The sequence below is a fragment of the Providencia sp. wls1922 genome, from assembly GCF_009706505.1.
Lineage (GTDB): Bacteria > Pseudomonadota > Gammaproteobacteria > Enterobacterales > Enterobacteriaceae > Providencia > Providencia lanzhouensis.
This window is the reverse complement of record NZ_WLUG01000108.1, coordinates 1-57,671: the sequence shown is the minus strand read 5'-3', so window position 1 is coordinate 57,671 and position 57,671 is coordinate 1. Positions and strand designations below refer to the sequence as shown.

The following is a 57,671-nucleotide window of genomic DNA, read 5'->3' as shown; positions in this document are numbered from 1 at the left end:
ATGTGCGACAAGATACTGTCGCCATCGCCAACATTAAGAATATCGGAAATATTGTTTTTAATGACTCACCGCCTACAGATAGACATGGAAATACCGTAATTGGTGTCTCCCCTTATATTGAAAATAATTTAAAAATCAATACTGAGGAAGTTCCAAACAACGTTGAGTTACTCGATTCTGTACAACGCGTTGTTCCAACAGATAAAGCCATTGTTTATCGCGAGTTCAAATACTCAACCATACATCGATACATTTTGAGACTGAAAAAGAAAAACGGTGAGTTTGTGTCTGCCGGTAGCTCAGCACGAACAGAAAATAACGACTATGTGGGATTTGTCTCCAATGGCGGTGTTTTGCTGTTGAATTTATTAAGTCAGCCTAATGCCATTTTCATTACCTCCTCAAATGATGAGGTATGCACCTTAAATATGAATGGGGTAGAACCCAATGAAAACCAAATCATGGAGATCGAATGCAATGATTAAGCTCATATCCAAACTCGCTATCTTGCCATTTTTGTTAACCTGTTTTAATGCCTATTCCGCATTCACGCTGAATGGCACTCGATTTATCTATGATGAAGGTCGTAAAAATATTGCGGTTGAAGTTAAGAATAATAGCGAAAAAGCCTACGGTGGGCAGGTCTGGATCGATAACCTCAAAGGGGATGATGTTTTCTTTGTTCCTGCACCCAACTTATTTAAAGTCGCAGCCAATGAAAAACAGCTTGTTCGCTTAATTTATATTAATGACATACTGCCAAAAGACAGGGAATCACTGTTTTGGCTGAATGTTCAAGAAATCCCACCAGTTGCCTCTGCGGAAGAGGGCAATGTCCTTGCTGTGGCATTAAATACACAAGTTAAGCTCATTTATCGCCCTAAAATCCTTGCAGAAAGCCGAGAGGATGCAGAAAAAAATATCACATATAGCGGTTCAACACTGAAGAACCCAACACCTTACTACTTTGCACTCACACAAGTTTCCGTCAACAACAAACCGCTGTCTTTATCCGCGGATGTTGAACGCTCAATTAGCTTATTCCCGCCTTTCAGCGAGATGGATTTACAGCGCCCGTTATCCGGTAAAGTCACTGTTGAAGCCATTGATGACTACGGCGCTCGACGTGTGATCGAACTGCAATAAGGACATCATCATGGCAAAAAAAGGGTTTTACCTTGGAATATTGATGCTTTTTTTCGCGTTAGATGCCTCTGCGGCAAGATGCCGAAATATATCCATCAAATATTCATTTCCAGCACAAATCGACGTGACGAACAAAAAAGTTGGCGATCAACTCTATACTTTTGGCGCCCCTGGTGTCCCATTAACTTTAGCAGGGCAATGCTTACGTGCTTCAAGTGGTGCGGGGAATACGACAGGTAACTTTATTTATATTGTTGATAAATATGGCGCATCACCAAATGATTGCCCAAATGGTGGAACCGTCGATAAAACCTCATCCGATGGCATTTTAAGATTTCGATCAACAGGAAGCTGTAGTAACAGTGCTTGGATACTGGTTTTAGACTACAAAACCAGTGGAACGGGCTATACCAATTTAGCCAATGCTGGCGGAGGAACAGACTCTGGTACCGTTTACTTACAGAAAAAACCCCCTGTTGGAAAAACGGTTGTAAACCCTACTTACATGTTAACCAGAAAATTCTATTCACGAATTGGTAATAACAGCCGTACGTTAATGACAGAGAGTGTCGCGTTCAGTGCCCCAACATCGATGACCCTCGTCAATAACGCATCATGTGCGGTCTCAGTCAACGATGTGGATTTTGGCAACCAAACTGCAAGTTCAGTTAACGCAAAATCTGTTGCCGGTAAAACCATCAACGTCGCGTTTACCTGTAATGCGGTACTACCCGCCTATACCTTAAGTTTTTCAGGAAAGGATGGTGTCAACAATGCTGCGAATGGAATTATCAATGTGAAAAGTAATCCATCCGTTGGTTATCAATTCACATGGGGCAATAGTGCATTTAAACCTGTAAATAGTGCCGTCGTTATCAATGGCGCCGCTATTGCACCAAACACTAAGCCAACAACAGCAAACTTCACGATCCCAATTACCGTCAAACCCGTTCCGTTAACAACTCAAACGGCAGTGGGGGCAGCTAATACCGCCTTGACCATTAATGTAAAACTAAACTAACAGGATTTTTTATGATCAAGAGATCTCTCTTCCTTTGTACTGCATCGTTATTTTCTATTTATGCTAATGCAACAAGCTTTGCGACCAACGTAACAGGCGGGACAGTCACCTCCAATATTAAGATGACGGTCAAGGCTTCTTGTGCCGCTTCAGTTGCAGATATCGACTTTGGCGAGCAATCTGTCAGTGACATTAAAAATGGCAAAGTGGTTGAAAAACCGATGACGATTGCAATCACTTGTGATGCGACTTTAGCATCTTATACGATGGCATTAACCTCGGCTGATGGCGTTGATTCCACAAAAAGTATTTTGAAGACCAAACAAAATGCCACTATAGGTTATCAGTTGACATGGAAGACCGCTGAAATGGCTGCCATCAATACTCCTGTTTTGGTTGATGGCGTTGCGAAAGCCCCTGTCACGAAACCCACAACACCTAACGTATCCATTCCTATTAACGTAAAACCCGTTTTACTTGGTACGACGGGTTCACCTGGAGCCGCCAGTACAGCATTAAATATTAAGTTAACATTCAACTAGTTGAGGTGACTATGCGCAAATCTATTTTGCTCATCAGCGTATTGATTTTTACGCATATCAATAGCTATGGAGCACTCACCAAACAATCATCCATGGTTGGTCAAGAGCTGGCATCGCAAATTAGGATGAGTGTGAAAATTGCCACTTGCCTGCCAGCAACGATCGATAATATTGCTTTTGGTGCATTAGATAGCGCAACTGTTTTATCTGGCGAAATAGAGGGACATACCACGCTATCATTAGATTGCTCAGGAACCATAGTTCCACAACGTGTTTCACTCTTATTTGAACCCGCTACCCCTCATTTAACCATGGGGGCATCTGGCTATATTGGATCTGTTAACAACACTCTTGGTTATTTAGTCGCATGGGAAGATAGCCAAGTTGGAAATATTGGTGCAGGTGTGCCAATGGGAAAAGAGCTTTTACTTAAAAAACCCACCGCTTCATTAATGAAAGTGAAACTGAAAGTAAAACCTATTGCACTACCCATTGGCAGCAATAGTGTGACTCTAGGCAGTGGGAGCACCCACATTACAATCAAAATAAAATATCTTTAATGTGAGCGAATTGATGAATAAAACACTTCCCTTCTGCTTTCTTTTCATGCTGATGAGTGGCTACCCTTTGCATACCGTTGCCGATGAAATTTTACCCGACACGGTTCTGAGCATCTCGCTAGATATCGTCAATATCACTTGCGATATTAATGATGGGAAAGGCTTCAATAAAATTGTCGATTTCGATGTGATCAATGAAACCGATTTGCTCGCAGGAAAACAACCCGCGGTAAAAACGCAATTTATTGTGGATTGCAATAAAAGTGGCTTTAAGCCTAATAACATAGATATTAAAGTTTATCCTGGTGCTCAAGGGGCTCTTAATAATGGTGTTGGTGGTGAGTTGAAAACCAACTTATCTGGTGTTGGAATTTATTTATCTTGGATGGATAAGAGTCCTATTGATTTATCTGGAAAAAACCAACGATTCAGTGCTAATGGTAATAACCAATTTGATATTAGCTTTTTTGCCAAGCCATATGCTCAATCACCAAGTGTCGAAAAAGGTATCATGAAAAGCAGCGTTATTATTAGTGCGCTCTACAAATAATAACGATTACTCACAGTTACCTACGGCGTAATATTTATCAAAAATCACAATGTACTTGCGACTTTTCTTGGTTAAACGTGCATCTTGATACGTTTGATTAGGTAGCAAGTAAAGGACGTAAGGCTCAGTATCATCCTCTGCATCACAATTGTTATGCAAAAGCACTCTAAAGTAGGTATTCCCCGTGTTTTTCAAAATGCCTGCATTTTGGTCGAGCGTATATTTAAAATCAGGCTGTTTGGGTCTCACGACGAAGTACGCTTCTAAACTGACCGTTGGGTAAAACAGCGGCTGTTTACGTTCCTCATGATCATTTTGCATTTCAAGCGGCGTTTCACTAATGATGATTTTGTAATAGCGCTCTTGGTTATCAGCGGTTCCGCGATAAAAAATTTTAAAGAATTCCTGCTCTCCTGGTAATAAAATTTTCTTCAGTGGGGTAAAGATAATTTCCCCATTATGAATGGCTCGCCCTTGTTCATGGCTGCCCGGTTTATCAATTTGATACGCGCTAAAATTATATAAATTGGTCTTTTTCGTATCGTTAATATAGGGCTTAGAAAAAAATTCTTTATCGGACTCCATCGAAGAGATATCCGAATTAATGTAAAGCGCATGAACGCTAGCATTAAACGAAAACAGTGTGCATAGTAATAAGAATTTCAGCAAAGAATTGAGTTTCATAATTAACCTGTTAGCGCTGAAGAATAAGGCGACTGAATACTGAATGAGTCGCCTAAAAAGTGGATTAATTTATTGAATATCGGGCCCTGTCCAGATGGCTTTTACTGTCACCGTTCCGCTTGCTGAGACTGTCCCTAGCCAATCAATGCCATCTAACGTGAAGAAAGAATTCGCCTCATTCATTGGGAATAGCAGGTCTAAATTGGTTCGATAAAAGGAACCTAAATCTTCATTTGGTCTTGCCCACGGCGTCTCTTCCCATAGCGCATTTTTGAGGGAAATTTCATTGCTATCGCAACTGGCTCGGTAAGACTCTAAGCTTCCCGTGTGATTTTTAAATGACAAATACGCTGAAAATGGCACTTTGAATTTGTCATCATTTGAGCTAAATAAGCAGTACGATTGCCCTTTTAGCGTGGTGCTTGGACCTTCCACTTTGGCGGTGATTGAATCTGCCTGCCTTGGTCCGCTGGTCGTCACAATATAATTAAATTCAATTGGCGGCTCTTCATTACCCACTTTCCCAGTTTTCGATTGATTCGGGTTAAAGTCGGCAGGGATAATACTGATCCCATAATCTCGAGGTTTAATAATCAGATAGTTCGATGGAGTAAACTCATAGAATCCTGATTGAGGCAGTGGAGATTGAAAAGCAAACGTATAAACACTATCCGCCAAGGTCACGCTCGAGTTAGGAGAAGCATCAACAATGGATTTCAAATATGTATTCGATAGGAACACTTCAATAAAATTCGAGCCGTTATTAAATATTTCCGACATATTGGTGGTTGATGACCAGTTAGTCCAACGGGTACTGTTACTCCCTTTATATTGGATTAATGCAGCTCTAGGCGCCGCCGTCAGACCCAATTTTTGGTGATCGATATACATACGGACGGTAAATGACCCACTGATCGATGAACCTTTCGTTTCCAATTCAACGAGCTGACAAATAACGCCAGAAACGTTTCCAACAATTCCCGTAGTACAGAAGTTTGAGCCCAACCCAACCGTTGGGTTGCCGTTACTATCCACGAAGACTTCCTGCAAAGCCCCCGTTCCCTTCAGGATAATATTTCCCTTTTTATTCGTTGGAATATAATGCTGCTGAGTCGAGGTTCGCCCGCCGCTGGTCATACAGGTCGAATTACTCAGGTCATAATCATCTCGACTCGTACAAGTTCTTAAATCAAACGTGTATTCGGTTCCCGGCGGTAATTCTGCAATCCAACGGTAAAATGATTCAGAAAAAATGGGTCTAGAGTATCCGGACTCTCCTGGTGTTCCTGTTTGCTGAATTTTATATGCACCATTATCCCGAAGTTGTTGAGCTGACCAATAGGATGTCGCAGGACAATTTCGGTTGTTTGTCATACAACGGTTCCCCACAAATGGTTGGTTTACAGGGGAGTTTTCTAGCCAAATATCCCCTATATTATAGGTCGAGCTAAAAGGGGTACCGGTATACCCCATATAGCCTAAGCTTAATTGGCTATTTCGTTGATATTTAGTAAAAACGTTGGATCCAGAAAAGCGAGGGTCAACCCTGTTGGCAACGATAAAAAATTCGTTATCAATCTGGTTCTCAACAATGACGTATTCCTGCAATGGTGCTGTCGCTGCCAATGCATTTGACGTGAGTACCGCCAGTGAAAAACAGAGTGCTGATGTCGATAATACTCGCATGTTTTATTAACCTTAAAATTGAGAGTTAGCGTTTTGCTAATGCTTCTTGAGGCTCACAAGTCACCTCACCGACCCATAAAGCACCGCGTGCGCCTTGTAGGTTTAAATCGGCTTCGCAGATCGTTTTCTCATCTTCTTGCAATAACGAAATTACGGGATAGCGCACATCAACGTCCATGGAGAACTCCCCATTTTTATCGGTTTTTGTTCGCCCTATATGGTTACGAATCGAGGCATATTTTATGTATTCACCATCTGGTGATTTAAGCCGTCCAAACACCGTGACCAACTGACGAACCTCAGGTTGATAAAACGCGATATTGCCGGGATACAGCGTGACGGATTTATTGCGTCCAGAGACAATGTCAAAACTGTCTTTTGACTTCCCGTCGTTCATTAACTGGATGTCGTAATCTGAATACGGTGACAATGGAATAAAGGTATTTTTTCCGCTAATTGGGTAATTTTGCCCATTCACTTTTGCCACCATGCTACCGGCGCCTTGAATCTCAGAATTAATAATTACCCCTGATTTTCCTTGATTGCCGCTTGGTGTGATCATGCCGTTGCTATAAGCCACCGACCCGCGAGAGGTTAAGTTACCGTTCAGTCGGTCACCATCCGGTCGGTTAATCGTAACGGTGCCCGAGTTATATTTCATGTCATAAGAGGCGTAAGCCAGCGTCGAAAAATCTGATTCGCCATTATCTTTGTCACGCACTAACTTAGAGACTGAAATTCCCGCATTGGTGATCGGCGAGTTTTCAAAACTCTTGTTGGCATAAATATTGGCTTTCATGTTGCCGTTCGTGGAAGAAACGCCCGTGCTTAACCACGTAGACAGCGGTAATGAGAAGTCCAGATTCACATATTTTTCGTTGGTACTGTTTTGATTGTCATAGTGATAACGCTGCACACCGGCTCTGAGTCCAACTGTTCCATAGCGTCCAGAAAACAGCGTATTCGCATATTCGTAGTTAATTGAATCACTGCCTACGCGACGGTCTTTGGTATTACTGATCGTGAATGAACCCGCCCTATCAATAATCTTGTCGAAGTTAACTGTTGCGCCATAGGAATAGTTATCCGCATCGTAAAGCGGTAAATCCCCTTCGACCACCGTTCGCTCTCGTGATGCCCAAAAGGAACCATAGCCTTCAGGAATACTGACAGAAATTGTCCCAATGTTGCGATGGCTGCCGTGGTTTTCCAGCATGCCCTGCCAAGAAACCGAAATGTAGTTATTAATCGACGCGTTGATGCTCGTTTCTTGAACTAGGAATTTATCAAAACCATAGTTTGACATCTGGAAGCGTATCCCCGACAGCACGGGGAAGTTATAGGCGAATGACGCGCCCGCTAAATAACTTTTCTCTGGAGCTTGGCTATGACGATCTTCACCACGGACATAATTCCTTTTATCGAAATCAACATAGCCCCCGTACATTTCCCAATTCAGTTTGTCGAAGTTTCCTCCGATTGCCCCTAAGGATTTATTGATGGTTTGATTTTGAGTGGTGACCACTTTCCCATCAACAACCGTTTCGATAGTGACGTCATAAATACCAAAAGGCAGTGTACTGGTGTCTACCTCAAAGTTACCCATTGGGAAGTTTTGGATGTTAAGAAGCTTACCTTGACGATAAATACGAACTTCGCCAGGGCTATTTAAGAAGGCATAAATAGGGGTCAGTGACTGCTGTTTATTATTGACCACACTCGCGGAGTTATTCCCGATAGTGACCGCATAAATTTTGCTGCTACTCAACGCAGTTAAGCTCGCAATGGATTGTAAATTCCACGTACTCATTAAACCCAATGCGACACGCAGCCCATTAAAGTCACGCTCATACATCGCTCGGTATAATTCAACACTTGCATTGGATTTACCGATGCTATAAGCCGATGCATTAATATTAAAATGGTGCTCTGCTGCGGCAAATAACGCGTCTAAATTGAAATAGCTACTGGAGCTATTTTTTGCATTTTTTACCTGACTTTGGAATACACCTAAATCATAGTTTGCCACTGCTGAAAGTGAATTAACGGATGAATCACCTAATACAGAATGCCTTGCGTGAGTTTTCGGTGTAAATGCAGATTTATCAACATCTAATGATAAATTGAATGACGAAATATTTAATTTCAGCACTGCATTATTGTCGATAACAATACCATTGTTATCATCAAAAATGGCATCTTGTTTATTTTCAATTTTATCAACTAACAAACTATTCAGTTGTGGACCTTGCGTACTGTCAATGAGGTGAATACTCGATAACTTAATTTTACCTTGGTCAATGACAATAACTGCATCCGCGATTTTATCTTCGCTTTGGTTTTTTTTAGCATCATCACTTAATCGTAGAAAAACAGGCACAGACATTCCTTCTTCCAATGCACTCACAAATGCCGGAGGAATAATGTAACCACCAATTTTAATACTCTTCATCTCACTAGCATGAATGGTGTTTGAAAAAAAAATGCTTAATATTGATAAAGCAATAACACTCTTACGCATGATTAAAGTCCGTTATTAATTATTTGACGACAATGAAATCTCCTTTGTGCCAAATACCTACGCTAGATTTTTTATTATTAAGATCGACAAACTGTAGTTTCACAGCTAAATGTGGCATGAGGTAATAACGTTCACGACAAATACCATCCACGCTATATTTTTGTTTTTCAGGTAAACATGGCCCTGATGCCACCACACGAAATGAACTATTCCCTATATTGGAAACTTGAGAGTTTGCATATTGGTAATTAAATTTTTCAATCCTTGGTGCAACAACCAAGATGGTGCTAATGGTCGCTGACGTTGTCGCTGAGGCAGATTTTGCACTTTTTGTTACACCGCTTTCGCCAATAGGGTCATCTTTCCAATTTAATCGGTAATAACGTTCTTTATCGTCTTTGGGACCTTGATAAATAATTTTAAAAACATCTTTTGCTTGCCCCGGCAAAATCAGATTAGCGGGGGTTGATAATATTTCGTTCGGATCCGTAACGGGAATGACTTTTCCATTCTCAAGTGGCGAATCTATTTTCTCGATAGTTAAATTAACGAGCCTTGCCGTATTAACTGTATTTTCAATTTCTTTTGCTAATGAGTCTTCATCTGACGATATGATTTCAGTAATATTACCTACATTAACCGCCAAGCTCATTTTTAGTGGGAGAATAGATAATAAAGCTAATGCTAGTGTTATTTTTTTCATAATTATTAATTTTAAAAAAGATAACGATAAAGATAATATTTCCCTATAGTATCTTTATCGTGAAAATTAGTTATTCACTAAGCGTAAATAATCAATTAAGGAGCTGGTGTGAAAGTACCATCCCAAGTTGCAGTGAACTGAACTTTAACATCACCATCCCATGAACCGTCGGTCAGTGCTTTGAAGTCTGTCGCTGCACCAGCCGCTTCCGCGCTAGCGATAACGAAGGTGAACTCACCACGGTCAGTTGCACGCTCTGAACCATTGTAGATACCATCTGCAGCTAAGTTATCTAAACCTGATGTTAAGCCTTTTGAAGTATCGATTAACACAGTGTCAGTCGTTTTATTCAGATCTTCACCATTCCATTTAACGCCAACAGTTAATTTAGAATCATCTGTTGTTCTCGCTAAAGTGTTAGAAATGATTTTTGATGCTAATTTAAAATCTGTTGCACCTGATTGACCTTGAATAGCGATATCAAATGCGCCATTTTGTTGGTTAAAGCTTTTCTGACCTTCTGCATAGTTAAATGTTAAGCTTTTTAATGGCGTAACAACCAGCATACTTGTCGTATCTTTAATTGCGGTCGCTTGCCATGTTGCTGTCGCTTGAGCAGTACGAGTGTCAGCATTAGCAACTGTAGCAAAGGAAGCAGCAATAATTGTTGATAGCAAAACAGATGCCATTTTTTTATTTAACATGTTGTTCTCTCTATTTAATATCCATGAAGAAAAATTTAATTGCATAGCATAAAAAACACATTCATTGTGTGTTTTATAAAAAACAATCGAATTTCCCAGAGAATATGCTTAATAAAATAACCAGAATTAACTGATTATTTTATTTCTAATTTAAGAGGAAAAATTAGCAGTTATTTATGATGGTTTTTGTTGAGTAATTTCCCCAGGAAATATATTTACTCGCACTTCCTTTATTACCCATTCTTTTTTCAGAGTCAGTATCTTTTTCGACATATTTAATGACATCGACCCATCGTTTATCTAGAATATTTAAAAAAACATCTAGCTGATCTAAAGTAATCGCAGTGATTCCCATTTCATATCTTGATATCTGTTGCTGGCTGATTCCTATTAATTTCGCCAGTTGCTTTCCCGTCATGTTCTTTTCTTTACGTGATTTTCTTAAAAAAGCTCCCACCTGACCACTAATTATATTAGATTTCATTAACCACACTCCAATATAAAGAAACAATTTATTTAATTTCCATTAATAATAAATACATTAAAATAAGAGTAAAAACGTTTATACCGATCGAACAAGATTATTTTGATAGGTATCACCTATCAAATAGTAATTTATTGATCGTCGGGCTTTATTAAAATACAACGAGTGCGAGTACACCTAATATGATAAGCAGAATTAACTAACTGATATATATTAAATAAAGCGTTGTTCAATTTATTTAATATATTTTTTATTTTTTTAAAATAAAATTTACGTGGGAGGAGTAAAACCCTATAAAAACGAGATAAAATACATCATTTATTACAACAAATTACAATTTGAAACAGCTAAATTGTTTTTTGCAAAATAAAAAACTCATGAGATGAGTAATATACCAATATAAAAATATATTTCTACAGCTTAATTCGTTATTCCGCAATAATTTTCATTTAGATTACCAACTTAACAACAACCAACTCGCATCATAATATTTACAATCCAGATTGTATGCCATAAAGGCGCTATAAATTGGACGTATCAGAATGCAGTTCGCGCATATATTAATACATCTTGCTTAATATGTAGCGTTTGCTTATTAAAAATATTCTCTTTTTAGATCATTTGTTGATTTTTTATTCAAATTTAGGAAAGGGTATCGCAAATAGTGCTGGAAAAGCATTGCCTCTAAATGAGAGGCAATGGAGTTGGAGGATTTTTTAGTTCAGTCGAAAGCTATTTAACACCTTTAAGCTGTTTCATGGTTTCATCCACGTCAATCTCATCTTCAGAGAACGTTAATGTTGTTCCATGCTGGGTTTCAATAATTAGCTTTTTCAGTGCTCGAGTTGCCCCCGGCTTAATATTCGTTTTAGGTTTAATGCTGTTCATTAATGCACCAATCGATAACACGGTATTTTCTTTATCAATACGTGTATCTGCCGGAACATCTTCATAATAGATACGGAATGATTTGATAGCCGTCAGCTTAATGCGCTCACCAGCAATATAGATATATTTGCTTTCAGGGATCACTTTAACCGCAAAGGCGGATAAACCTTTATTATTTGTGGTTGGCTCAAACGTAACCGCCGCCCCTTTTTTAATCAGTTCTGGGTTGGCAACTTTAATCACATGAAAATAACGGTTATCCCCGTTTTCATCTTTGAGAAACCCAAAACCTTTATCTTCAAACCACGTTGTGATTGTTCCGTTCATTGCCATACCACCTTCTATATTGACTCAATTTCACAGCGCGCAGTATAAAACACAATGCCTGCCCAGACTACGCCTTTAGTTTTACACACCCAATAACATTATCGTCAGATAGCGCAAAATTGGGTATTATCCATAGCCACTTTTTATCTGGATAACCTGATGTCGACGATTATTGATACCTTTATTGCGCCCCCTTGCCATGATGACATTGAAATCATTGAGCAGGATGAGCACCTTATTATTATCAATAAACCTTCAGGGATACTGAGCCTCTCTGGAAAGAATCCACAAAATCTCGATTCAGTACATTACCGGCTCGTTCAATTGTTCCCTGAATGCACCCTAGTGCACCGCCTTGATTTTGGTACTTCTGGTGTCATGGTCGTGGCTCGCAATAAAGCCATAAATGCAGAGTTATGCCGACAGTTTAGCCAGCGAACCGTGACGAAAGCCTACAGTGCGTTACTGTGTGGGCATGTGGAAAATGATCATGGTGTGATAGATGCGCCGATAGCCAAAGATCCGGCTTTATTTCCCCGAATGTCGATTTGCGTGACTCACGGTAAACCGGCACGTTCCAATTATCAGGTAATTGAGCGGTTTTATCGTGAGCTAGACGATGGACGTAAGTTGCCACTGACGAGGGTGAAATTTATCCCAGAAACAGGACGAACCCATCAGCTGCGCATTCACAGCCAACTTTTCGGTCATCCTATTTTGGGATGCGATCTGTATGGAGGCTTACTGCTTGCAGATATTGAACCTGCGCCGAGACTGATGCTGCATGCCAGTGAATTGAATTTTATTCATCCGATAACTGGAAAATCCATTCACGCACGCAGCAAAAGCCCGTTCTAAACAACTACCACATTAAATCGTCAGGAATTTTAAAATCTGCGTACGGATCGTCTTCATCCTGCTCTTCCTGACTCAAGGCGTTATTTAATACGATGCTGCTTTCATCACGTTGAGCGATTTTATCCGCCACACTCGCAGGAATAATTGCGTAAGTGCTCATTTCTGGATTGTCAGTCGCTAAACGCGCAATAGCGAGACGGCCGCTAATAAGTTGGTTTTGTGTTGTTTTGTCGACGGTCACTTGCTTGATGAGGTTATTATCTGTGAAGTTAAAGCTGATATCGCCTTTCGCCACATCAATTTTGTTCATCTCAATCAGCTGCTTCACCTGAGCTTTATACTCTTTCGTCAGTGCCGCTTGTTTTTGTTGATCGCTCAGTTGCTTATCGCGCTCAAGCTGCGCTTTTTTATTCTCTTCTACCGCTTCTCTGGCTTCTCTAGCCTGAACGCGTGATTTCTTCGCTGTGCGCTGTACTTTCGCCATTTTTTTACTGGTGACGAGTCCCGCTTGGAGCATTTGCTCTTGTAAGGTAAGTTTTGCCATGTGGGTATCTAAGCCTGTTGAATGAAATTGGAGAGATTATACCTGCAAATTCGATTATCTATTAAATACATAGGTAAATTATCTCTATAAAAATGAATTTAACTTACGCTGGGTATACCCATGATGTTCATTCCATTAGTTAAAAAAATGTAATCGAAATTGAAAAATCATCCTATCTAAACAATACACTTCTTGAAACTAAAATTATCACATAGAAACCTTTTACCATTAACAATAAAAAATATTTTTCACATGTAAAAAAACAAAAAATACAGAAGAAAAATCTAATAAAAACTTATTTAAGGATAGAAATAGAAACATACAAATTTCACTTTATATTTTTTGAAAAAATCATTGTAAAATAATTGTCATTTTATATAAAAAACAATAGTATTACTTAAAATAATTTAATCGAGATATATAATGATAATCGGTATAGGACTTAAAAATTTCAGAAGTTTTACTGACAGAACATTTATTGAACTCAAGCCTATAACTGTATTTGTTGGAAAAAACAGTAGCGGAAAAAGTTCTCTGTTGCGAACTTTCCCATTACTTCGCCAATCTGTAGAGGAAAATACTACAGGCCCTATATTATGGTATGGGCGATATGTTGATTTTGGTGATTTCAGTGATGTACTATCGAGAAATTCTGAAGCGAAAGAAATTACTTTTAGTTTTTTGCTGGCTGTTCCGGATGATATGATGCAAAAATATACCTATTATAGAATAAATAATTCAGATAAGAAAAACAGCCATAACTATATAGAAACGGAACTAACAGTTTATTCTAAAGATAAAAAAACAAAAGCAAAAGCTATTAAACTAAAATTAGATGATGCAAATATTGAACTATATTTTGATGATAATAACAATACTAAACTACAGATAAAATCAGGAGAAAAAATTTTAGAAAAAGAGGGTATGATAGCCAGAAATTTAGGGCAATTTATACCTAACATCCACATGAAAAGTAAAACAGAATCTCCAATATCATCTACCTCTTTTTATTTACGACAACAAAGACAAGATAGAATATTAGAGCTATCATTCATAGATATTGCATCTAAGATGATTCAACGGTATTTTCACAAAAATTCAGACTTAAATCAAATTACTGATTCATTTAAAAGAATAGGGTTTTACTCTAAAAGTAATACAGAAGAATTAGTTAAGTTTCTTTTCAAGGAACAAAAAACTTTCACTAAAAATTTTAGCGTTTATCGCAATGAAATTATTGATGAATTATATCCATACACTATTGGATGGAATATTAACAACATCATAGATATAGTAAATTTATCATTATCTGAATCATGTAAAAACGTAAAATATATAGCTCCACTTCGAGCTACATCTGAAAGATTCTATCGATTTCAAGATTTACAAGTAAATGAAATAGACCATACAGGTTCTAACCTAGCTATGTTACTCAATTCATTAAAAGCCAATGACAGATTAAAATTTGAAGAATGGACAAAATCTAATTTTGATTTCACTATTAAAGTGGAACAAAGTGGATCTCATTTCGCAATATTAATAAATACAGGTGAAAATAACGAGAATTATAACATTAGTGATATGGGATTTGGTTACTCTCAAGTAATTCCTATAGTTACAGCTATTTGGCTTGAAACAGAACGTCGTACAATAACACAGAAAAAACCAATAACATTTATTATTGAACAACCTGAATTACACTTACATCCTTCATATCAACATAATTTAGCAAAAATTTTTGCTAAAGTGGTTACAAAAGCAAAAGAAAACAAAGTTGATTTGAAAATTATTTTTGAAACTCACAGTCAGACTATGATTGAAGCCTTGAGTGAATGTATTGAGGATGACACAGGACTTACTGAAGATGACGTTTCTATCTTAGTATTTGAGAAAAATGAAAAACAGCAAACTGTTGTAAGAAAATCATATTTTGACGAAGAAGGAACTCTTCAGAATTGGCCTATTGGATTTTTCTCAGGTAGATAAACATATGCTTATTAACATAATAAACGCAACGCCTGAAATGGTGATGAATCATCAATTTTCAATAGCAATTGAAAATATTTTGCGCTCATTTTCTGAAAGAAAACATTTGGTTATTGCAAATAAAAATTTTTTTGAAACTATTATTCATGAAAATGATGGTATATACAGCCAATCATCAAAAAATATTGCATCGAATGCTCTATCTAGCCTTATGGAATATCGAGCCATATTACAAATGGTTTCTTTCCATATTGATGTTGATTTTGAAATTCAAGATAGTTCATTCAAATGGATTGACTTAGGAAAAAATTATAAGTTCTCATGTGGACCATTATACTTTCATGATTCCGGGCAACTACAAAAAACAAAAATAGTATGTGAAAACCCATCAGACTCTGATTTCTTTAAAATTATTGCTAATTTCTACGCTCAAAATGCTAATTTATCACAATGTGCGATTAGTTTTACAGCGATTAACGGAGGCGGAGGAAGTACCAAAGATACTTTTGAACGCATAACTATAAATAATGAAATAACATATTGTATTGTAGATAATGACAAAAAACACCCTCTAGCACCTAGTGGTGGAACTAGCGCTCAGTTTGGAAAATTTAAGTTTCAGTCATCTGGATGTGTTGAAATTTTAGATGTTCATGAAATAGAGTCATTAATACCTCTAGATACTATTGAAAATGTACTAAAAGAACTAAACTTATTGGAAAAAAGAAAAGATTCACTCAATTTTTTTAAAGAAATTTGTTCTATAAATGAAAATACAAAATTTTATTTTGACCATAAAAAAGGATTTAATTTAAAATCAGCAATAGAATTAGATAATAAACATGGTATTTTCTGGAAGGATGTTTTAAGTAAGATTAACATTGGATGTGATTGTATAAGACTCAAGAAATGCGATTGTAGTTTGTCATGTAAAAATTATGATGGATTTGGAGATAATTTATTAAATAACACATTAACGTATATTAACACAAAGAACCCTAAAAAATATAAACCTATATTAACACCTATTCTTGAAGAAAAATGGCATTACCTAGGGAAGAGTTTTTTTAGCTGGAGCTGTGGGCCATATAAAAAATCTAGAGTTAGCTAATAATAATGATGATGATGATGGGTATTGACCCTTCATCATTGTTCTATATAACCATCATTAATATTTCATTGATATACAATATTCTTATTTCTTTAAAAAATCTTCAACATTCGTTCTTTCCCTCTAATTATTTTTAATTAGTGATACCTTTTCGAAAGAATCGTTTCTTGATTGGGTGATAAATGGTTTACTATCATGATAGAAATTTTTTCACCGGTAGATAAACGAGCAGCCAATTAACACGAATATATTTGAACATCCCATCAGTATAATTCAACAATCACAGATGGGTCAGTAAACATTTTTAACTATCCATCATTCATCATAATCCTTGAGTTGGTACTATTCAAACTTTTGTGTTGACCACCAACGAAATTAGATACTGCGAATAAAATAAATTAGATAACCAACCTGTCGATTTCTTTCCTATTGGACGTAAAAGAAAGACCTACAATTTGAATTTTTTATAATTATGGATAAATCAACCTAATGCGCTGAATGATTACCAGGAAGGTCACTTGATATTTTCACTATAACGTACTAGGTTCAAAATACCATTCAACTCAGATTCTCCCATCTTCACTTCAAAACAAATTCAACCAGAGATATATCCAGAAAATTACACGCATCAAATTATCTCTGATTCAATTTTTTGAAAAGAGTCCACCCACCATATACTATGTTGAACTCAAAGATAAGATAATCAGCAAATAGTATCCCTTTCCCCCTCTAATCCAGAATGATGTATACTTGCCAGCAGGAAATTTATTCACGGTTAATTAATGATGAAAGAAACTGAAAAAACACAAATTAAAACGCTTAGCGACCGCTTAGACCTTATTCGTCACCAAATGGCAAGCATGCAGCTGTCCACCCAAGCGGAAAAGTACGCTGAACTTGAGAAAGAAAAAGCGACGCTGGAAGTTGAAATCGCTCGTCTGAAAGAAACGCGTAACAAGAAACTAAGTAAAGAAGCACAGAAATTGATGGATATGCCATTCAAGCGCCCTATTACCAAGAAAGAGCAAGCGGATATGGGCAAGCTGAAGAAATCCGTACGAGGCCTCGTTATTGTCCACCCAATGACGGCATTAGGTCGCGAAATGGAGCTGGATGCTATGACGGGTTTTTCTAAGACTGATTTTTAGTTGGAAAATTATCCAACTAAAATCTACCATAACTCTCGAATACTGGAAGGTTCCTTATATACCGTTCATTATTATGAGCTGTTAGCCAGTATTGTCCGCTTCTGATACAAGGCTGACTTTAACAAGTCAGCTAAAATTAAGAATAGTGGCTTCTACTTTCCTTTTTTCAGTAAATCTTTCAATGCCTCAATATTAGCTCTTGCGCCTTCCGCCTCTTTTAATTTTCGGCGCTTTTGAGCATAAACATCAAATTCTTCTTTGGCTTTTTCATCCGCGATTTTCTTACTAATTCCACCAGTACCCTGTAGTACTTCACGGTCATTGAAACTTAAAAATTGATCCAATTTAGTATCCCAATCCTGTAAAAAAATCTGCTTACGGCGCAGCGCTTGGTCTTCGGCAAAATCAAGCCACATATTGACGATACGGTTTAATTCTTTGAGCTCATTTTCATGTAGATAGTTCTTCGCAATTGTCACATCGGTTTTACGCACTTCATCTGATTTATAGTTGGTTAGCCCCATATCTGGCCGACTGGCATCTGCACGACTATTAATTAATTCAGCGGCGGTCATTCCCGTACAAGCAAAATGTAGTTTGTTTTGGATGGTTTGGAAGAAACGATTGGTTTCTTTATTAGAGGGTTCATAGTCTGCCGCCATAGTGAAGATCTCTTTCACACGTAAATACACTCGCCGCTCACTGGCACGAATATCACGGATGCGTTCGAGCATTTCATCAAAGTAATCCGGCACGACTGACTGACCGATAGACGGACTCTTCAGCCTCTCATCATCCATCACAAACCCTTTGATCAGATACTGCTCCAGCGTTTGGGTTGCCCACTGACGAAATTGAGTACCGCGAACAGAACGGACGCGGTAACCAATGGCGAGGATCATTGAAAGGTTGAAGTATTTTACATTGTACTGCTTTCCATCATCCGCAGTTGTTCGGTAAAACCGAACAACTGAATTTTCGGCCAGTTCTCCTTCAGCAAATATATTGCTGATATGCTCACTAATCGTGGCCTTTGCTTTCCCGTATAGCTCACAAACTGAAGCTTGAGATAACCATAGCGTATCAGATTCAAAACGACATTCGACGCGAGTCTGACCATCTTCACTTCGGAATAAAATAAATTCACCCAGTGGCGCGTCAGGAAGATTATCGCTCATCAAATTGTCTCCGTTTGAATAGTCTGAGAAAGATCCAGAGCCAACAATATACTATGTTGCACACAAAGATAAGATGGCTAGCAAGCGCTATTTTAGCTCTGAATGTTTGTATCGCTAAACCGCAAGCCCAAAAAGGGTAGTGAATACCTACCAACCTTTATAGATTAAGACAAACTACAAAAAATGGTATTAATACGAAGATAGAGGGAGAAAAGTGGCGGAAGATCACAGGAGTCGAACCTGCCCGGGACTGCTGGCAGCCCCAACTGGATTTGAAATCCAGCCGCCTCACCGGAGACGACGATCTTCCTCTATTTGGTAGGTGTTCGATTATAAACTGAATTATTTATTTTCCAAGGTATTGTGAGAACAACCATTCAAATTATTGATGCACGCCAATAATGCCACCCATTCTCAAAAACTGATAACAAAAAGCACAAATGTGATATTGAGGTTTGTACAATTGCCCCCATATACTTATTCATGTCTACATACGGCGCGCTGATTTCACAAATAGTCACCCCGCCAACACTTTCATTGTCAGCACAGTAAGCCTTGGCTCCCGAGCGCAAGCCTGCATTCAAGGATGTTTTTTTATGACAAACTCATTATTAGCCGATTCCGCATTACCCCGTTTTGAACATATTGAACCTGCACATATTTTCCCGGCAGTTGAACATGTTTTAGGCGAATATCGCCAAACCGTTGAAAATATTCTGGCAGCCAACAGCCACTATACTTGGGACAACCTGTGCCAACCATTAGAAGAAGCGAGCGATAAACTCTCCCGCGTTTGGTCCCCAGTAAGCCATCTGCATTCTGTTAAAAATAGCCCTGAGCTACGTGAAGCTTATGAGCAATGCCTCCCATTACTGTCCGAATTCAGTACATGGATGGGACAACATGAGCCACTGTATCAAGCTTATAAATCCCTCAAAGAAGACGCTGGATTTAATCAATTAAGCCAAGCTCAACGTAAATCTATCGAAAATACCCTGCGTGATTTTGAACTGTCCGGTATTGGTTTACCTGCTGAAAAACAGCAACGTTATGGTGAAATCGTCGCACGTTTATCGGAGATCGCCTCTAAGTTTGGTAATAACGTCCTAGATTCCACAATGGGTTGGTCAAAACTCATTAAAGATGAAAGCGAGCTGGCAGGCATGCCAGAAAGCGCCATCGCCGCAGCAAAAGCCATGGCGGAATCTAAAGGTGAAGAAGGTTATTTACTGACTTTAGATATGCCAAGCTACCTGCCTGTCATGACCTACGCCGATAATGCAGAGCTACGCCGCGAAATGAGCTATGCCTATAGCACTCGCGCCTCCGACCAAGGTCCAAACGCAGGTAAATGGGATAACAGCGAACTTATCGATGAGTTAATGGCGTTACGCCATGAGCTGGCTCAACTGCTTGGTTTTAAAAACTTTGCCGAAAAATCCCTCGCCACCAAAATGGCAGAATCCCCTGAGCAAGTTTTAGGTTTCCTGAATGATTTAGCAAACCGCGCTCATCAGCAAGGTAAAGAAGAACTCGCGGAACTGACCGCATTCGCGAAAGAAAATTATGGTGTTGAAACCCTCGAATCTTGGGATTTAGCCTATTACAGCGAAAAACAAAAACAGCATAAATTCTCACTTAATGATGAGCAATTGCGCCCTTATTTTCCAGAGCAGCGCGTGTTAAATGGGCTGTTTGAAGTCGTTCACCGTATTTATGGTTTAACGGCTAAAGAGCGCCAGGATGTTGAAACTTGGCACAATGATGTCCGTTTCTTCGAACTGTATGATGATACCAATACCCTACGCGGTAGCTTCTATCTCGATTTATATGCTCGCGAGCACAAACGCGGCGGTGCATGGATGGATGATTGCGTGGGTCGTATGGTGCATAAAGATGGTTCACTGCAAAATCCTGTGGCTTATTTAACTTGTAACTTTAATAAGCCGCTAGGGGATAAGCCTGCTTTATTTACCCACGATGAAGTCATCACCCTGTTCCACGAATTTGGTCATGGTCTACACCATATGCTGACCCAGATTGATGTTGCCGATGTGGCGGGTATCAATGGGGTTCCATGGGATGCCGTTGAATTACCAAGCCAATTTATGGAGAACTGGTGCTGGGAACCTGAAGCCCTTGAGTTTATCTCTGGTCACTATGAAACTGGCGAACCTTTGCCAGCCGATATGCTACAAAGCATGTTAGCCGCGAAAAACTACCAGTCGGCGATGTTTGTACTGCGCCAGCTTGAATTTGGTCTGTTTGATTTCACCTTACACGCGGAATATGACCCAGCAAAAGGCGCGCAAGTGATGCCAACGCTGTATGCCATCAAAGAAAAAGTTGCCGTGGTACCATCACCAAAATGGGGGCGTTTCCCGCACGCATTTAGCCACATTTTTGCCGGCGGCTACGCAGCGGGTTATTACAGCTATTTATGGGCGGATGTGTTGGCTGCTGATGCGTTCTCTCGCTTCTCTGAAGAAGGCATTTTTAATCGCCAAACTGGTCAATCCTTCCTCGATAATATTTTAAGTCGCGGGGGTTCTGAAGCGCCTATGGTACTGTTCGAGCGTTTCCGTGGTCGTAAACCAGAATTAGATGCGATGTTGAAGAGCTACGGTATTCATGGCTGAAAATATTGCTATCCAATTAATCTGTGAAGAGGGTGCCGATATTGGCACTCTCAATCAACTTGCTGAAAAATGGCAACTCACACATACACCTGACGCCTTGATGGCATTGGTGTTAACCCCCGAAAACCTGCAATTACGCAAAATGGATGAACCAAAATTAGGCGGCATCTTTGTGGATTTTGTCTCAGGCGCGATGGCGCATCGCCGTAAATTTGGTGGTGGACGCGGTGAGGCGGTTGCTAAAGCGGTGGGGATCAAAAAAGAGTATCTGCCCGATGTAATTGATGCGACAGCCGGTTTAGGGCGCGATGCTTTTGTACTGGCGGCTTTGGACTGTAAAGTACGGATGTTAGAGCGTCATCCAGTGGTAGCTGCACTGCTTGATGATGGTTTACAACGTGGTTATCAAGACCCTGAAATCGGGGAATGGCTACAATCACGAATGTCACTGATCCACGCATCGAGCATTACCGCATTAGCCGAAATTACTGAAGCGCCGGACGTAATTTACCTCGACCCGATGTACCCACATCGGCAAAAAAGTGCATTAGTGAAGAAAGAGATGCGGGTGTTTCAGTCATTGATCGGGGCTGATGATGATGCAGATTCTTTACTGGCACCAGCCATTGCGCTGGCAAAACGCCGTGTTGTGGTTAAGCGACCTGATTACGCCGAACCGCTTGCGGGGCAAAAAGCACCTTCAGCAGTCACAACCAAAAGCCATCGATTCGATATCTATCCCTGTATTAAACACAGCGATTAAAACGTAACGGCGAAGGGCGTTTGTACGGTTTATCACAGCGACAAACTTGTACGACCGCCCTTTCGCTTACGTTTTGAGTTAAACCTTACACAACGCCTTGTGCAAACATAGCGTCAGCGACTTTAACAAAGCCAGCAATGTTCGCGCCTTGGACGTAGTTGGTTTGTTTGGCTTCGCCACCGAATTCAACACAGTGGTGGTGAATGTCCAACATAATGTGGTGTAAACGCGTATCCACTTTTTCTGCTTTCCAGCTTAAGCGTGCTGCGTTCTGCGCCATTTCCAGACCTGAAGTTGCAACACCGCCAGCGTTAGCTGCTTTACCAGGAGCAAATAGAACACCTGCTTCAAGGAATAGCTCAGTTGCAGGAATAGTGGTTGGCATGTTTGCGCCTTCCGCGACAGCTTTAACGCCATTTTGGATCAGCACTTTAGCCGCATCTACATCCAGTTCGTTCTGTGTTGCACATGGCAGTGCGATATCCACTGGAACGCCCCAAGGTTGTTTACCCGCTAAGTAAGTTAAACCAAACTCTTTCGCGTATTCTTCAACACGACCGTAGTTGTTTTTAATAGCTTCTAAGCGTGCAAGTTTTTCAGGGGTGAAACCGGCTTCATCCACGACAGTACCGCTAGAGTCGGATGCAGTAACGACTTTTGCACCTAATTCCATACATTTTTCAATGGTGTATTGAGCAACGTTACCCGAACCTGAAACAGCCACTCGCATGCCTTCAAAACCTAAACCGTGGCGTTTGAGCATCGCGTCAGTGAAGTAAACAAGACCGTAACCGGTTGCTTCTGGACGAATTAAGCTACCACCAAATGACAGACCTTTACCGGTGAAAACGCAAGAGGTGTCATTAGACAGTTTTTTCATCATCCCAGTCATAAAGCCAACTTCACGACCGCCCACACCGATATCACCAGCAGGAACGTCAGTATCAGCCCCTAAGTGGCGATAAAGTTCTGTCATTAATGCTTGGCAGAAACGCATCACTTCACCATGGCTTTTTCCTTTAGGATCAAAGTCAGAACCGCCTTTTGCTCCGCCCATTGGTAGGGTTGTGAGTGCATTTTTAAGGGTTTGTTCGAAGCCTAAGAATTTCAGGATGGATAAGTTAACGGATGGGTGGAAACGCATGCCGCCTTTGAATGGACCAATCGCAGAGCTGAATTGAACACGCCATGCGCGGTTAACTTGCACCTTTCCTTGATCGTCCATCCAACATACGCGGAACTGGATCACTCTTTCTGGCTCAACGAAGCGTTCGAGAAGTGCTTGATCGCGATATTTTGAATTTTGTTCAATGAAAGGCCAAAGAGAAGTGAATACTTCACGCACTGCTTGTAGGAATTCAGGCTGTGAAGGATCTCTTTTTTGGACAGACTCCAAGAATGAAGATAGTGTTTGAGCCATCTTTGTCTTCCTTTTTCAATGTGGATATTGTTGTGAGGTGCCTCACTATTTCTTATCTTTTTTTTTAGGAAATGTGAGGTCGATTTGTGTTTGCCTATTGAATATATCATTAGTTTATATTCTCAATTCAAGGTTTTTTTTTACTCATTTGAAAAAAAAATTGCTTGACCTGCCAATCACTCCCTTCAGACGATTATTTTGCCGCAAAAAAAACGCCTGCATAAGCAGGCGTTTTCAGTGAATAATATTTCAATTTATCGATGAAGAATTATTCTTCTTCGTCATTCAGTGGAACAATCAGCATATCCACATGAACAGTATTGATTAGCTGGCGAGCCGAAGACATCAGCTTGCTCCAGAAATCTTGGTGATGTCCGCAGACAACTAAGTCCATGTCGTATTTTTTGATAGCATCCACTAACACCTGACCTAAGTCACCGCTACCGCTAAGGGTTTCTTGGATGTCATAACCCGCACCCGCGGAAAGGTCTCTTAGTGAATTACGAGTTTCGTCAGTGATGCGTTGTTGCATATCACCTAAATTCACATCGATAAGGCCGGTGTACAGATCCGAGTAATTAACATCAACATGGATCATAGAGACTTTGGCTCCGTACGGTTTCGCCATAGAAACTGCTTTATCCAGTAAAACTTTACTTTCAGGTGATAAATCAACCGCGACAAGAATATGTTTATAAGCCATAAGTAAACTCCTTCCAAATGCTGATTTAACTGGTGGTTAACGACGTTCACCAATATCTTATGAATATACTATACCTGCTAATCGCGATAACTAAGTGTCGTTTTGATCACATCTAGCAGATTAATTTTTAAGGATTAAAAGACAGAACATTTGATAAAACAATAACATCATTCATTCAATATTAATATATATCAGTTCAAAATTCGAATTACCGCAATGCCAGTAAGTGTAATCAACAATCTGTAAATTAACAGTTTATGACTCCCACTTTTTTGAAGTCAAAATTTGAACCATCTGCACTTTTTTTAAGCAATGAATTGTGTTTAAGTAACGACATGCCCTACAATGAAAATAAATGATGTTAGTGCAATATTTTGGCGGTATTTCCTTTAGTGACAACGGGGCAATTTAGGTTCGTTCTAAGGAGGGGATTATGTTCAGTGTAATTGCATTATTTTGGGCACTCTGCATTTTGTGCATCTTAAATATGATGCGCTATTTTTCTTCTATTCGCGTTTTATTATCTATTCTGAGGGATTCGGATCCTCTACTTTATCAATCCGTTGATGGTAATGGCTTTTTCACGACTCACGGTCAGCTTAACAAGCAATTGCGCCTTGTCCGTTATATCAATACCAAACAGTACCTTGAGCACTACGATCCTGATGTAATATTCCGTTGTGAACGTATTCGCAAGCAGTTTATGTTGATCAGCCGATTAAGCATTTTAGTCGTTGTGAGTTTGGTCTATATGGTGATAGCCAATTAACCTCGCGTTTGTTATTCCCTTTATTCAAGGCAAAAAAATAGTGATGACCGGAAACCGATCATCACTATTTTAGAATGCTTATGCTTAGAGTGTGCAGGAAGCCCTAACTGGGCTCCCTACCGCTGATTAGATAATCTTCAGCGCAATCCAGTACAGTACACCGGACAGAATGATGGAAACAGGAAGCGTCAGTAACCATGCAAGCGCAATGCTCTTAATCGTTTTACTCTGAACACCACCACCATCAACTACCATCGTACCCGCTACCGCAGAAGAGAGAACTTGGGTTGTTGAAACAGGCATACCTGTATAACTTGCCACACCGATAGATACCGCCGCAGTGACCTGAGCCGATACGCCTTGTGCGTAAGTCATACCTTTCTTACCGATTTTCTCACCGATAGTCACCGCAACACGCTGCCAACCGAACATGGTACCCAGTGCCAGTGCTAACGCAACGGCAACGATAATCCATAACGGTGCATACTCAACAGTATACAGCAGGTCATTACTCAGCTTTTTCAGTAAGCTCGCATCTTTTGCGCTAGTTTCTGGTAACTTCGCCACAGCATTCGCAGTATCGGAGATACACATTAACAGGCGACGAGTTTGGTTGCGCTGGTCAGGTGTTAACTCATCATAGCTCTGAATGCCGCTGAGCATCTTCTGAGCTTGATTTAAGATAATTGGCGTACGCGAACTGTCACAATGGAACTCGCCTTCTTCTGGCTTGTTCTCCGCCATCATAGGCGTATTTTCAATTGCGTGGTTTAAGGCTGGTTTATGTGTTTCATAGTATTGTTGCAGATGAACCACCGCATCATGTGTTCTCGCGATATCATAACCGTTTGAATTCATGTTAACGACGAAGCCTGCTGGTGCAACACCAATTAACACCAGCATAATCAGACCGATACCTTTTTGCCCATCATTCGCGCCGTGAGAGAAGCTCACGCCGACAGCAGACAGGATCAATGCAGTACGCGTCCAAAATGGTGGTTTGCGTTTACCATCTTTCTTCTCACGCTCAGCTGGCGTTAAGTGAATACGGCGACGTTTTTTCGTTCCGCTCCAATAACGGCGTAACATGAAAATCATCAGCCCTGCAATCACAAAACCGATAGCCGGAGAAAGAATTAAGGACATGAAAATACTGATCATTTTAGGAATATTCAGCGCATCAACCACCGATGTATCAGTCACTATCGCATTGGTTAAACCAACACCGATAATGGCACCGATCAGCGTGTGAGAACTTGATGCTGGAATACCTAAATACCAGGTTCCAAGGTTCCAGATGATAGCAGCCAGTAGCAATGAAAAGACCATTGCAAGGCCGTGAGCAGAGCTCACGTTAAGGAGAAGGTCTGTTGGTAAAAGATGAACAATGGCATATGCCACGCTCAGCCCTCCCAGCAAGACACCGAAAAAGTTAAATACCCCGGCCATGACAACCGCGAACTGAGCGCGCATTGCTCGGGTGTAAATCACCGTTGCGACCGCGTTAGCAGTATCATGGAATCCGTTAATCGCCTCATAGAACAGCACAAATAACAGTGCTAGAACTAACAATAGACCTGTGTAAAATTCTAAACCTGTAAAAAGATGTAGCATAGACGTTAAGCCATTATTGGTTGGACATGAACGCGGCGCATTATCAGTGACAAACGCTAGCGGTGGAAGCGAAATCTGACCTTTTTTTGATTTAAATACCAATCAAAAAATCATCAAATACAAACTATCCCTTTAATATCATCCAGTTACCACAATTAAAGTTATTCTGAATTTTTGAAACTTTTTTTATGATAATTTGTGAAAATCTGGGGGAAATAGTCTTTTTTCGCGATTTTTCCTAATTATAATACGTCTACCATACTTTTCATTAATTCTTCGATGATCCGCTGCATTACAACCTACGTTAAATCGCGTAAAATAGCGGCATAAATATTCGTAATTACGATAAAAATCAAATATATATAGAGAACCCTGATTGTGAGAAATATTGACGTTATTATTTTAGGTGCAGGCGCGGCCGGATTATTTTGCGCTTCACTCGCTGGTAAGCGCGGTTTAAATACCCTTGTACTGGATAACGGTAAAAAATTAGGGCGTAAAATTTTGATGTCCGGCGGTGGACGCTGTAATTTCACCAATATGTACGCCGATCACAATAACTATCTCTCGACTAACCCTCATTTTTGTAAGTCAGCACTTGCTCGCTATACACAATGGGATTTTATTGAGCTTGTTGGCAAATATCAGATTCCTTATCACGAAAAGACCCTAGGACAGCTATTTTGCGATAATAGTGCGCAAGATATCGTCGATATGCTGAAAAGTGAGTGTGATCAGCCCAATGTCACTATCAAGCTACGCAGTGAAGTCACCCAAGTCGACAAAACGGATGACGGCTATGTTGTCACGGTGAACGGAGATCAAGTAAGTACTCGCTTACTGGTGGTTGCAACTGGCGGACTTTCAATGCCAGGCTTAGGAGCAACTCCGTTTGGTTATCGACTTGCCGAGCAATTTGGGCACAGCATCATCCCTACCCGTGCTGCACTCGTTCCTTTTACCTTACACAAACCTCTACTTGAAGCACTTCAAGCCCTTTCTGGGGTTTCCGTGGCGGCAACCGTCACATCCGCCAGCGGTGTGCTATTTAAAGAAAATATCCTGTTCACTCACAGGGGACTATCAGGTCCGGCAATTTTACAAATTTCGAATTACTGGCAACCCGGCGAGTATGTGAGTATTAACTTACTTCCAGAGATTTCATTGGGGGAATTTCTGACCAATGAGAAACAACAGCGCCCTAATCAATCGCTCAAAAATACCTTAGCGACACTGTTACCTAAACGCTTAATTGAGGTCTTACAACAACTTGGACAGATTCCAGATTGCCCACTCAAACAACTCACCCACGCACAGATTGATGCTCTTGATGACTTGTTGCATAACTGGCAAGTACAACCTAACGGCACAGAAGGTTATCGTACTGCGGAAGTGACTCTTGGTGGCGTTGATACCCATGAAATTTCATCCAAAACCATGGAATCGCTCAAGTCTCCCGGACTTTATTTTATTGGCGAAGTGATGGATGTGACGGGTTGGTTAGGGGGATACAATTTCCAATGGGCGTGGAGTTCCGCTTCTGCTTGTGCGGAAAACTTGCTCCATCAAGCTTAATCGCGCACGCTTTTATGAAATTATTTAATCCATTGAAAAATAATGGATATTATTTAATTTCAACCAAATCAGGCAGTTGAGCATTGAGTTTAAATAAATCTAAAATTGGTTAAAAATAACTCTTTACAAACGATAGTGATAACTATTATCATTATCACATCTTCCGCAGGCGACTTAACTTAGTCAGTCTCTTGTAGGAGGTACGACATTGCTCACATTGCTTCCAGTGTTTACTTTAGCCAGCATATGCTGGCTATTTTTTTATCTGTACCTTGCCATTTCATACCGAAAATCATCTTGGTGATATCCTAGAATCTTATTCAAATTTTTTGGATCCTATGGTTAATGTCGCCTACTTTTCTCTTTCTACAATTTGGCTAAACTGTCATCAACAAGTTAAGCAAGAGCCCAATGAAAATTGGATATCCGCTTTTAAGGAGATGACTCAATGATCTATTTACGCCAAGCAAATGAACGTGGACACGCAAACCACGGTTGGCTGGACAGCTGGCACACTTTCTCGTTCGCTAACTATTACGATGAAAAATTTATGGGTTTCTCAGCGTTAAGAGTCATCAATGAAGACTACATCGCTGCGGGACAAGGGTTTGGTACTCACCCTCATAAAGACATGGAAATATTGACCTACGTGCTGGATGGTGCCGTTGAGCACAAAGACAGCATGGGCAATATGGAACAGATCCCTGCGGGTGAATTCCAAATCATGAGCGCGGGAACGGGTGTTCGTCACTCTGAATACAACCCAAGTAATGAAAAAGAGCTGCGTTTATACCAAATCTGGATCATTCCAGATAAAAATGGCATCGAGCCACGTTACGAGCAAAAACGCTTTGATTCGACAAGTGGTAAGCAATTGGTGTTATCACCAGATGCACGCGATGGCTCGCTAAAAGTTAACCAAGACATGACCTTATGGCGCTGGGCATTACCAGCTAATGAGCAAAGCACTTACGACATCGCAGAAAAACGTGTTGTTTGGATCCAAGTCGTTAAAGGCAACATTGAAGTTAATGGGCAGAAAGCAACGACTAGCGATGGTTTAGCCATTTGGCAAGAAAATCAGCTAACGATTAAAGCTGATGAAGAGAGTGAAATTTTAGTTTTTGACTTGCCTGCTGCGGAATAATTTTTCAGGTAAGTAAACGCTAACACCAATGGGAAAGGCTCTACACGATGATGTTATCTTCAATCGTTGTAGAGCCTTCTTTTATCTGTACTACCCGAAATTACAGTTTAGGACCGGCTTTAACCAGTGCTGCACCTGCAGGGGTATCAGTGTACTTATCGAAATTCTTCACGAAGCGATCCGCTAAGTCTTTAGATTTTTCATCCCACTGAGATTTATCAGCGTAAGTATTACGTGGGTCAAGGATATTGGTATCCACACCCGGTAATGCTGTTGGGACTTCTAAATCAAACACTGGCAGCTTGATGGTATCCGCTTTTTCGATATCGCCACTTAAGATTGCATCGATGATTGCACGCGTATCTTTAATAGAGATACGTTTGCCTGTACCGTTCCAACCAGTATTGACTAAGTATGCTTTCGCGCCTGCGGCTTCCATACGCTTCACTAATACTTCCGCGTATTGAGTTGGGTGCAGAGATAAGAATGCTGCGCCGAAACATGCAGAGAATGTTGGAGTTGGTTCAGTCACACCACGCTCTGTACCGGCTAACTTCGCCGTGAAACCAGACAGGAAGTGGTACTGAGTTTGTTCTGGCGTTAAGCGAGAAACTGGTGGTAACACACCGAATGCATCTGCCGTCAGGAAGATAACTTTTGTCGCATGACCCGCTTTAGAAACTGGTTTTACGATGTTTTCGATGTGATAGATAGGGTAAGAAACACGCGTGTTCTCAGTTTTAGAACCGTCATTGAAATCAACGGAACCGTCAGCCAATACCATGACGTTTTCTAATAACGCATCACGTTTGATAGCGCCATAGATGTCTGGCTCAGCTTCTTTAGACAGGTTGATAGTCTTCGCGTAGCAACCGCCTTCGAAGTTGAATACACCGTCATCATCCCAACCATGCTCATCATCACCAATTAACTTACGTTTTGGATCTGTAGACAATGTGGTTTTACCTGTACCAGACAGGCCGAAGAAAATTGCAACGTCGCCTTTTTCACCAACGTTTGCAGAGCAGTGCATTGATGCGATGCCTTTTAATGGCAGCAAGTAGTTCATCATAGAGAACATACCTTTCTTCATTTCGCCGCCGTACCAAGAACCGCCGATTAACTGCATACGCTCAGTTAAGTTGAAAGCAACAAAGTTTTCTGAGTTCAGACCTTGCTCTTTCCAATTCGGGTTAGTGCATTTTGCACCGTTCATCACGATAAAGTCTGGTTCAAAACCAACTAACTCTTCATCAGATGGACGAATAAACATGTTTTTCACGAAGTGAGCTTGCCATGCAACCTCAGTGATAAAACGGACTTTCAGACGAGTATCTGCGTTCGCACCACAGAATGCATCCACAACAAACAAACGTTTGCCTGATAGCTGCTCAGTCACTAAGTGTTTCAGGCTGCTCCAAACCTCTTGGCTCATTGGTTTGTTATCGTTTTTACCTTTACCTTGGTCAGCCCACCAAACGGTATCACGGGTTACATCATCGCGAACGATATATTTATCTTTTGGGGAACGTCCTGTAAAAATACCGGTATCAACAGCAACAGCACCTAACGTAGTGACGGTACCGCGTTCATAACCTTCAAGACCTGGCTTGGTTTCTTCCTGAAATAACAGCTCATAACTTGGGTTATAAACAACTTCAGCGACGTCATGAATGCCGTACTTTTCGAGATCCTTCAGGGTAATGCTTTTAGCGCTCATTATATTGCTCCTGGTAAACATAGCTATTCTGCCGACGATCATAAATCTTTACGACTAATTAACAGCGATAGTTATCAAAGAATTGAAAATGTATAATTTTTTTTAATTCATAATGAGACTTAGAGCACGTTATAATCCTTTAAAATTATAAAAAAAGGGTGCAAAATTGCACCCTCGTCACATAATTAGGTTGCTAAATCGTATCAGTGAAGTTGCTGATTTCGCTCATTATTTAACCCGATGATATCGGATTCAATAAATACATAGTGTGAGCCACAATATTCACACTCCATATCAATTTTCCCATCTTTGTGCAAAATATCCATAACATCTTCATGGGTTAATGTCGCTAAAGACGCTTCACAACGTTCACGTGAACAAGTGCAACGGAACTCAACAGATTGTGGGTCATACAGCGTGACATCTTCTTCATGATATAGACGATGAAGTACCTCTTTCACGTCTAATTCGCTGAGCTCTTTGCCTTTGATAGTCGCAGTCAGTTGCACTAAGTGATCAAAAAACTCGTGGCTAGTCTCTCCTGCAGCTGGTAAAACTTGCAGCAACATCCCGCCAGCAATCGCTTTGCCATCTTGTTCACTAACACGGATAAACAGGCGGGTTGGTAACTGTTCAGATTGGCGGAAATAGGCATCAATACTCTCTTCAATGCTATTGCCTTCAATCGCCACAATCCCTTGATAACGCTCACCTTGTTTTGGTGTAATTGTGATGACAATGAACCCGTTACCAATCATTTGCTGCAACGTACTTCCCGCGACAACAGGACCCTCAACACGGGCAACACCGCGCATTTGTTGTAGGTTATTACCGTTAATCACGGCTAACTTCACAGGGCCATCACCTTGGATTTGAACGGTAATGTCACCATCAAATTTTAAAGTTGCAGTCAGTAAGCTGGTCGCAACCAGCAGTTCTCCCAGCAGCATTTTGACGGCTTCTGGGTAATCATGATTTTCTAGAATATGATGAAAAGTCTCATCGACAGTAATCATTTCTCCACGTACTGCATGCTGTTCGAACAGGAAACGGTGGAGTTGGTCTTGTTTAGCCATAATTTCTCTCTATTACTCAGGCAGTCTATTAAGACGATTCATGGGAATTCGTGTGTTTAAATTTTAGCAGAGTCCGACGCTCTTTTTTATCGGGACGTCTGTCAGGATGTGGCATCGTGAGTGCATTCATCTTACGTGCCATCGCCATCTTTTCACGTTGTTCAAGGCTTTCTACGGTTTCACGGTAGAGTAACTGAGCTTCTGGTGCGCCTTTACGTTGATTGCTGATCTCGAGCACTTCGATAATCCGCTCATCATTTCCTTGACGCACTTTTATCATCGCACCCAATTCAACAATTTTGCCCGGCTTACTTCTTTGCCCATTGTAATGGACTTTTCCGCCATCAATCATCTCACGAGCAATGGAACGTGTTTTATAAAAACGTGCAACCCATAGCCATTTATCAAGGCGAACTTGTTCAGCGGATGATGGCTTTGTTGAAGATTGATTTGTCGATAACGGCTTCATGGTGCCTCCTCACACTTAGTTTGAATGCCAAACCAAAATGAGGCTCCATGGTCAGGGAAGGATAATACTATCTAGACTCGGAAGGATTATCTGCCTCATAGCATTTATCGTAATATTCAGTGATTTTACGCAAACGCCGTTTGTTATTCAAAACTCGAATAATAATTAATGTTCCATTTATCAAGGTACAAATGATTAAGAAGAAAACCAACATTGAACGGCAGACATATTCTGATAACACATCTTCATCCAAGCGTTCATGAACCACCACTTGCAATGTGCCATTGGCATCTGTCGAAATGTTCGTGATAACCCCTTCAACATCAAATGGGGTATTAATCAGAATGCTAGATAAGCGCTTTAACTCATACCATCGCTGAACTTGGTTCATTTCGCTCAGTGAACTTACTGGCATTATATCTACCAGCGGGCGGTTTTCATCGCTGATCAACAATACCCCACCTGGTGGTGGGCTATTGAGTTTACGAACTTCCTTCTCAAGTTCTTTCTTGATGAAATCATATGTGGTGTCTTCAACGAGGTTTTCCAAGGCATCAGCACTTCCTGCACGTAATAAAACATGCGCACCACTTAATTTTCCTGAAGACGCTTTATTTACCAATCCCGGCCAATCATCCACACTTCCACCCAAGTTAGACAATGCGCTTTTGAGTTTAATGCAATGATCTTGTTGATCACACAACGCGTTGGTTTTTAATACGATTTCTGAAAAATCGAAAATAATATTCATTCCCGATTTCATGATTTCACGCTGCAATCTTGGGTTAATTCCCGGGGCATCTTTATCTGGATGTAATTGATTTTTTACGCTATTCAATAAATCTATGGCTCGATTCACAATCTCAGATTGCGGCTCAGTAATCAGGTTAATATTATTCCAATACACACCCGAACAATCAAAAGGCACAAACAACGCTTGATTGGCATCATTCAAATTAGGAGGACGATAACACATCCCCATTCCCTTCGCTGATAATGTATCTCCAACTCTAATTTTACGCGCTGTTAAATCTGAAGGGTCAACAACACTGACTTTTTTCGCACCTTCAATCCACGCAAAACCTAATTTTACTGGCAAACTAATCGATTGATAAGAAAACACCATCGCCAAAACGAGCAATGCACTGAAAAACATCAGCACATTCTTTTTAAATCGTTTATAGGGGTAATAGCGTTCCTCTTCATGAACTGAGAGATATCGACCATACCGTAGCACTTCTCCCGTCGAATAGAGGTCAATATTCGTAGGATGGTTTAGCTCATATTTTAGGTAAGGGAGCCAATAGGTGGGGTAGTGCAAATCTACACCCCCTATCGAAATGGTGGATGAGTATTTTTTATCTAACTCTCCGTACAATTCCCAGCGTTTGGCTTGCCCATAAATACATTGCACATCTTGATAGGGTCTAGGAAAAAGACGTAAACGGAATAATAAAAACATTCCGAGGATAAAAACCACCGCAGCTAATGTCAGCCCCCATCCTTGAAAAATGGGAATAGAAACAATCGTCAGATAGCCGATAAAAAAACTGAGGCTCACCACAATCGCCCCTAACCACCCGGAAGAATTATGGAGTCGATGCTCCTCTTTACTTTCCTTACGCATCTTCAGCAATTGAATGGTGTTCGGTTCACCTTCATGGATATCAGCCTCAGGTTGAGTCCTAGGCTCCTCTGAAAGGACTTCCCATTCATAGCTAAATTCCTTCAATGAGTGACCATTGAGAGCCACAATTAAAGGCAGATGATCCGTTTCTACAATTTCCATGGCATTTTGTCGTTGTAAGAACGGTTCTAGTTGAGAAGGTAACTGAACTTCAATCGTATCAATAAAATAACGCCAACCCTGCCCTTGCTCTTGACGCAAATTAAATCGCGTAATGGCATTACAGATGGTAGCAACAGTCGCATTTTTTCGTATTTGCCATGCAGCTTGGGAAGGCGAATGAAGGTTTTTAGATGCACTGTGATTAAGATACTGGGTGATAGTCTGGAAATCAGACTCAATCATTTTTTTAAACGCGGGTGTTGCTAGAGAGGGTATTTGATAGACACTAGAACGCCGTCCCCGCCGGAAGAACAGAACGGAAACCATTATAATTAGGCTAGCTATTATCAGAGCCAGTATAATGACGTTGTTTAGCATTTTTTTCTCAACAGAATTGTCTACTTAAAAAGCATAGCAACGTAATGCTATTCACTATATAAGCCAATTCCTATTCTCTTTCAGTTTTTGTTTTATTTTACAATATGTTGTAAATAAAATGTTTTACTTATTAATCAGTGCGATTTTCATAAGTAGATTATACTAACAGCATTTTCTCCACCCTATAATCTCTATCATTTTTTTTTGATATGCGTCATAGTTAAAGACAATGTATGCTTGCCCTCATGGATCCCATTCACCTGATTCGGAAATCGTTATGACAGAGTTAAAAAAACCAAAAATCCTGAATATTCAAGATGTTGCTAAATCTAAACTATTCAGTATCCAATCTGTTGACCTCGAATTTAGTAATGGCGAAAAACGTGTTTATGAAAGAATGCGCCCCGCAAAGCGTGAAGCAGTTCTTATCGTCCCCATCATTGATGATCACCTGATTTTGATCCGTGAATACGCCGTGGGTATCGAAAACTATGAGCTAGGCTTCCCTAAAGGAGCCGTAGACCCAGGAGAAGCCCCTCTTGAGGCAGCTCAGCGAGAACTCAAAGAAGAAATCGGTTATGGGGCTCGCCAAATTACCCCTTTGGCAAAACTCACCATGTCCCCATCTTACTTTTCCAGCAAGATGAACATACTTATAGCTAACGACCTATTTAGCGAAAAACTTGAGGGGGATGAGCCAGAACCGCTCCAACAAGTCAAATGGCCGATTGCACGTATGATGGAGCTCCTCGACCACCCTGACTTCAATGAAGCCCGCAATATTAGCGCGTTGTTTTATGTGGAACGTTACTTAAAAAATAACGCGAAATAACGCCACTCGATATTCAATCTATCCAATACCCTAAATAAGTACACCCCATGCCAAACGGCGATGGGGTGCAGTTTATTTACACTCAAAACAGCTCATTAGAATAGCTCTTGGCTGGCTCCATTTTCCGTTGAAATGGTCGTTCCAACCTCTTGTACCGCGCGCTCTTTCGGCTCAGTTCCTTCGATAAAGTATTCACTACGAGAAGGTCCACCGGATGAGAGTTTACCTGTACGGGTATCGATAGAGACTGAAATAATTCCTTTTGGTGGTTGCATAGTTTTCACCGGAACGCCGTCAAGGGCGGCTTTCATAAAGTCATCCCAAATCGGCTGAGCACTCTTCGCACCTGCTTCACCACCGCTTATTCCGGTACGACCTAATGTGCGCTTGTTATCATCAAAGCCAATCCATGCTGAGGCAACAATATCAGGACCATAACCGGAGAACCACGCATCTTTCGAGCTATTCGTGGTTCCTGTTTTCCCGCCAATGTCACGACGACCGCCCAGATCACGCCCCGCACGCCAACCGGTACCTGACCAACCTGGCTCACCATAAATATTTGTCACCATCGCATCGCGAATTAAGAACGCCAGCGGTGTGCTAATAACATGCGGGGCATATTGGTCTTCAGGGCTCTGCTGTTCTGCGGTCGTAGACAGTGCCATCGTTGGCTCTTGCTCCACCACATTATTATTCGATTGAGTCACTTCCTCTGTTGCGTCTTCGCCTTCAGAATCACTCAGCGCAATCGTACGCGCCGTATCCCCATAAATGACCGGAATATTTGTACACTCAGGACACGCAATTTTTGGTTTCGCTTCGAAAATTACTTCATCGCTGTGATTCTCAATCTTCAAGATATAGTAAGGATCAACAAGGTATCCCCCGTTCACCATCACGGCGTAACCACGCACCATTTGCATTGGGGTAAATGATGGAGCACCCAGCGCCAACGCTTCTGTACGGTTAATATTCTCTTTCGGGAAACCAAAACGCGTTAAATAATCTGCGGCATAATCCACACCCATGGCGCGCATCGCACGCACCATCACCACGTTTTTCGACTGACCTAAACCTTGACGTAAACGGATAGGACCATCATAGCGCGGTGGTGAGTTCTTCGGACGCCAGTCTGAACCAGCTCCCGCATCCCAACGGCTAATCGGCACATCATTGAGTAATGACGATAACGTTAAGCCTTTATCCATCGCAGCCGTATACAAGAATGGCTTAATGTTTGAGCCCACTTGGCGCAATGATTGCGTCACGCGGTTAAATTCACTCATATTAAAATCAAAACCACCCACAAGGGCTATCACCGCCCCATCATTCGGATTCAATGCAACAAATGCTGCGTTCACATCAGGGACTTGTGCTAACCACCAGCTATCTTTAACCTGACGAACCCAAATTTGCTCACCAGGCTGCACAACTTTATTCACGGCAGATGGCGTACCACCTTGCTGAGTATCTGAAATAAATTTACGCGCCCAGCGCACACCCGCCATCGTAATTTGGATGTCCGATCCATCCGCCAGCATGACTTTTGCATCGCTGCTGCTCGCAGACGTGACAACGGCTGGAACCAATGAACCATAGTTTGGTAATTTTTTCAGTTTCTCAACGATTTGTTCTTTATCCCATGCGGCTTGGCTACCGCTCCATAACACTTCTGCAGGACCGCGATAACCATGGCGAATATCGTAATCTATCAAATTATTACGTACGGCTTCAGTCGCCGCTAACTGGTCTTTACGCACAACCGTGGTGTACACCTTATAACCATCGGTATAGGCATCTTCACCGTATTTTTCATACATCGTTTGGCGTGCCATTTCTGCTAAATAAGGCGCAGAAAAATCCACTTTTGGTGCGTGATAAGAAGCGACAATTTTTTCACTTTTCGCTTGCTCGTACTGATCTTGCGTGATGTATTTTTCTTCTAACATCCGCATTAATACGACGTTACGGCGGTTAACCGCACGGTCATAAGAGTAAAGCGGGTTGAATGTTGACGGCGCTTTCGGTAAGCCGGCAATCATCGCCATTTCACTTAGTGTTAACTCATTGACTGTTTTACCAAAATAAACATAAGCGGCTGCACCCACACCATAAGCACGGTTACCTAAATAAATTTTATTCAGGTACAGCTCCATAATTTCATCTTTGGTAAATAACTGTTCGATACGAATCGCCAAAAATGCCTCTTTTGCTTTACGCATCAAGGTTTTTTCTGGGCTTAAATAGAAGTTTCTCGCCAGCTGCTGAGTAATGGTACTCGCCCCTTGCGATGCATGACCCGATGAAGCCATCACAGTCACAGCACGGAAAATACCAATTGGATCAATACCATGGTGCTCATAGAAGCGGCTATCTTCTGTTGCAATAAAGGCATGCACTAACATTGGAGGAATGTCAGTTAATGGCAATGGAATACGGCGCTTTTCACCATATTGGGCGATCAGTTCATTATCTGCACTGAATACCTGCATTGGCGTTTGCAGACGAATGTCTTTCATTGTTGCGACATCAGGCAGCTCACCTTCGACATATTTGTACATGCCATAAATCGAGGCGCTTCCCAAAAAAATGCAACAGAAAATCAGAATTAAAAAATATTTTACGAACTTCACCGAAGAATTCCCATATGCAACTGACAGGCGGGTTTAGATATCACTGCTGCATAGTATAAAGCTTATACAGCACAATAGAAAACGTAATTTAATTGTTAATGATAAGGATATTATGTATGTATTCACCAAAATGGCACATCGGGATTGAGCTATCTCAGCACCACATTCAGTTAGTTGCTGCAAAAAAACATCGCAAACTCTGGTCGTTATGTGAATGTTGGCAACAAGCGCTACCTTTTGACAGCGCATCACATACCCTTGATGAACACCGCGTAATTTTACGCAATATTTTGCGACAATGGCGTCAGAAATTACCTAAAAACTGCTCTGTTTCTATCGCATTACCCTCACTAAGGTCTCTCCAAAAACAGGTCCCACTTCCCAACCAAATGAGCTTGCAGCAACCCGAGCTAAGCTGGTATTTACAAGCGCAAGTTGACCAACTTTTTCCCATGCAAGCCCAAGAGCTTGCTGTAGATTATCGGATCATTGGGCAACAAGTTTACTTCAATGCCGCACGCCAATCTGATATTACCTTCTGGCAAGATTTATTACTGGAGAGCGGCTATCACCTGCTGGCTGTAGATATTGCCCCCATCGCGCTGCGTTACCTTGCTCGGCATGCTCAGCTGCCTAACGAATGTTGGCTTGTTTACTATCGCCAAAACGAATGGTTTTGGTCAGGGCCTATCAGCCAACCTGCAAGTTATAGTCATATTCAAAACGATAATCCGACTCAAGATAATCAACCAGTGCACATTAACCAGATTCAATCCTTATTAACTGACGATCCTGAAGCCTTAAAATTACCGATTTACTACATTAGTGACCACGATATTCAAGGCATAGAGTATCGATGGGATTTACTGCAAGCTTTTCATCAATACCCCATCAAATTACCCCGTCAATTGGGGGACTTTGTGATTGCCGCGGGGCTGGCTCTGCGTCATGGGGATCTTTAATATGTATCAGGTTAACTTCCTACCTTGGCGAACCGATAAGCTCACTCGCCAGCGACGCTATTTTTTAATGGTGACGTGGGGCAGCTGTATTTCCGTCATCATTATCTTTGGTTATTTAATCAGTTTGCTTCTAGAGGATATATCGCAAGCCCACTTATACCTTGCTACTCAGCAGCAACATCAACAGCACATTGAACAACTAAAAACACAATTACAAGCGCAGCAACAACAGCTAGAAAAATTCACGTTTCAGCAAAATCAGCGTCAATCCTATGCGCAACATAACCATGCCTTACTCAACCTATTAAGGTCGCTATCCAATCTCACGCCACCTAAAAGCTGGCTATCCACCTTTCAGCTACGTGAAGGTCGTTTAGAAATCAAAGCGCTCAGTTATCGCTTTCAAGATCTGAATTTGCTGTTAACTCAATTTAGCCAAACACCTCAGGTCGATAACGTGCAACTGCGCACGTTACGGCGGGTTGCTACCGTTAATCAATTGTACCTAACAGCCGATTATCGAGGTGTCATTGATGAATAACCACTTTGCCGCTTTTTGGTACCGACCCCTTTGGCAGCAATATCTAACAATACCGTTGATTTTGGTGGTGAGCATTGCCGCTGGCTATACCTTCATTTGGCAAGACAAGCGAAATCAATGGGCAGATTTACAACAAAACAGCTCTGTCTTGCACCTACAAAACCAAGCCAGTAGTCAATTTTTCGCCCAAAATCCGACTCGCGTTTGGCTAGAACAGGAACTTGCTTCATTCCCTTCTAATGAGGAAATCACCTTAGATCCTCATTTCTTTATTCTTCACTTACAGCAGCTTATTGCGAATAACAATATTGTCTTAAATCAGCTTCAGCCATCGGATCCGTTGAATTCTCATTACCAACTTGAGATCCAAGGGAAATTTAAGGATCTCCTCGAATTTATGCAATCACTCACCCATACGCTCCCTCAGCAATATTGGCAATTTTCTGATGTCATTTTGACTACCAAAAACCAGCAACTGACCGCCAATTTATCGCTCTTATTTATCAAGGATGAACAACCTAATGAGTAAAACTAATTTTTTTGTCCCCTTATTAATGTTAATGCTATGCAGCTCCTTCTTCGTGTATGCCGAAACACCCCGAGACCCTTTTGAACCCATACTCCCAACAGAAGAAGATACTCAGCTCTTAGACACCATCGTTCCACCTAAAGTACCGGAGATAATTCTCACCGAAAAAATTTTGCCATTAGTCTCTATCGACGCTCAAGCTGTTCATCAACAGATCACGGAGCCTGACATGCGCCTACTATCCGATAAAGGCATAGCCCACTTTGATGCCACCACCAACAGTTTGATCATTACGGACACCAAAGAACGCTTGGCATTAATTGAAACATGGCTTGCCCAAAAAGATATTCCCCAGCAGCAAGTACAAATCACAGCCCACATCATCAGCAGTTCACGCACCGCTTTACAAGCGCTAGGTTTAGAGTGGGGAATGCTAGGTGAGTCAGCAACTGATGGGCACCATAGCCGCTATAACCGTTACAGCAGCCAATCAGGACAGATGGCATTAAATGTATTACGGCTCGGAGAAGGCCTACTTGAAATGAAGCTTAACGCCCTAGAAAAAGAAAATTTATTGTCAATTATTGCGAGCCCACGTTTGGTTGCATCCCATAAACAGCCCGCCAGCATCCAACAAGGCAGCGAAATTCCCTATGTCACCACCTCTGATAAAAAAAGCCACGTTCAGTTTAAAGATGCGGTATTAGGTATGGAAGTTACGCCAACCATTGCTCGGGATGACAGAGTCGAAATGGTATTAAAAATCAGCCATAACTCCCCAGATACCGCTCTCACCGTCAATCCAAACCAACATCTCGCCATCAATAAACAAGAAATTGCGACCTCAGTGACTATCAAAAATAATAACACCCTAATATTGGGCGGTATTTTTCAACAGAAGCAAGAAAAAACGGATTCAGGCATCCCATTTTTTTCACAAATCCCACTATTAGGAAGTTTATTTATCAATAAGACGCAACACGTTGATAAGCGTATTTTACTGGTATTTATTACACCAAAACTTATTAAGATTTAGCGTAAAAAATAACGCCTATACATTCAATTAGTTGAATGTTTAATTCCTCAAAGTACCGTGAAATTATTACTTTTTGTGCCATAAACATACCGGATAAATTTGACGCTGAGGTCGTTTTAGCATACAAGGTTATCCATTGAGTGTTCTAACTATCGGTAGATGAAAGAACAAACTATCAGCCGCTTATAAAATAGCTACAGAAATTTTGCTTTATAATTAACAGGTTCCATTCATTTAGTGGAATAAACAACCTGTTAATAAGCTCGCTAAACAGTGCATTATGTAATGTAGACGGCTCAAATATATAGAAACCCGCAACGAAGAATATGGCACTTTGTTTTCTAAGTGCCATATTTATATAGTTGCAATTCAGGTTGATGTATTGAGATAATTTTCTTATCTGATCTCACATCATCACTTATGAGGTTTCAGTTTAGGTCCCGCCGCTAATTTGATTGGCGGGGCGGGTGATCATTAACGAATAATCGTAGTAATACCAAAAAACATGGCAGAGAAACGCAATATCTTTCTGGTTGGACCAATGGGAGCCGGAAAAAGCACTATTGGTCGTCAGTTAGCTCAACAGCTTAATATGGAGTTCTTTGACTCCGATCACGAGATTGAAAAACGCACTGGCGCAGATGTAGGTTGGGTATTCGACCTAGAAGGTGAAGAAGGCTTTCGCGATCGCGAAGAGAAAGTCATCAATGAACTCACTGAAAAGCAAGGCATTGTCTTAGCGACAGGTGGTGGCTCTGTTAAATCCAAAGAGACGCGTAACCGCTTGTCCGCTCGTGGGGTTGTCGTGTATCTCGAAACCACCATTGAGAAGCAATTATCCCGCACACAACGCGATAAAAAACGTCCTCTTTTACAAGTGGATGAGCCCGCTCGCGAAGTTTTAGAAAAATTAGCCGATGAACGCAATCCTATGTATGAAGAGATAGCGGATATAACAATTCATACTGATGAGCAAAGCGCAAAAGTTGTTGCCAATCAAATCATTGAAATGTTAGAAAAAAACTAATTTTTATACATCAGAAGTCATGAATTCAAGGTAAAGCAAGATGGAAAAAGTCACTGTTACTCTGGATGAACGCAGTTATCCAATCAATATTGCACCTGGTTTGTACCAAGGCAAGGATGCATTTTGGCCACTAACTGCGGGTCAGCGAGCAATGATAGTGACTAACGAAACTCTCGCTCCACTTTACCTACATAAGATCCAAGCCGTTCTTGAAGCCTCAGGTGTCAAAGTCGATTCTATCGTCTTACCTGATGGCGAACAGTATAAATCTTTATTTATCATGAATGATGTTTTTACGGCATTACTCGAAAAGCACCATAACCGTGACACGACCCTCATCGCCCTTGGTGGGGGAGTAATCGGTGACTTAACTGGATTTGCAGCAGCTAGCTATCAACGTGGCGTACGCTTTATTCAGGTTCCAACTACATTACTCTCCCAAGTGGACTCTTCGGTTGGTGGAAAAACCGCCGTTAACCACCCATTGGGGAAAAATATGATTGGGGCATTTTATCAACCGGCCTCCGTCGTGATTGACCTCGATTGCTTAAAGACCTTACCTAAGCGCGAACTCTCTTCTGGTCTGGCTGAAGTCATTAAATACGGCATCATTCTTGATGGTGAATTTTTTAGCTGGTTGGAAAAAAATATCGATGCCTTAATGGCATTAGATAACCAAGCCATGGCGTACTGTATTCGCCGTTGTTGCGAGCTGAAAGCACAAGTGGTCGCCGCCGATGAAAAAGAAACCAGCGGGCTACGTGCACTATTAAATTTAGGGCATACCTTTGGTCATGCTATCGAAGCCGAAATGGGCTACGGTGTATGGCTCCATGGAGAAGCTGTTGCTACTGGTATGGTCATGGCTGCTAAAACCGCTGAGCTGATTGGCCAATTTACCCCAGAACAAACAGAACGCATCATCGCCCTTTTAAAACGCGCCGAGCTACCTGTTACTGGTCCTGCAAAAATGCAACCTGATGACTATTTACCTCACATGATGCGAGATAAAAAAGTCATGGGAGGCAAATTGCATCTTATCCTTCCAACCACTATCGGTAGTTCAGAAATGCGTTCCGATGTGGATGCCTCAACAGTAATTGCCGCTATTTCGGCTTGTATGCCATAAATTATTACTGAACTAAGTAAAAATCATTAATTGGCTCCTGAATATTTTCAGGGGTTTTAAAATGTTACTGGCAGATATCAACTAAAGCCGTTAAATTATACGCACGCCTAGCACCTATAACGAGTAACGAAGTAAGGTGGTCGCAATCTCATTGAAATTGGAATGAAATTGCTAAACAATCTATTCTTTAAAAGTGAGCAGAAGCAATTGCTTAGTCGTGAACAGGTCGTAATGATAAGAGACATTTCATCTCTACACAGGCGAACTAATTTCGGGAGAGGAAAATGGACGAATTTAAACCAGACAATCAGCCTCAAGTACAGAATGATTTAAGGCCTGATACATCAGATAGACCAACCGGACGTGCGCGTCCTGCTGCGGCAGCTAAGCCAAAAATTGCGTTATCACGTCAACACATCATGATCGGTGTCGGCGTTTTAGTGCTGCTTCTGCTGATCATTGCAATCAGTTCCGCATTAAAAGCACCAACAGAACATGAGAAATTACAAAATGATAGCGCTAATCAGCGTAATATCGATTTATCAGGTTCTTCATCACTGACCAACTCAGATACTCAATCCACAACGCAACCGCAAACAAGCCAAGCGCAAGAGTTAAATGGTCAGCAAATTAACCCAATGCCAACTCAAGCAGACACTCAGACTCAACAAAATGGTCTTGGTGAACGTATTGAAATTCCAGGTGATGTTGCCGACGCTCTCAACCAAGGTCAAAACCTGCCGTCTGAAAGCACCACGACGCCACCACAAAATGTGACACCGTTGACACCACCACAAGTCAAACCTGTGGAAAAACAGCCAACAGTTAAACCTGTCACCCCAGAAAAAACACAACCAAAAGCGACTAAGCCTGTTGAACAAAAACAACCTGCTCAGCCAAAAACAACTACTAAGCCAGCAACTAGCACAAACCAAAGTGGTAGTACCGTTGCAGCCCCCTCTGGAAGCTATACATTGCAATTAAGTAGCGCAAGTCGTTCAGATACACTGGAAGCTTTCGCAAAAGAGAATAAACTTGCTAACTATCAAGTGTATAAAACCATTCGTAATGGCCAAACTTGGTATGTATTGATCCACGGAAATTACAGCTCAGTGAGCGAAGCAAAAAATGCAATTGCAGCCTTACCTGCCGCAGTGCAAGCGAAAAAACCGTGGGTGCGTAATATGAAACAAGTTAAACAGGATCAAAAATAACAACGTTTTTCCCCGGGCGCATAATGTTGTCCTGAAAGAGCCGCCAAGTGGCGGCTCTTAAACGATTGTAATAATAAGACGGCATGAAAAAAAAACGCGCTTTTTTAAAATGGGCTGGGGGTAAATACCCGCTTGTGGACGAGATCAAAAAACATCTTCCACAAGGAGATTGCTTAATAGAACCTTTTGTTGGTGCAGGATCGGTATTTTTAAATACCAACTACGATTCGTACGTACTTGCAGATATTAACAGCGATCTTATCAACCTCTACAACACGGTTAAATATCGCTCTGATGCTTTTATCGAAGAAGCTCAGCAACTGTTCACACCTGAATTTAATACCTCTGAACAGTATTATTTAATGCGCCGAGCATTTAACCAATCAGATGACCCAGCTAAACGTAGCATTCTCTTTTTGTATCTTAACCGCCACTGTTATAACGGACTATGCCGCTATAATTTAAGTGGTGAATTCAATGTGCCTTTCGGGCGCTATAAAAAACCCTACTTTCCGAAAGACGAATTACTGTGGTTTGCTGAAAAAGCTCAGAAAGCGACCTTTGTGACGCAGTCTTACAGCAAAACATTACTCGATGCGCAGGATGGCTCAGTCATCTACTGCGATCCACCTTATGCACCGCTGTCTGATACCGCTAATTTTACGGCCTATCACACCAACGCCTTTAGTGCGCAAGAACAACAGAATCTGGCTTTTTTGGCACATAAGTTGTCATCTGAGCGCAAGATCCCAGTTCTTATCTCAAATCATGAGACCCCGGTGACTCGAGAGTGGTATTATCAAGCACAGTTACATATCGTAAAAGTGCGTCGCACCATTAGTAGAAATATTTTGAACCGTGCCAAAGTCAACGAGCTTTTGGCTTTATATGCGGGAGCGGGAGCATCTAAAAAATCATAGGTGCTGTCAGATAACGACGAATAATCGGAGACAATTATGAAAGATTTTCTCATTGCCCCATCTATTTTATCTGCTGACTTTGCACGTTTAGGCGAAGATACCGCCAAAGTTCTTGCTGCGGGCGCAGACATTGTCCATTTCGACGTGATGGACAACCACTATGTACCGAACCTCACGTTCGGTGCACCAATCTGTAAAGCCCTGCGCAATTACGGTATCACCGCCCCGATTGATGTTCACTTAATGGTTAAACCGGTCGATCGCATTATTCCAGATTTCGCTAAAGCGGGTGCGACTCACATCAGTTTCCACCCAGAAGCCAGCGAGCACATCGATAGAACCTTACAACTCATCAAAGAGAATGGTTGTACTGCGGGTCTGGTATTTAACCCAGCGACCCCACTTAGCTATCTCGATTATGTGATGGATAAAGTTGATATGATCCTACTGATGTCTGTTAACCCAGGATTCGGCGGTCAATCTTTTATCCCACAAACCCTGAACAAATTGCGCCAAGTTCGTAAATTGATTGACGAAAGTGGTTATGATATTCGCTTAGAAGTCGATGGTGGCGTGAAGGTCAATAACATTGCAGAAATTGCCGCAGCAGGTGCAGACACCTTCGTTGCTGGCTCCGCGATTTTTGATCAGCCAGATTACAAAAAAGTCATCGATGAAATGCGCCAAGAATTGAAAAAGGTATCTCAATGACATATGCGGTTTTAGAGAGTATTAAAGCGATTGCGTTTGATTTGGATGGAACCCTTGTTGACAGCGCCGGCGGTTTAGCCGACGCCATCGACAAGACCCTCGAAGAGCTTAACTTACCACCAGCAGGCAAAGAGCGTGTCTCCATCTGGGTAGGTAACGGCGCTGATATGCTCGTAGAGCGTGCGCTAGAATGGGCGGGAATGACTGTAACGCCAGAGCTGAAAAAGCAAGCTCGTATCCGCTTCGATGAACATTATGCGACGACCGTTAATACCGGTAGCCAGCTGTTCCCTGAGGTCAAAGAGACCCTTGAAACCATTGCGAAACACAACTTGCCTATGGCGATTGTAACCAACAAACCAACCCCATTTGTGGCGCCATTACTCGAAAAGCTGGGCATCGATAGCTACTTTTCATTAGTACTTGGTGGCGATGATGTGGTAAAAACCAAACCGCACCCAGCGCCACTCTATTTAACAATGGGTCAGTTCGGTTTACGCAAAGAAGAATTGCTTTTTGTCGGCGATTCCCGTAATGATATTATCGCAGCCCACAATGCAGGCTGCCCAAGTGTAGGGTTAACCTACGGCTACAACTATGGTGAATCAATCGCAATTACCGAGCCCGACTACGTGTTAAGCCACTTTTCTGAGCTACTCTCCGTTATTGATTTATCAAAATAAAATCCCCAATAATTCGAGTCACCAACGGCGTGGCTCGAAACTTAACAGGGTATAAAAATACTACAAGGACATACAAAGAAATGAGCACACCCACTGAGAAATCTAAACAAACCCAGAAACCTATTGTATTCAGCGGCGCACAGCCTTCCGGTGAATTAACCATCGGTAACTACATGGGTGCGTTACGTCAGTGGGTTAAAATGCAAGATGATTATGATTGCATCTACTGTATCGTTGACCAACACGCCATTACCGTTCGCCAAGACCCTGTTGAACTGCGTAAAAGAACCCTTGATACATTAGCGCTCTACTTAGCTTGCGGTATTGATCCTAAGAAAAGCACCATTTTTGTTCAGTCACATGTGCCACAACATGCACAACTGAGCTGGGCACTAAACTGCTACACCTATTTCGGTGAACTGAGCCGCATGACCCAGTTCAAAGACAAATCTGCTCGCCACTCAGAAAACATCAACGCCGGTCTGTTTGACTACCCAGTTCTGATGGCTGCCGATATTCTGGTTTACCAAACTAACCAAGTTCCTGTTGGAATTGACCAGAAACAGCACCTTGAACTGAGCCGTGATATTGCTCAGCGCTTCAATGCCATTTACGGAGATATTTTCACCGTACCTGAGCCATTTATCCCAACTGATGGCGGCGCTCGCGTGATGGCATTACAAGAGCCAACCAAGAAAATGTCTAAGTCTGATGACAACCGCAATAACGTGATTGCGCTGTTGGAAGATCCGAAATCCGTTGTGAAGAAAATCAAGCGTGCCATGACTGACTCTGAAGAGCCACCACGTATTTGCTACGATGTTGAAAACAAAGCGGGTGTTTCTAACCTGCTAGATATTCTTGCTGGCGTGACAGGCAAAAGCGTGAAAATGCTGGAAGCCGAGTTCGAAGGCCAAATGTACGGTCATCTGAAAGGTGCGGTCGCGGAAGCAGTTTCCGACATGCTGACTAACTTACAAGCTCGTTACCATGAGTTCCGCAATAATGAAGCGCTGCTGAACCAAATTATGGATGAAGGCGCGACCAAAGCAGCGGCTCGCGCTCAAGAAACCTTAGACAAGGTTTACGATGCAATCGGCTTTGTAAAACGCCCACAGCTTTAATCTTACATCGCTATTCAATAGCAAAAAGCCAATTAACTTTCTCACAGTTAATTGGCTTTTATTTTATCTGTAATCCACTTACTTCGCGGTATATAACTTACCGTCTTTAATCAGACCCTGCTTTAATAGCTCGCCATCCTGTCCGCGCTCTTCAAGAACACCTTCCGCAACCCCATTAACAAAACTCGTTTTAAGATGCAGATTATTCTTTGGCGTGTCGTAATAGGATTTATAATCGCCGTTGAGTCGGTCATTGCTATATCCCATCTCGGTATCTAAATTTCCATTAGGATGGTAAGACTTAATGACACCATCCACTTTGCAATTTTTTATAGGAATAAACATTTTTGGCTGACCATTTTTATAATAAACCGTAATGCTTTTATCTAAGCAGTTGTTTTTCACCCACGATTTAAACTGAATGGCACCATTTCCATAACGTTCAATATAGTCCCCGTCCGGCGCCCCTTCAGGAATATCCAGCTCTGGCATTCTCAAGCTTTCTAGCTCTTTAAACTCTTCTAACTGTATACCATTGTTGTCATACTGAGGCGCTGGCTGAGAAAGGCAGCCAGACAACATGAAGGCAACAGAAAATGCCATGGCGATATTAGTTGTTTTCATAACAATCCTTTTATCGGAATCACAGGTTTACTCGGAGACATCATACCTATTTAGTATTCTTGATCGTTCATGTTTAAGATGAATAAATGAAGAGGAACGCTCCGATTTTTGCTAACCCGAAGCATACTAGAAACCGACATTTAACTCACTCATCCATGACTACATTGTTCTATTTATAGAACAATCAAACCTATTTTTGCCTCTACTCACCCTGCTTTGGCTCTTCTATTATTGGTTCATCGAAATGATTAGTTCATAACACTGATCAGTTTATAAAACCAGTTTGGAGTCTCACCATGAAAAAGATTATTGGTATTTATCAATCCCCACGTAGCCACTGGGTTGGTGATGGTTTCCCTGTTCGCTCCATGTTTAGTTATAGCAACCACGGGAAATACCTGAACCCATTCTTACTGTTGGACAGAGCGGGTCCGCACCCATTCCCAGCATCTGAAGGGGATAATCGTGGTGTTGGCGAGCATCCACATAAAGGCTTTGAAACCGTTACCATCGTGTATGACGGCGAAGTGGCTCACCACGACTCTACGGGAGAAGGTGGGGTTATCGGACCGGGTGATGTGCAGTGGATGACAGCGGCATCAGGAATACTTCATCAAGAATATCAGTCTGATAACTTTATGAAAAATGGCGGTACTTTGGATATGGTGCAGTTGTGGGTCAACTTACCCGCTAAAGATAAGCTGGCTGCACCGGGTTACCAATTGCTGACTCGCGATGCTATCCCGACCATTAACTTACCGAATGAGGCGGGCACATTACGGGTCATTGCAGGCGACTATCTAGGCAACACAGGCGCCGCACGCACATTTACCGCCCTTGATGTCTGGGATCTGCGTCTGAATAAAGGGAAAGTCGTGGGATTGCCAACCAAAACTGGTCGCAATGTTGGATTGGTGATGTTGAAAGGCAGCCTATTTGTGGATGGTCATACTGCATTGAATGAAGGTGAGTTGATGATCCTCGATGCTACTGATAGCAATGTGCTGTTAGAAGCCACCACCGATGAGGCTTTAGTGCTGCTGCTTAGCGGTGATCCTATTGATGAGCCAGTGGTGGGATATGGCCCATTTGTGATGAATACGAGCCAGGAAATCAACGAAGCTGTGAATGATTTTAATAGCGGTAAATTTGGTCGGATCCCGAATGCCAGATAACCATAAAGTCCTCTGAATTTTTTCAGGGGACTTTATTTTTTCCCAGCCGCCATATTCTCAGCCAAATAAGTTAGAAATAACTGAACTGCGGGTAACAACCCTTTACGGGAAGGGTACACAGCATGAATGATATCTTCTGGAAATTGCCAATCTGGCAACACTTCCACCAATTCACCACTTTTTAACTCATTTTCAACCACACCTCGTGGTATACGGGCGATCCCCAGCCCTCTTACCGCAGCACGGTATAACGTTAAAATATCGGTGGTGGCTAGCTTGGGAGTGACATGCACAGTTACACTCAGCTCATCACTGTTTTTTAAAGATAGAGTGTAACGCTGTGAATGCTCCGTATTGGCAAGAACTGGGTAATCCACCAGCTGTTCAGGGGTTGATGGTTCCCCTTTTTCACGGAATACGCTTGGATTTGCAACTAATATCCGCCGAGAATACCCCAACACTTTCATCATCATTCCAGAATCATCCAGGGGTAATGAACGTACGCGTAATGCCAAATCCAACCCTTCACTGATCACATCGACGGGGCGGTTAACTGCCAGAATTTGCACATCGATATCAGGGTATTTTTCCATAAAATCAATCAGTAAATCCTGCAAATAGACTTGTAATAAAGTAACGGGGCAAGAGAGCTTAATAGTACCTTTGGGATGTGTTTGTACTGAGCAAATCAGTTCATGGGCGATATCCGCTTCTTCCACGACATTCTTACATTGCTGATAAAAAACTTGCCCAATATCAGTGACATGAAATTGCCGTGTTGATCGATAAATCAGTGAGACATTTAGTTTTTGCTCTAAGTCGGCAATACGACGACTGAGTTTTGATTTTGGGATCCCAAGCGCCGCACCTGCTTGAGAAAAACCACCATGTTCAACGACTTTAACGAAATAATAGAGATCATTTAAATCGTACTGCATGCTGTTTTCCTCAATCCTAATGACAGTGATAAACCATCAGCCGCGTCGACCAAATAAACGGTGGCTAAACTCTTCAATTTTATGATGCTCTAACCGATTTTGCATCGTCAGGCTCCAACTCGCCGATAGCCCCGCCGCAGACAATAATCGACGATACAACTCTTCATCATACGGCGCATGGAAAGCTATCATAATCGCTTCTTGCATAGAGATATCACTATTACGGCTCAAGAGTTTAAGTGGGGTATCCATACCGACACTACCGCCTTTAATGACTCGATATAACCAACCACAGCGACCTTCGTCCTGCATGACTTGAGCAAAATTTTCCACTCCCGTTAACCCATTGAGTTTATAACAAGGGGAACGCGGTTGAGTGACTTGAATACGTGCGTCACCCCAAGCATAAATATCACCGATAAAAACGTTTTCTTCGGTCATTCCTTGAGTTGACAGGTTTTCACCAAAAGCGGAAGGAAGGAATAAATCCTCTAATTGCGGGTATCGTTGTCGCCAAAATTCATAATGTTCTTGCGGGTAATGACATAACGCTCTATCAGGCCCACCGTGAAAACGCGTTTCTGCTTGTTCATCCCCTTCAATGCCTAAGCTGTTTAAAGTTAATACCCCATCCACTGCTCGCTTATGAATAGCGCTAACTCCACAATGGGTAGTGCTTTGAATGGTACCAATAAAAACTTGAGGATGTATTTTCACCGTTTTGCTCCCGATAACCCAGCCAGAAAGAGTTTTCATCATAAAGAATGACCATAGAGATAACAACGTTATACCGACGGTAAAAACAAAAAACGCGACTCCTAAGAACCGCGCTTATTAAAAAAATCAGTTAGCAAAAAAATTACTTAGTTTTTTCTGCGAAGCGTTTTGCTGCTTCATCCCAGTTCACAACTGACCAGAAAGCTTTGATGTAGTCAGGGCGACGGTTTTGATATTTCAGGTAGTAAGCGTGCTCCCAAACATCTAAACCAAGGATTGGGTAACCTGAAGCGCCGGAAATTGCTTCACCCATTAATGGGCTGTCTTGGTTTGCAGTAGAAACCACAGCCAGTTTGCCATCGGCTTTTAATACCAGCCACGCCCAACCAGAACCAAAACGGGAAGCTGCGGCTTTTTCGAACAGATCTTTAAAGGCATCAACGCTACCAAAGTCACGCTCAATAGCGGCTTTCAGTTCGCCTTGCAGGTCAGTACCTAATTTTAACCCTTTCCAGAACAGGCTATGGTTTGAGTGGCCGCCCGCGTTATTACGTACAAAAGTACGTTGATCTGCGGGGATTTGGTCTAATTTTTGGATTAACACATCAATATCCAAACCCGCCAATTCAGGCAGTTTTTCTAAGGCGGTATTGGTGTTATTCACGTAAGTTTGGTGGTGCTTGGTGTGATGGATTTCCATGGTTTGTTTATCAAAATGAGGTTCCAGCGCATCGTAAGCATAAGGTAAAGCAGGTAATGTATAACTCATATTGTTTGTCTCCAGTGACTTATCTTTCTACCTCACAGACTGAATTAGGATTTCAGTAACTGCGTGTTTTTAACCACGCACCCATTATAGTTATTTTAGTGTTAATGAAAATCATTATCATATCCATGTGAATTCTGTGGATTTTTCCAACAACTATCATCAATAGATTATTCAGTAACTAATACCACTATAATTCGCCTTTGTTTTTCTTTAATTCTAATGTTAGTTATATTTTTGAATTTTTATTTCAATCATGGATTTAGCATCAAATGATCATACTGCAAATCCCATTACTATTAATACGTGATCTTCCGCTCAAAAGAAAAACAAAGTAACCATCCATACTTCAGTTAACTGTTTTTTGACATACTATTAACATCTGCAAGGAGATAATAATATGACACAAATAACTAAACATCCCGTTCCTGCTAATATTGCTAAAAATGCCCTGATAAACGAACAACAGTATAACGATGAGTACCAACGCTCGATTCAAGACCCCGAAGGATTTTGGGGCGAAAAAGGGAAAATCGTTGATTGGATTAAACCTTACACTCGCGTTAAGAACACCTCATTCGACCCAGGGCATGTCAATATCCGCTGGTTCGAAGATGGCACCTTAAACCTGAGCGCTAACTGTTTAGACCGTCACCTAGCCACTCGTGGCGACCAAACCGCTATCATCTGGGAAGGTGATGACCCTAACCAATCAAAAAATATCACTTACCGTGAGCTGCACCATGATGTGTGCCAGTTCGCAAACGTTCTTAAGAAGCAAGGCATCCGCAAAGGGGATGTCGTCGCTATCTATATGCCAATGGTGGTTGAAGCCGCTGTCGCGATGCTGGCATGTGCGCGTATCGGTGCTATCCATACCGTCATCTTTGCGGGATTCTCCCCTGAGGCAGTCTCTGGGCGCGTTATTGACTGTAAAGCTAAGCTTATCATCACCTCTGATGAAGGCTTGCGTGCAGGTCGCGCTATTCCACTGAAAAAGAACGTGGACGATGCACTGCAAAACCCACAAGTCACTACCGTCGCGAATGTGATTGTTTACCGCCGTACAGGTAATGCACCAAGCTGGGTTGAAGGCCGTGACCTTTGGTGGCACGACGTTATCCAAGGCGTAAGCGCAGATTGCCCACCGGAAGAAATTAATGCAGAAGATCCGCTGTTTATTCTCTACACTTCCGGCTCCACAGGTAAACCTAAAGGGGTTCTCCACACCACGGGCGGTTATCTGGTTTATGCAACGCTGACATTCAAATACACCTTTGATTATCATGAAAATGAAGTCTACTGGTGTACGGCGGATGTGGGCTGGGTAACGGGTCATAGCTATCTGCTTTATGGACCGTTATCTAATGGTGCAAAAACCTTAATGTTCGAAGGTGTGCCAAATTATCCAGCGGTTAACCGCATGGCTCAAGTCGTTGATAAGCACCAAGTCAATATCCTATATACCGCACCAACTGCTATTCGTGCACTGATGGCGGAAGGTGATAAAGCGATTGAAGGTACCCAGCGCGATTCTCTACGTATTTTGGGATCGGTCGGTGAGCCAATCAACCCAGAAGCGTGGGAATGGTTCTACAAGAAAATGGGGAACAGCCGCTGCCCAGTGGTTGATACATGGTGGCAAACGGAAACCGGTGGTTTCATGATCACACCACTGCCGGGTGCAACGATGTTAAAACCAGGTTCAGCAACACTGCCATTCTTTGGCGTTCGCCCTGCATTGGTTGATAACCTTGGTGAGCCGCTCGATGGCTCAACGGAAGGTAACTTAGTCATTGTGGATTCTTGGCCGGGTCAAGCTCGTACCCTGTTTGGAGACCATGAACGTTTCGAACAAACCTATTTCTCCACCTTTAAAGGAATGTACTTTAGTGGTGATGGTGCGCGTCGTGATGAAGATGGCTATTACTGGATCACAGGTCGTGTTGATGACGTCCTGAATATTTCAGGTCACCGTTTAGGGACAGCAGAAATTGAATCTGCCCTCGTTTCACATCCGAAGGTTGCTGAAGCTGCTGTCGTGGGTATTCCTCATAGCATCAAAGGGCAGGCAATCTATGCCTATGTCACGTTGATTTCTGGCGAGGAACCATCCCCAGAGTTGTACACTGAAGTGCGTAATTGGGTTCGTAAAGAAATTGGTCCAATTGCCACGCCAGACGTTTTGCATTGGACAGATTCTTTACCGAAAACGCGTTCCGGTAAGATTATGCGCCGTATCCTACGAAAAATTGCATCAGGTGATACCAGTAATTTTGGAGATACTTCCACACTGGCAGATCCAGGTGTTGTCGAAAAACTGCTCGAAGAAAAACAGTCAATGAGTATCTCGTAGCTATATAAATAGTTGTGTAGATAGCTCATGGCACTACAGGTCGCCTTCGGGCGACCTAAAATCAATACTCAGCATCACTCAATCAGCAGAAAATAGAGTCTGACCGAATACCCAGTTAATTCCTTGGGTAGCCATGTGTCGCCCTAAAATCCGCCTTTGAGCTATCAGAGTATGCCAATAATACAATAACAGAGGAGAACTCTGATGAATGCTACTGCTTACGAAAAGGTCGAGGCGAACCCTCTCTTTCAAGAATTAGTGAGAAAACGTAGTCGCTTTTCATGGTTGTTATCTGCAATAACGTTAGTTCTGTATGTTGGTTTTATCTTTCTTATCGCGTTTGATCCAAGCTGGCTAGGAACCCCAATAACTGAAGGTTCCTATATCACCCGCGGTATTCCTGTAGGCGTTGGGCTGATTGTGATCTCGTTTATCTTAACGGGTTTATATGTCATCCGTGCTAACAGTGAATTTGACCGCTTAACCGCCGAAATCTTAAAAGAGGTAGAAAAATGAAAGTCTTGCTCTCACTTATTCTGTTTTTTACCTCGTCAATGGCGTTCGCTGATGCCCTGACAGGCGATGTTGAGCGTCAACCTGTCAATATTCAAGCCATTGTGATGTTCTTGCTGTTTGTGGGTTTTACGCTTTATATCACTTACTGGGCTTCAAAAAGAACTCGCTCTCGCTCTGATTACTATACTGCCGGCGGAAAAATTACGGGTTTCCAAAATGGAATGGCAATTGCGGGTGACTTTATGTCCGCAGCTTCATTCTTAGGGATCTCGGCTCTAGTTTATACTTCGGGATACGATGGGCTTATCTATTCCATCGGCTTCTTAATTGGCTGGCCAATTATTCTGTTCTTAATTGCCGAGCGCTTACGAAATTTAGGTCGCTATACTTTCGCGGATGTCGCGTCATATCGATTACAACAAAGACCTATCCGCATTCTGTCTGCAATGGGCTCCTTAGTGGTTGTGGCACTGTACCTAATCGCTCAGATGGTTGGGGCAGGAAAGCTGATAGAGCTGTTATTTGGGCTTAACTATCATATTGCTGTCGTGATTGTTGGGATATTGATGGTGCTATATGTCCTATTCGGTGGGATGCTCGCAACCACATGGGTACAGATCATCAAAGCCATTTTGTTACTCGCAGGCGCAACCTTTATGGCTGTTATGGTCATGAAACATGTCGGCTTCAACTTCAATACGTTATTTAAAGAAGCCGTTGAAGTACATAAAAATGGTATCGCCATTATGAGCCCCGGAGGACTGGTTTCCGACCCAATATCCGCCTTGTCTCTTGGATTGGCCTTGATGTTTGGTACAGCAGGTTTACCTCACATCATTATGCGCTTCTTCACCGTTAGCGATGCAAAAGAAGCCCGTAAGAGCGTGTTCTACGCGACTGGATTTATCGGTTACTTCTACATTCTGACATTTATCATCGGTTTTGGAGCTATAGTTCTGGTTAGCTCAAACCCTGACTTTAAAGATGCAGCTGGCGCCTTAATCGGTGGTACCAACATGGCAGCGGTACACCTCGCCGATGCTGTAGGTGGAAACTTCTTCCTTGGGTTTATCTCTGCGGTTGCTTTCGCCACCATTCTCGCGGTTGTTGCTGGTTTAACGTTGGCGGGTGCGTCTGCGGTTTCCCACGACCTGTATGCGATGGCGATTAAAAATGGTAAAGCCGATGAACGCGATGAATTGCGCGTATCAAAAATTACCGTGGTGATCCTTGGCTTCGTAGCAATTGGTTTAGGAATTTTGTTCGAGAAACAAAATATCGCCTTCATGGTGGGCTTAGCCTTCTCTATTGCGGCAAGCTGTAACTTCCCAATCATCCTACTATCAATGTATTGGAGCAAGTTAACCACGCGAGGTGCTCTTGCGGGTGGTTGGTTAGGCCTGATTACAGCGGTTGTTCTGATGATTTTAGGCCCAACAATCTGGGTGACTATTCTGCATCATGAAAAACCGATTTACCCTTATGAATACCCAGCATTCTTCTCCTTGATTGTCGCGTTTACGGCATCTTGGCTATTCTCAGTCACCGATAATTCAGAGAGAGGTAAAATGGAAAGAGCCCGCTTTAAAGAGCAGTTTGTACGCTCACAAATTGGCTTAGGTATTGAGCAAGGCAAATCTCACTAAATTCATCGATAGAAACAAAAAAGCGACTCAAATGAGTCGCTTTTTTTAATGCTTAGGCTTAATTGGCGTAAGCGCGTTTTTCTATTGCTAACCAATCTTCTACTAAAGCATAAAAGCCTTGAGGGTTACTTTGCTTTTCAACGAGTAACTTTTGATACTCCGCTTTATCTTTAGGTGTATAACGCGAAAGCAATTGCTCCAACATAGGGCGTTTATCGACAAACTTAGCCCCTATTCTAAAGCTTTTATATAAACCAGCGGCAATTCCAATACTAAGAACAACCACTGAAACAATTGCCATAGCATTGTTCTCTAACCCAAGGTGATTTTTCACCATCACGAGTAAAGAGAAGGGTATAAAAAACATAACTAACAGTGAAAGGATAATGGCGCCATCTTGCCCATTGTTAAATTCATTCTCTTGCTGTTTATTCACAGAAATAATCTGCTCAAAAATCTGGCTATTGCTGCTTTTCATTTTATTCATATAACCCACCTATTTGATGAATGCTCATCTTCTTTCCGCTAAATTTAACAATTCAACATCTTAATTGATTAAAAATAACCATTTTTAATAGTATATGAATAATGGAATTAAACATCAATTTAACAATACTTACCTATTATATTTTACATTAGAGTAATTGAGGGGGAATTCTGTGTAAAAAATAGAGAAAGAATAATGTGTTAGATGCTTAAATGATAATCAATTAATTTCGATGAGCGATTATTAATTTTAATCAATTGTGAAAATAATGGTTTTTATAACAGAGTTTTTATAACTAGGGTCACAATAAGCCAATGTATTACCAATTATTCATTTCCCCCAAACGCAAAAAAGCCACCCATTGGGTGGCTTCTCGGCTAATTTAATGTCTGGCAGTTC

53 protein-coding genes and 1 tRNA gene (1 of these 54 running past the window's edge) are annotated in these 57,671 nt (G+C 41.6%); 31 read left to right on the top strand and 23 right to left on the bottom strand.

Annotated features, from left to right (window positions below):
* The 6 genes in view from pefC to GKR71_RS15430 are tightly spaced (at most 13 nt apart) and all read left to right on the top strand, a layout consistent with a single transcriptional unit that may run on beyond the window.
* Window positions 1-485, top strand: the 3' end of a protein-coding gene (gene pefC / locus GKR71_RS15455) for a PefC/AfrB family outer membrane usher protein (RefSeq protein WP_154599832.1). It extends 1,891 nt beyond the left edge of the window; only the last 485 of its 2,376 coding nucleotides appear in the window; its start codon lies off the left edge, out of view; its stop codon occupies window positions 483-485.
* Entirely contained in the window at window positions 478-1,146 is a 669-nt protein-coding gene (locus GKR71_RS15450) for a fimbrial chaperone (RefSeq protein WP_108478649.1), read from the top strand. Before pefC ends, GKR71_RS15450 begins: the two co-directional genes overlap by 8 nt.
* 10 nt (window positions 1,147-1,156) lie before the next feature.
* Window positions 1,157-2,167, top strand: coding sequence for a fimbrial protein (locus GKR71_RS15445; protein WP_154609626.1), 1,011 nt, complete (start codon window positions 1,157-1,159; stop codon window positions 2,165-2,167).
* Window positions 2,168-2,178: 11 nt separating this feature from the next.
* Window positions 2,179-2,709 (top strand): spore coat protein U domain-containing protein, encoded by a 531-nt coding sequence (locus tag GKR71_RS15440; protein WP_154599829.1) that lies wholly within the window; start codon window positions 2,179-2,181, stop codon window positions 2,707-2,709.
* Window positions 2,710-2,720: 11 nt separating this feature from the next.
* Window positions 2,721-3,269: a fimbrial protein gene (locus GKR71_RS15435; protein ID WP_132496818.1), complete on the top strand. Its 549-nt coding sequence runs from the start codon at window positions 2,721-2,723 to the stop codon at window positions 3,267-3,269.
* 13 nt (window positions 3,270-3,282) lie between these two features.
* On the top strand, window positions 3,283-3,819 hold the full coding sequence (locus tag GKR71_RS15430) for a fimbrial protein (RefSeq protein ID WP_108478647.1): 537 nt from the start codon (window positions 3,283-3,285) through the stop codon (window positions 3,817-3,819).
* A gap of 6 nt (window positions 3,820-3,825) precedes the next feature.
* Here GKR71_RS15430 and GKR71_RS15425 read toward each other — a convergent pair whose 3' ends face one another.
* From GKR71_RS15425 to GKR71_RS15395, 7 genes are all read right to left on the bottom strand, one after another.
* Entirely contained in the window at window positions 3,826-4,503 is a 678-nt protein-coding gene (locus GKR71_RS15425) for a fimbrial protein (protein WP_154634528.1), read from the bottom strand.
* 69 nt (window positions 4,504-4,572) lie between these two features.
* A complete protein-coding gene (locus GKR71_RS15420; protein ID WP_108478645.1) occupies window positions 4,573-6,189 on the bottom strand; it encodes a fimbrial protein in 1,617 nt (538 codons plus the stop codon).
* A 25-nt stretch (window positions 6,190-6,214) separates the two neighbouring features.
* Window positions 6,215-8,710, bottom strand: a complete 2,496-nt coding sequence (locus GKR71_RS15415) for a TcfC E-set like domain-containing protein (RefSeq protein ID WP_154634527.1) — start codon at window positions 8,708-8,710, stop codon at window positions 6,215-6,217.
* A gap of 19 nt (window positions 8,711-8,729) precedes the next feature.
* Window positions 8,730-9,413, bottom strand: a complete 684-nt coding sequence (locus GKR71_RS15410; RefSeq protein ID WP_036950370.1) for a hypothetical protein — start codon at window positions 9,411-9,413, stop codon at window positions 8,730-8,732.
* 95 nt (window positions 9,414-9,508) lie between these two features.
* A complete protein-coding gene (gene ecpA, locus GKR71_RS15405) occupies window positions 9,509-10,117 on the bottom strand; it encodes a common pilus major fimbrillin subunit EcpA (RefSeq protein ID WP_108478643.1) in 609 nt (202 codons plus the stop codon).
* A gap of 163 nt (window positions 10,118-10,280) precedes the next feature.
* Window positions 10,281-10,601, bottom strand: a complete 321-nt coding sequence (locus GKR71_RS15400) for a helix-turn-helix domain-containing protein (protein ID WP_036950366.1) — start codon at window positions 10,599-10,601, stop codon at window positions 10,281-10,283.
* Window positions 10,602-11,333: 732 nt separating this feature from the next.
* Window positions 11,334-11,816 carry a cold-shock protein gene (locus GKR71_RS15395; protein WP_181477794.1) on the bottom strand — a complete coding sequence of 161 codons (483 nt, stop codon included), beginning with the start codon at window positions 11,814-11,816 and terminating at the stop codon, window positions 11,334-11,336.
* A gap of 159 nt (window positions 11,817-11,975) precedes the next feature.
* On the opposite strand from GKR71_RS15395, the gene GKR71_RS15390 reads away from it, so the two are divergent.
* Window positions 11,976-12,674 (top strand): RluA family pseudouridine synthase, encoded by a 699-nt coding sequence (locus GKR71_RS15390; RefSeq protein WP_154634526.1) that lies wholly within the window; start codon window positions 11,976-11,978, stop codon window positions 12,672-12,674.
* Window positions 12,675-12,678: 4 nt separating this feature from the next.
* On the opposite strand, the gene GKR71_RS15385 is transcribed toward GKR71_RS15390, so the two are convergent.
* Complete coding sequence (locus tag GKR71_RS15385; RefSeq protein ID WP_036950360.1) at window positions 12,679-13,218, bottom strand: DUF2058 domain-containing protein; 540 nt, start codon at window positions 13,216-13,218, stop codon at window positions 12,679-12,681.
* A 423-nt stretch (window positions 13,219-13,641) separates the two neighbouring features.
* On the opposite strand from GKR71_RS15385, the gene GKR71_RS15380 reads away from it, so the two are divergent.
* The 3 genes from GKR71_RS15380 to GKR71_RS15370 all read left to right on the top strand — a co-directional run bounded on the left by GKR71_RS15380 (window position 13,642) and on the right by GKR71_RS15370 (window position 17,463).
* A complete protein-coding gene (locus GKR71_RS15380) occupies window positions 13,642-15,204 on the top strand; it encodes a DUF3696 domain-containing protein (protein WP_154634525.1) in 1,563 nt (520 codons plus the stop codon).
* A gap of 4 nt (window positions 15,205-15,208) precedes the next feature.
* Entirely contained in the window at window positions 15,209-16,315 is a 1,107-nt protein-coding gene (locus tag GKR71_RS15375; RefSeq protein WP_154634524.1) for a hypothetical protein, read from the top strand.
* 785 nt (window positions 16,316-17,100) lie between these two features.
* Complete coding sequence (locus GKR71_RS15370) at window positions 17,101-17,463, top strand: YibL family ribosome-associated protein (RefSeq protein ID WP_132497203.1); 363 nt, start codon at window positions 17,101-17,103, stop codon at window positions 17,461-17,463.
* 152 nt (window positions 17,464-17,615) lie between these two features.
* Here GKR71_RS15370 and GKR71_RS15365 read toward each other — a convergent pair whose 3' ends face one another.
* Window positions 17,616-18,641: a virulence RhuM family protein gene (locus tag GKR71_RS15365; RefSeq protein ID WP_154634523.1), complete on the bottom strand. Its 1,026-nt coding sequence runs from the start codon at window positions 18,639-18,641 to the stop codon at window positions 17,616-17,618.
* A gap of 215 nt (window positions 18,642-18,856) precedes the next feature.
* Window positions 18,857-18,951, bottom strand: a tRNA-Sec gene (locus GKR71_RS15360).
* Between the two features lie 286 nt (window positions 18,952-19,237).
* Between GKR71_RS15360 and prlC the strand changes: the two genes are divergently transcribed.
* Together prlC and rsmJ are read left to right on the top strand one after the other, a co-directional pair.
* The gene (prlC, locus tag GKR71_RS15355) at window positions 19,238-21,280 is read left to right on the top strand and encodes an oligopeptidase A (protein ID WP_036950074.1); all 2,043 of its coding nucleotides are present in this window, start codon (window positions 19,238-19,240) and stop codon (window positions 21,278-21,280) included.
* Entirely contained in the window at window positions 21,273-22,043 is a 771-nt protein-coding gene (rsmJ, locus tag GKR71_RS15350) for a 16S rRNA (guanine(1516)-N(2))-methyltransferase RsmJ (protein ID WP_154634522.1), read from the top strand. The genes prlC and rsmJ overlap by 8 nt, the downstream gene beginning before the upstream one ends.
* Before the next feature lie 85 nt (window positions 22,044-22,128).
* Here the strand turns inward: rsmJ and gdhA are convergent, their stop codons facing one another.
* Entirely contained in the window at window positions 22,129-23,463 is a 1,335-nt protein-coding gene (gene gdhA, locus GKR71_RS15345; protein WP_036950079.1) for an NADP-specific glutamate dehydrogenase, read from the bottom strand.
* A 268-nt stretch (window positions 23,464-23,731) separates the two neighbouring features.
* A complete protein-coding gene (gene uspA, locus GKR71_RS15340) occupies window positions 23,732-24,166 on the bottom strand; it encodes a universal stress protein UspA (RefSeq protein WP_036950081.1) in 435 nt (144 codons plus the stop codon).
* 433 nt (window positions 24,167-24,599) lie between these two features.
* Here uspA and uspB point away from each other — a divergent pair, with 433 nt between their 5' ends.
* On the top strand, window positions 24,600-24,935 hold the full coding sequence (gene uspB / locus GKR71_RS15335; protein WP_036950083.1) for a universal stress protein UspB: 336 nt from the start codon (window positions 24,600-24,602) through the stop codon (window positions 24,933-24,935).
* Between the two features lie 126 nt (window positions 24,936-25,061).
* On the opposite strand, the gene pitA is transcribed toward uspB, so the two are convergent.
* Window positions 25,062-26,549, bottom strand: coding sequence for an inorganic phosphate transporter PitA (gene pitA, locus GKR71_RS15330; RefSeq protein WP_036950148.1), 1,488 nt, complete (start codon window positions 26,547-26,549; stop codon window positions 25,062-25,064).
* Window positions 26,550-26,927: 378 nt separating this feature from the next.
* Between pitA and GKR71_RS15325 the strand changes: the two genes are divergently transcribed.
* Together GKR71_RS15325 and GKR71_RS15320 are read left to right on the top strand one after the other, a co-directional pair.
* Complete coding sequence (locus tag GKR71_RS15325; RefSeq protein WP_036950085.1) at window positions 26,928-28,124, top strand: NAD(P)/FAD-dependent oxidoreductase; 1,197 nt, start codon at window positions 26,928-26,930, stop codon at window positions 28,122-28,124.
* A 448-nt stretch (window positions 28,125-28,572) separates the two neighbouring features.
* On the top strand, window positions 28,573-29,271 hold the full coding sequence (locus GKR71_RS15320) for a pirin family protein (RefSeq protein WP_036950087.1): 699 nt from the start codon (window positions 28,573-28,575) through the stop codon (window positions 29,269-29,271).
* Window positions 29,272-29,371: 100 nt separating this feature from the next.
* On the opposite strand, the gene pckA is transcribed toward GKR71_RS15320, so the two are convergent.
* The 4 genes from pckA to GKR71_RS15300 form a co-directional block, all read right to left on the bottom strand.
* A complete protein-coding gene (gene pckA, locus GKR71_RS15315; RefSeq protein WP_036950089.1) occupies window positions 29,372-30,991 on the bottom strand; it encodes a phosphoenolpyruvate carboxykinase (ATP) in 1,620 nt (539 codons plus the stop codon).
* 203 nt (window positions 30,992-31,194) lie between these two features.
* A complete protein-coding gene (gene hslO, locus GKR71_RS15310) occupies window positions 31,195-32,067 on the bottom strand; it encodes an Hsp33 family molecular chaperone HslO (RefSeq protein WP_036950091.1) in 873 nt (290 codons plus the stop codon).
* Window positions 32,068-32,095: 28 nt separating this feature from the next.
* Window positions 32,096-32,536 (bottom strand): ribosome-associated heat shock protein Hsp15, encoded by a 441-nt coding sequence (hslR, locus tag GKR71_RS15305; RefSeq protein ID WP_036950093.1) that lies wholly within the window; start codon window positions 32,534-32,536, stop codon window positions 32,096-32,098.
* Window positions 32,537-32,603: 67 nt separating this feature from the next.
* A complete protein-coding gene (locus GKR71_RS15300) occupies window positions 32,604-34,703 on the bottom strand; it encodes an IgaA/UmoB family intracellular growth attenuator (protein WP_154634521.1) in 2,100 nt (699 codons plus the stop codon).
* A gap of 277 nt (window positions 34,704-34,980) precedes the next feature.
* Between GKR71_RS15300 and nudE the strand changes: the two genes are divergently transcribed.
* Complete coding sequence (nudE, locus tag GKR71_RS15295) at window positions 34,981-35,535, top strand: ADP compounds hydrolase NudE (RefSeq protein ID WP_108479672.1); 555 nt, start codon at window positions 34,981-34,983, stop codon at window positions 35,533-35,535.
* A 95-nt stretch (window positions 35,536-35,630) separates the two neighbouring features.
* Here the strand turns inward: nudE and mrcA are convergent, their stop codons facing one another.
* On the bottom strand, window positions 35,631-38,171 hold the full coding sequence (gene mrcA, locus GKR71_RS15290) for a peptidoglycan glycosyltransferase/peptidoglycan DD-transpeptidase MrcA (RefSeq protein WP_036950099.1): 2,541 nt from the start codon (window positions 38,169-38,171) through the stop codon (window positions 35,631-35,633).
* A 116-nt stretch (window positions 38,172-38,287) separates the two neighbouring features.
* Here mrcA and pilM point away from each other — a divergent pair, with 116 nt between their 5' ends.
* The 11 genes from pilM (at window position 38,288) to trpS (ending at window position 48,047) form a co-directional block, all read left to right on the top strand.
* The gene (gene pilM / locus GKR71_RS15285) at window positions 38,288-39,133 is read left to right on the top strand and encodes a pilus assembly protein PilM (RefSeq protein ID WP_154610018.1); all 846 of its coding nucleotides are present in this window, start codon (window positions 38,288-38,290) and stop codon (window positions 39,131-39,133) included.
* Between the two features lies 1 nt (window position 39,134).
* Entirely contained in the window at window positions 39,135-39,674 is a 540-nt protein-coding gene (locus GKR71_RS15280) for a PilN domain-containing protein (protein WP_080675619.1), read from the top strand.
* A complete protein-coding gene (locus GKR71_RS15275) occupies window positions 39,667-40,203 on the top strand; it encodes a hypothetical protein (RefSeq protein ID WP_036950105.1) in 537 nt (178 codons plus the stop codon). Before GKR71_RS15280 ends, GKR71_RS15275 begins: the two co-directional genes overlap by 8 nt.
* Complete coding sequence (locus tag GKR71_RS15270) at window positions 40,196-41,239, top strand: transporter (protein WP_154634520.1); 1,044 nt, start codon at window positions 40,196-40,198, stop codon at window positions 41,237-41,239. Before GKR71_RS15275 ends, GKR71_RS15270 begins: the two co-directional genes overlap by 8 nt.
* A 505-nt stretch (window positions 41,240-41,744) precedes the next feature.
* Window positions 41,745-42,266, top strand: a complete 522-nt coding sequence (aroK, locus tag GKR71_RS15265; protein ID WP_036950109.1) for a shikimate kinase AroK — start codon at window positions 41,745-41,747, stop codon at window positions 42,264-42,266.
* 40 nt (window positions 42,267-42,306) lie between these two features.
* A complete protein-coding gene (gene aroB, locus GKR71_RS15260) occupies window positions 42,307-43,395 on the top strand; it encodes a 3-dehydroquinate synthase (RefSeq protein WP_036950111.1) in 1,089 nt (362 codons plus the stop codon).
* A gap of 284 nt (window positions 43,396-43,679) precedes the next feature.
* Window positions 43,680-44,609, top strand: a complete 930-nt coding sequence (locus GKR71_RS15255) for an SPOR domain-containing protein (RefSeq protein ID WP_154610020.1) — start codon at window positions 43,680-43,682, stop codon at window positions 44,607-44,609.
* A gap of 83 nt (window positions 44,610-44,692) precedes the next feature.
* On the top strand, window positions 44,693-45,529 hold the full coding sequence (dam, locus tag GKR71_RS15250; RefSeq protein WP_108479678.1) for an adenine-specific DNA-methyltransferase: 837 nt from the start codon (window positions 44,693-44,695) through the stop codon (window positions 45,527-45,529).
* A 36-nt stretch (window positions 45,530-45,565) separates the two neighbouring features.
* Window positions 45,566-46,240: a ribulose-phosphate 3-epimerase gene (gene rpe, locus GKR71_RS15245; protein WP_108479679.1), complete on the top strand. Its 675-nt coding sequence runs from the start codon at window positions 45,566-45,568 to the stop codon at window positions 46,238-46,240.
* Window positions 46,237-46,923, top strand: coding sequence for a phosphoglycolate phosphatase (locus GKR71_RS15240; protein ID WP_036950119.1), 687 nt, complete (start codon window positions 46,237-46,239; stop codon window positions 46,921-46,923). Before rpe ends, GKR71_RS15240 begins: the two co-directional genes overlap by 4 nt.
* Before the next feature lie 80 nt (window positions 46,924-47,003).
* Window positions 47,004-48,047 carry a tryptophan--tRNA ligase gene (gene trpS / locus GKR71_RS15235; RefSeq protein WP_154610021.1) on the top strand — a complete coding sequence of 348 codons (1,044 nt, stop codon included), beginning with the start codon at window positions 47,004-47,006 and terminating at the stop codon, window positions 48,045-48,047.
* Between the two features lie 78 nt (window positions 48,048-48,125).
* Here the strand turns inward: trpS and GKR71_RS15230 are convergent, their stop codons facing one another.
* Entirely contained in the window at window positions 48,126-48,671 is a 546-nt protein-coding gene (locus GKR71_RS15230) for a toxin-antitoxin system YwqK family antitoxin (RefSeq protein ID WP_036950123.1), read from the bottom strand.
* Window positions 48,672-48,967: 296 nt separating this feature from the next.
* Here GKR71_RS15230 and GKR71_RS15225 point away from each other — a divergent pair, with 296 nt between their 5' ends.
* On the top strand, window positions 48,968-49,846 hold the full coding sequence (locus GKR71_RS15225; protein WP_036950125.1) for a pirin family protein: 879 nt from the start codon (window positions 48,968-48,970) through the stop codon (window positions 49,844-49,846).
* Between the two features lie 32 nt (window positions 49,847-49,878).
* Here GKR71_RS15225 and GKR71_RS15220 read toward each other — a convergent pair whose 3' ends face one another.
* The 3 genes from GKR71_RS15220 to sodA all read right to left on the bottom strand — a co-directional run bounded on the left by GKR71_RS15220 (window position 49,879) and on the right by sodA (window position 52,270).
* Window positions 49,879-50,784, bottom strand: coding sequence for a LysR substrate-binding domain-containing protein (locus GKR71_RS15220; protein ID WP_036950127.1), 906 nt, complete (start codon window positions 50,782-50,784; stop codon window positions 49,879-49,881).
* 36 nt (window positions 50,785-50,820) lie between these two features.
* Complete coding sequence (gene yiiM, locus GKR71_RS15215; RefSeq protein ID WP_230085103.1) at window positions 50,821-51,501, bottom strand: 6-hydroxyaminopurine reductase; 681 nt, start codon at window positions 51,499-51,501, stop codon at window positions 50,821-50,823.
* 142 nt (window positions 51,502-51,643) lie between these two features.
* Window positions 51,644-52,270 carry a superoxide dismutase [Mn] gene (sodA, locus tag GKR71_RS15210; protein ID WP_036950130.1) on the bottom strand — a complete coding sequence of 209 codons (627 nt, stop codon included), beginning with the start codon at window positions 52,268-52,270 and terminating at the stop codon, window positions 51,644-51,646.
* Window positions 52,271-52,667: 397 nt separating this feature from the next.
* On the opposite strand from sodA, the gene acs reads away from it, so the two are divergent.
* The 3 genes from acs (at window position 52,668) to actP (ending at window position 56,785) form a co-directional block, all read left to right on the top strand.
* On the top strand, window positions 52,668-54,623 hold the full coding sequence (gene acs, locus GKR71_RS15205) for an acetate--CoA ligase (protein ID WP_036950132.1): 1,956 nt from the start codon (window positions 52,668-52,670) through the stop codon (window positions 54,621-54,623).
* A gap of 204 nt (window positions 54,624-54,827) precedes the next feature.
* The gene (locus GKR71_RS15200) at window positions 54,828-55,139 is read left to right on the top strand and encodes a DUF485 domain-containing protein (protein ID WP_006663518.1); all 312 of its coding nucleotides are present in this window, start codon (window positions 54,828-54,830) and stop codon (window positions 55,137-55,139) included.
* Entirely contained in the window at window positions 55,136-56,785 is a 1,650-nt protein-coding gene (actP, locus tag GKR71_RS15195; RefSeq protein WP_036950135.1) for a cation/acetate symporter ActP, read from the top strand. The genes GKR71_RS15200 and actP overlap by 4 nt, the downstream gene beginning before the upstream one ends.
* Window positions 56,786-56,843: 58 nt before the next feature.
* On the opposite strand, the gene GKR71_RS15190 is transcribed toward actP, so the two are convergent.
* Window positions 56,844-57,272, bottom strand: a complete 429-nt coding sequence (locus GKR71_RS15190; RefSeq protein WP_036950136.1) for a hypothetical protein — start codon at window positions 57,270-57,272, stop codon at window positions 56,844-56,846.
* Between the last annotated feature and the right edge of the window lie 399 nt (window positions 57,273-57,671).

Excerpts from the sequence above, each read along its gene's own strand:
- gdhA (WP_036950079.1), bottom strand. The coding sequence starts at position 23,463 with ATGGCTCAAACACTATCTTCATTCTTGGAGTCTGTCCAAAAAAGAGAT.
- GKR71_RS15425 (WP_154634528.1), bottom strand. The coding sequence starts at position 4,503 with ATGAAACTCAATTCTTTGCTGAAATTCTTATTACTATGCACACTGTTT.
- ecpA (WP_108478643.1), bottom strand. The coding sequence starts at position 10,117 with ATGTTAAATAAAAAAATGGCATCTGTTTTGCTATCAACAATTATTGCT.
- GKR71_RS15410 (WP_036950370.1), bottom strand. The coding sequence starts at position 9,413 with ATGAAAAAAATAACACTAGCATTAGCTTTATTATCTATTCTCCCACTA.
- GKR71_RS15380 (WP_154634525.1), top strand. The coding sequence starts at position 13,642 with ATGATAATCGGTATAGGACTTAAAAATTTCAGAAGTTTTACTGACAGA.
- GKR71_RS15220 (WP_036950127.1), bottom strand. The coding sequence starts at position 50,784 with ATGCAGTACGATTTAAATGATCTCTATTATTTCGTTAAAGTCGTTGAA.
- aroK (WP_036950109.1), top strand. The coding sequence starts at position 41,745 with ATGGCAGAGAAACGCAATATCTTTCTGGTTGGACCAATGGGAGCCGGA.
- hslO (WP_036950091.1), bottom strand. The coding sequence starts at position 32,067 with ATGGCTAAACAAGACCAACTCCACCGTTTCCTGTTCGAACAGCATGCA.
- rpe (WP_108479679.1), top strand. The coding sequence starts at position 45,566 with ATGAAAGATTTTCTCATTGCCCCATCTATTTTATCTGCTGACTTTGCA.
- GKR71_RS15225 (WP_036950125.1), top strand. The coding sequence starts at position 48,968 with ATGAAAAAGATTATTGGTATTTATCAATCCCCACGTAGCCACTGGGTT.
- GKR71_RS15435 (WP_132496818.1), top strand. The coding sequence starts at position 2,721 with ATGCGCAAATCTATTTTGCTCATCAGCGTATTGATTTTTACGCATATC.
- GKR71_RS15200 (WP_006663518.1), top strand. The coding sequence starts at position 54,828 with ATGAATGCTACTGCTTACGAAAAGGTCGAGGCGAACCCTCTCTTTCAA.
- GKR71_RS15395 (WP_181477794.1), bottom strand. The coding sequence starts at position 11,816 with ATGAACGGAACAATCACAACGTGGTTTGAAGATAAAGGTTTTGGGTTT.
- GKR71_RS15415 (WP_154634527.1), bottom strand. The coding sequence starts at position 8,710 with ATGCGTAAGAGTGTTATTGCTTTATCAATATTAAGCATTTTTTTTTCA.
- GKR71_RS15420 (WP_108478645.1), bottom strand. The coding sequence starts at position 6,189 with ATGCGAGTATTATCGACATCAGCACTCTGTTTTTCACTGGCGGTACTC.
- dam (WP_108479678.1), top strand. The coding sequence starts at position 44,693 with ATGAAAAAAAAACGCGCTTTTTTAAAATGGGCTGGGGGTAAATACCCG.
- aroB (WP_036950111.1), top strand. The coding sequence starts at position 42,307 with ATGGAAAAAGTCACTGTTACTCTGGATGAACGCAGTTATCCAATCAAT.
- sodA (WP_036950130.1), bottom strand. The coding sequence starts at position 52,270 with ATGAGTTATACATTACCTGCTTTACCTTATGCTTACGATGCGCTGGAA.
- GKR71_RS15445 (WP_154609626.1), top strand. The coding sequence starts at position 1,157 with ATGGCAAAAAAAGGGTTTTACCTTGGAATATTGATGCTTTTTTTCGCG.
- pitA (WP_036950148.1), bottom strand. The coding sequence starts at position 26,549 with ATGCTACATCTTTTTACAGGTTTAGAATTTTACACAGGTCTATTGTTA.
- GKR71_RS15270 (WP_154634520.1), top strand. The coding sequence starts at position 40,196 with ATGAGTAAAACTAATTTTTTTGTCCCCTTATTAATGTTAATGCTATGC.
- GKR71_RS15300 (WP_154634521.1), bottom strand. The coding sequence starts at position 34,703 with ATGCTAAACAACGTCATTATACTGGCTCTGATAATAGCTAGCCTAATT.
- uspB (WP_036950083.1), top strand. The coding sequence starts at position 24,600 with ATGTTCAGTGTAATTGCATTATTTTGGGCACTCTGCATTTTGTGCATC.
- GKR71_RS15255 (WP_154610020.1), top strand. The coding sequence starts at position 43,680 with ATGGACGAATTTAAACCAGACAATCAGCCTCAAGTACAGAATGATTTA.
- trpS (WP_154610021.1), top strand. The coding sequence starts at position 47,004 with ATGAGCACACCCACTGAGAAATCTAAACAAACCCAGAAACCTATTGTA.
- GKR71_RS15190 (WP_036950136.1), bottom strand. The coding sequence starts at position 57,272 with ATGAATAAAATGAAAAGCAGCAATAGCCAGATTTTTGAGCAGATTATT.
- GKR71_RS15375 (WP_154634524.1), top strand. The coding sequence starts at position 15,209 with ATGCTTATTAACATAATAAACGCAACGCCTGAAATGGTGATGAATCAT.
- GKR71_RS15440 (WP_154599829.1), top strand. The coding sequence starts at position 2,179 with ATGATCAAGAGATCTCTCTTCCTTTGTACTGCATCGTTATTTTCTATT.
- GKR71_RS15280 (WP_080675619.1), top strand. The coding sequence starts at position 39,135 with ATGTATCAGGTTAACTTCCTACCTTGGCGAACCGATAAGCTCACTCGC.
- GKR71_RS15400 (WP_036950366.1), bottom strand. The coding sequence starts at position 10,601 with ATGAAATCTAATATAATTAGTGGTCAGGTGGGAGCTTTTTTAAGAAAA.
- pckA (WP_036950089.1), bottom strand. The coding sequence starts at position 30,991 with ATGAGCGCTAAAAGCATTACCCTGAAGGATCTCGAAAAGTACGGCATT.
- GKR71_RS15240 (WP_036950119.1), top strand. The coding sequence starts at position 46,237 with ATGACATATGCGGTTTTAGAGAGTATTAAAGCGATTGCGTTTGATTTG.
- GKR71_RS15230 (WP_036950123.1), bottom strand. The coding sequence starts at position 48,671 with ATGAAAACAACTAATATCGCCATGGCATTTTCTGTTGCCTTCATGTTG.
- pilM (WP_154610018.1), top strand. The coding sequence starts at position 38,288 with ATGTATTCACCAAAATGGCACATCGGGATTGAGCTATCTCAGCACCAC.
- rsmJ (WP_154634522.1), top strand. The coding sequence starts at position 21,273 with ATGGCTGAAAATATTGCTATCCAATTAATCTGTGAAGAGGGTGCCGAT.
- uspA (WP_036950081.1), bottom strand. The coding sequence starts at position 24,166 with ATGGCTTATAAACATATTCTTGTCGCGGTTGATTTATCACCTGAAAGT.
- GKR71_RS15430 (WP_108478647.1), top strand. The coding sequence starts at position 3,283 with ATGAATAAAACACTTCCCTTCTGCTTTCTTTTCATGCTGATGAGTGGC.
- GKR71_RS15320 (WP_036950087.1), top strand. The coding sequence starts at position 28,573 with ATGATCTATTTACGCCAAGCAAATGAACGTGGACACGCAAACCACGGT.
- hslR (WP_036950093.1), bottom strand. The coding sequence starts at position 32,536 with ATGAAGCCGTTATCGACAAATCAATCTTCAACAAAGCCATCATCCGCT.
- GKR71_RS15390 (WP_154634526.1), top strand. The coding sequence starts at position 11,976 with ATGTCGACGATTATTGATACCTTTATTGCGCCCCCTTGCCATGATGAC.
- nudE (WP_108479672.1), top strand. The coding sequence starts at position 34,981 with ATGACAGAGTTAAAAAAACCAAAAATCCTGAATATTCAAGATGTTGCT.
- GKR71_RS15365 (WP_154634523.1), bottom strand. The coding sequence starts at position 18,641 with ATGAGCGATAATCTTCCTGACGCGCCACTGGGTGAATTTATTTTATTC.
- prlC (WP_036950074.1), top strand. The coding sequence starts at position 19,238 with ATGACAAACTCATTATTAGCCGATTCCGCATTACCCCGTTTTGAACAT.
- GKR71_RS15385 (WP_036950360.1), bottom strand. The coding sequence starts at position 13,218 with ATGGCAAAACTTACCTTACAAGAGCAAATGCTCCAAGCGGGACTCGTC.
- GKR71_RS15275 (WP_036950105.1), top strand. The coding sequence starts at position 39,667 with ATGAATAACCACTTTGCCGCTTTTTGGTACCGACCCCTTTGGCAGCAA.
- GKR71_RS15450 (WP_108478649.1), top strand. The coding sequence starts at position 478 with ATGATTAAGCTCATATCCAAACTCGCTATCTTGCCATTTTTGTTAACC.
- actP (WP_036950135.1), top strand. The coding sequence starts at position 55,136 with ATGAAAGTCTTGCTCTCACTTATTCTGTTTTTTACCTCGTCAATGGCG.
- GKR71_RS15370 (WP_132497203.1), top strand. The coding sequence starts at position 17,101 with ATGAAAGAAACTGAAAAAACACAAATTAAAACGCTTAGCGACCGCTTA.
- acs (WP_036950132.1), top strand. The coding sequence starts at position 52,668 with ATGACACAAATAACTAAACATCCCGTTCCTGCTAATATTGCTAAAAAT.